The following is a 46,702-nucleotide window of genomic DNA, read 5'->3' as shown; positions in this document are numbered from 1 at the left end:
CGGGCGCTTCCCTTCGGTCTTGCGTTTCCGACTCTATCAGATCTTTCCGATCCGATTTCCTCGGTGCTTTCCAGGTTCCCGCTTCCGCGTTTCCCTTTCCGGCGGTTCCGACTTTATCAGAAGTTTCTGAGTCGGATTTCCCTCCCCGGCCGGGCATGGTCCCTGCGCCTGAGTTGGCGCGGGTGCCCCGTCGGAAGGAGTTGTAAACCTACTGGAGCGGGGTGCCTCGATGCAAATCGAGGCACCCCGCTCCCAGTTGGCTTGAGCTCAGGCCCGACGGACCGTCAGACCTCCACCACCACAGGCAGGATCATCGGGCGGCGCCGGTAGTTGTCCGAGACCCACTTGCCCAGCGTGCGGCGCACGAGCTGCTGGAGCTGGTGGGGCTCGACCACGCCGTCCTGGGCGGAGCGTTCGAGCACTTCCGTGATCCTGGGGGCCACGTCGCTGAAGGCGGAGTCCTCGATGCCCGAGCCGCGGGCCTGGATGTGCGGACCGCCGGTGATCTTCCCGGTGGACGAGTCGATGACCACGAAGACCGAGATGATGCCCTCGTCGCCGAGGATCCTGCGGTCCTTCAGCGCCGGCTCGCCCACGTCACCGACCGAGAGACCGTCGACGTAGACGTAACCCGCCTGGACCTTGCCGGAGATCTTCGCCTTGCCCTCGACGAGGTCGACGGCGACGCCGTCCTCGGCGATGACGATGCGGTCGTGCGGGACACCGGTCAGGGCGCCCAGCTCGGCGTTGGCACGCAGGTGGCGCCATTCGCCGTGCACCGGCATCAGGTTCTTCGGGCGGCAGATGTTGTAGAAGTACAGCAGTTCGCCCGCGGAGGCGTGGCCGGAGACGTGGACCTTGGCGTTGCCCTTGTGGACCACGTTGGCGCCCCAGCGGGTGAGGCCGTTGATCACGCGGTAGACCGCGTTCTCGTTGCCGGGGATCAGGGAGGACGCCAGGATCACCGTGTCGCCCTGGACGATGCGGATCTGGTGGTCGCGGTTGGCCATGCGGGACAGGGCCGCCATCGGTTCGCCCTGGGAGCCCGTGCAGACCAGGACCACCTCGCTGTCCGGGAGGTCGTCGAGCGTCTTGACGTCCACGACCAGGCCCGGCGGGACCTTCAGATAGCCCAGGTCACGCGCGATGCCCATGTTGCGGACCATGGAGCGGCCGACGAAGGCGACGCGGCGGCCGTACTCGTGCGCCGCGTCCAGGATCTGCTGGATGCGGTGCACGTGGCTGGCGAAGCTCGCGACGATGATGCGCTTGCGGGCGCCGGCGAAGACCTGCCGCAGGACGTTGGAGATCTCCCGCTCGGGCGGGACGAACCCCGGGACCTCGGCGTTCGTCGAGTCCGAGAGGAGGAGGTCGATGCCCTCCTCGCTCAGACGTGCGAAGGCGTGGAGGTCCGTGAGGCGGCTGTCCAGCGGGAGCTGGTCCATCTTGAAGTCGCCGGTGTGGACCACCATGCCCGCGGGGGTGCGGATGGCCACGGCCAGCGCGTCCGGGATGGAGTGGTTGACCGCGATGAACTCGCAGTCGAAGGGGCCGATGCGCTCGCGGTGCCCCTCCGCCACCTCAAGGGTGTAGGGGCGGATGCGGTGCTCCTGGAGCTTGGCCTCGATGAGGGCGAGGGTCAGCTTGGAGCCGATCAGCGGGATGTCCGGCTTCTCGCGCAGGAGGAAGGGGACGCCGCCGATGTGGTCCTCGTGCCCGTGCGTGAGCACGATGCCCTCGATGTCGTCGAGGCGGTCCCTGATGGACGAGAAGTCCGGCAGGATCAGGTCGATTCCGGGCTGCTCCTCCTCGGGGAAGAGCACTCCGCAGTCGACGATCAGCAGGCGGCCGCCGAATTCGAAGACCGTCATGTTCCGGCCGATTTCACCGAGGCCGCCGAGCGGGGTGACCCGCAGGCCTCCCTCGGGGAGCGGCGAGGGCGTGCGGAGTTCAGGATGCGGATGGCTCAAAAGACTCTCCTCAACCACGCACGCCACGTACCGGTGGGGCACGTGGCGCGCGTGACGTTCGTGCAGAAGCAGTTGTCTGTGTGGGGTGCGGGCACCGGTGGCCCGCGTATTCAGTTGTGAAGCAGTTGCGCGGGGGTCCGCGCGAAGTCTGATGTCAGAGCTGTACCCCGCCGGCGGCAAGATCGATCTTGAGTTGCTCGATCTCGTCGGGCGCGCACTCAACCATGGGGGCACGCAGGGGCCCGCCGGGCAGTCCTTGCAGGGCGAGCGCCGCCTTGGTCGTCATCACGCCCTGGGTGCGGAACATACCCGTGTAGACGGCGAGCAGCTTCTGGTGGATCTCGGTGGCCTTCTGGACGTCGCCCGAGGTGTACGCCTCGACCAGGGCGCGCAGCTCGGGCGTGACCACGTGGCCGACGACCGAGACGAAGCCGACCGCGCCGACCGAGAGCAGGGGCAGGTTCAGCATGTCGTCGCCGGAGTACCAGGCGAGGCCGGAGCGGGCGATGGCCCAGCTGGCGCGGCCGAGGTCGCCCTTGGCGTCCTTGTTGGCGACGATCCGCGGGTGCTCGGCGAGGCGGACGAGCGTCTCGGTGTTGATGGGGACGCCGCTGCGGCCGGGGATGTCGTAGAGCATCACCGGAAGGCCGGTGGTGTCGGCGACGGCCGTGAAGTGCCGGTAGAGGCCTTCCTGCGGGGGCTTGTTGTAGTACGGGGTCACGACCAGCAGGCCGTGTGCGCCGGTACGTTCCGCCGCCCGGGCGAGCTCCATGCTGTGGTGGGTGTCGTTGGTGCCGACTCCGGCCACCACGTGGGCGCGGTCGCCGACCGCCTCCAGGACCGCCCGTACGAGATCCGCTTTCTCCGCGTCGCTGGTGGTCGGGGACTCGCCGGTGGTGCCGTTGATGACCAGGCCGTCGTTGCCTGCGTCCACCAGGTGGGCGGCGAGCCGCTGCGCGCCGTCGAGGTCGAGTGCGCCGTCCGCCGTGAAGGGCGTGACCATGGCGGTGAGGACCCGCCCGAAGGGGGTCTGCGGAGTCGAGGTCGGAGCCATGGGTTACACGCTACTCGTTGCTCAGGACCGGGTCTGCCCACGGGGCAGGCGACAAGTCGTGACAAAGGTGGAGCCCGGCACTGCCTGCTCGGGGGTTCAAGCAGTGCCGGACCCGTTTGATCAGGCTAGATGAACTTCTCCAAATGCCGCAATACGGACACTTCGCGCGACTGAACCGTACATCTGTACCTGACCGGGGGACTGGGGGCGCGTTACGGCGCCACGCGTCCGTTCGCATTGAAGGCGGCGTAGGTGAGCGGCATGAGACGGGACCACTCGGCCTCCATCTTCTCGCCGACCATCTCGATCTCGCGCTGCGGGAAGGACGGGACCTTCGCCAGCTCGTGCTGGGTGCGCAGGCCGAGGAAGTGCATCAGCGAGCGGGCGTTGCACGTGGCGTACATGGAGGAGTACAGGCCGACCGGGAGGACCGAACGGGCTACCTCGCGGGCGACGCCGGCGGAGAGCATCTCCTGGTAGGCCTCGTACGCCTGCCGGTACGAGTCCTCCATGACGCGGCCGACCAGCTCCTGCTGGGCCTGGGTGCCCTCGACGAAGACGTACTTGCCCGGGCGGCCCTCCTGGACCAGCTTGCGGGACTCGTCGGGGACGTAGAAGACGGGCTGGAGCTCGCGGTAGCGACCGCTCTCCTCGTTGTACGACCAGCCGACGCGGTGCCGCATGAACTCGCGGAAGACGAAGATCGGGGCGCTGATGAGGAAGGTCATCGAGTTGTGCTCGAAGGGGCTGCCGTGCCGGTCCCGCATCAGGTAGTTGATCAGGCCCTTGGAACGCTCGGGGTCCTTGGTCAGCTCCTCCAGGGACTGCTCGCCGAGGGTCGAGACGCGGGCGGCGAAGAGGACGTCCGCGTCGGACGCGGTGTGCTTGACCAGCTCGACGGTGACGTCGCTGCGGTAGCTGGGCTTGAGGTCGTCGGCGGGGGTGTCGGTCACGGTTGGCAGGGCCTTCCCATCTCGTCGTGTGGCGACGCCACTCTACGGCCCGGCGAAACAGGTCCGATCGGTGCCGTGCCGCAATGAAGTCGGTGAAACGGGGCACCTCTGAGGGAGTTCGTTCGTCTCTACAGACGAAAGTGATCCGTTCCACCTTGAAGGAGACGCACCCCTGATGTTCGGTCGGCGTGAACCCGTACCGTTTGCCTTCGTAGCCGAGGCCGACAGGTTCCGCAGCAATGTCACTCCCCCACCGCGCGAGCGGCCGTCCGTCGGTGAGATGGCCGGCCGATGGCTGCTGGGACTCACCATCGTGGCGGGGCTCGTGGGGTCCCTGGTCATCGGGACCCCGGCGCTGACGCCCGGCCATACGGCCGATCAGCCCCAGCAGTCGCAGGCGTCCGAGAAGCGCTGAACCGCCCCCGGCCGGGGGTGACTCCATCCGGCCCCCCGCCGGTGGTGACCGGGGACACAGATCGGTAGCCTCACCGGGCACAGCCCACGCATGGATCGAGTGAGGACCAGCCGTGCCCCTGCCCTTCCTGACGGCCGACCGCGTATTCGAGGCGGCGGACGACGTTCCGTTGCCCTACGACGACCGTGACCGCTGGCGGCGGCCGTACCGGCCCGGACCGTGGCGCGTCGGGGTCGCGGCGCTCGCGCTGCTGCTCGCCTCGTTCGTACTGTTCGCGGCGGTCATCATCGCGGCCACGGCCGAACTGACCTCGGCCACGCTGGTGTTCGGTCTCGCCCTGTTCGTCATCGCCGCGGCGCTGCGACTGCTGCGCATGGGCGTGTGGGTCAACGCGCGCGGGCTGCGGCACGTGGGTTTCCTCACGACGCGTACGGCGTCCTGGGAGCAGGTCGTCTCCGTGCGTACGGTGCAGCAGCCGGTGCGCTGGCTGGGACTTCCCCGGACCGTGCAGGGCCAGGCGCTGCTGCTCGGAAGCCAGGGCCGGGAGGCCACCGGTCCGGTGCCGCTGATGACGACGCACAACGCGGACTTCCTGGGCCGCGCGGAGGCCTTCGACCGGGCGGCGGACTCGGTCGAGGCATGGGCCGAGGAGTACGGCCCGCGCTGACATCCTCGACCTCATGCCGGTGGGGCCGGACCGTTTGCACGGTCCGGCCCCACCGGCATGAGGGGGGTGCGGATCAGGCCGCTTCGGGCTGCTTGCCGTCGTGCAGGGCGATCGCGTGCTGCATCGTCTTGCGGGCGCGCGGGGTGTCCCGGGCGTCGTGGTAGGCGACGGCGAGGCGGAACCAGGTGCGCCAGTCGTCGGGGGCGTCTTCCGTCTCGGCCTTGCGCTTGGCGAAGACCTCGTCGGCGGAGTCGCGGTCGATGCGCCCGCTGGGGGTGCGCCGCAGTTCGTCGACGGGCAGGCCGCCCTCGGCGTCGAGTTCGGCGGCGAGCTGGTTGGCCTTGCGGACGAACTGGGTGTTCTTCCACAGGAACCACAGGCCGATGACCGGCAGGATCAGCACGGCGACACCGAAGGTGACGGTGAGGGGCGTGCCGGTCTCGATGAGCAGGACGCCGCGGCTGCCGGCCAGGACGAAGTAGACGACCAGGACGGCGGCGGTGAGGGCATAGGTGAGCTTCGCGCGCATGACGGTCCGAGACTCAGTTCAGGTCCAGGAAGTGTTCCAGGCCGAACGTCAGGCCCGGGGTGCTCACCACGCGGCGGGCACCGAGCAGGATGCCCGGCATGAAGCTGCTGTGGTGGAGCGAGTCGTGCCGGACGGTCAGGGTCTCGCCCTCGGCGCCGAGCAGGACCTCCTGGTGGGCGAGCAGCCCGCGCAGTCGGACGGCATGGACCGGGACACCGTCGACGTCGGCGCCGCGGGCACCGTCGAGGGCGGTGGCCGTGGCGTCGGGGGCCGGGGCGGTGCCGGCGGCGCGGCGGGCCTCGGCGATGAGCTGGGCGGTGCGCGTGGCGGTGCCGGAGGGGGCGTCCACCTTGTTCGGGTGGTGCAGCTCGACGACCTCGACGGACTCGAAGTAGGGGGCGGCGAGCTGCGCGAACTTCATCGTGAGGACGGCCCCGATGGAGAAGTTCGGCGCGATGAGCACACCCGTCCCGGGGGAGGCGGACAGCCAGCCGTTCAGCTGCGCGAGGCGCTCGTCGGTCCAGCCCGTGGTGCCGACGACCGCGTGGATGCCGTGGCCGACCAGGAACTCGAGGTTGGCCATGACCGAGTCGGGCGTGGTCAGTTCGACCGCGACCTGGGCGCCGGATTCGGTCAGCGTCTCCAGCTTGTCGCCCCGGCCGAGGGCGGCGACCAGTTCCATGTCCTCGGCGGCTTCGACGGCTCGTACGGCTTCCGAGCCGATCCGGCCCTTGGCGCCGAGGACCGCCACGCGCAGCTTGCTCATCTCTTGTGCTTCCTTCACCAGGGGATTGTCAGGCGACGGTGTCGTGCAGGCGCGTCGCCTGTTTGTCCTTCAGCGGGCCGATGACCGACAGGGAGGGCCGCCGTCCCAGGATCTCGCGGGCGACCTCGCGGACGTCGTCCGGGGTGACCGACGCTATCCGGGACAGCATGTCGTCGACGGACATCTGCTCGCCCCAGCACAGCTCACTCTTGCCGATGCGGTTCATCAGCGCGCCGGTGTCCTCCAGGCCGAGGACCGTGGACCCCTGGAGCTGGCCGATCGCCCGCCCTATCTCGTCGTCCGAGAGGCCGTGCTCGGCGACCTGGTCGAGCTCGTCGCGGCAGATCTTCAGCACGTCGTGCACCTGCGACGGGCGGCAGCCCGCGTAGACGCCGAACAGTCCGCAGTCGGCGAAGCCGGAGGTGTACGAGTACACGCTGTAGGCCAGGCCGCGCTTCTCGCGGACCTCCTGGAAGAGACGGGAGGACATGCCGCCGCCGAGGGCGGTGTTCAGCACGCCCAGGGCCCAGCGCCGCTCGTCCGTGCGGGACAGGCCCGGCATGCCGAGCACGACGTGCGCCTGCTCGGTCCTGCGGTCGATCAGCTCGACGCGGCCCGCGGTGCGCAGGGCACGCTTGCCGCCGCGCGGGGCGACCGGGTCGGCTGCGAGGTCCTTGAAGGCACCGGCCTTCTCGAAGGCGGCGCGGACCTGCCGGACGACCTTGGCGTGGTCGACGTTGCCGGCGCAGGCGACGACCAGGTGGGTCGGGTCGTAGTGCTTCTTGTAGAAGCGGCGGATGCGGTCGGCGGTGAGGGCGTTGACCGTGTCGACCGTGCCGAGGACCGGGCGGCCGAGGGGGTTGTCGCCGAACATCGTGTGCGCGAACAGGTCGTGCACACAGTCGCCCGGGTCGTCCTCGGTCATGGCGATCTCTTCGAGGATGGCGCCCCGCTCGACGTTGACGTCCTCTTCGAGGATGAGGGAGCCGGTCAGCATGTCGCAGACGACGTCGATGGCCAGCGGCAGGTCGGTATCGAGCACGCGTGCGTAGTAGCACGTGTACTCCTTCGCCGTGAACGCGTTCATCTCGCCGCCGACCGCGTCGAGGGCGGAGGAGATGTCCAGGGCGGACCTGCGGCTGGTGCCCTTGAAGAGCAGGTGCTCCAGGTAGTGGGTGGCGCCGTTCAGCGCGGGGGTCTCGTCGCGGGAGCCGACGTGCGCCCAGATGCCGAAGGTGGCGGAGCGGACCGAGGGCAGGGTCTCGGTGACGATGCGCAGGCCGCCGGGGAGGGTGGTCTTGCGGACCGTACCGATGCCGTTCTGGCCCTTGATGAGGGTTTGGGTACGGGCGACGGCCCGCGCCTCCGAAGAGGTGCGGGCCGTCGCCTTGAAGCCACGGGACGTCACTGCTCGGCGTCGTCCTTCTTGTCGTCGGAGCCGCTGTTGGACTCGGTCTCGCCCTCGATCACGGGGATCAGGGAGAGCTTGCCGCGGGAGTCGATCTCGGCGATCTCGACCTGGACCTTGGCGCCCACACCGAGGACGTCCTCGACGTTCTCCACGCGCTTGCCGCCGGCCAGCTTGCGGATCTGCGAGATGTGCAGCAGACCGTCCTTGCCCGGGAGCAGCGACACGAACGCGCCGAAGGTGGTGGTCTTCACGACCGTACCCAGGTAGCGCTCGCCGACCTCCGGCATGGTCGGGTTGGCGATGCCGTTGATCGTGGTGCGGGCGGCCTCGGCGGACGGTCCGTCGACCGCGCCGATGTAGATCGTGCCGTCGTCCTCGATCGTGATGTCGGCGCCGGTGTCCTCCTGGATCTGGTTGATCATCTTGCCCTTGGGGCCGATGACCTCGCCGATCTTGTCCACGGGGATCTTGACGGTGATGATCCGCGGGGCGTTCGGGGACATCTCGTCCGGCGTGTCGATCGCTTCCATCATCACGTCGAGGATGTGGAGGCGGGCGTCACGGGCCTGCTTGAGGGCCGCGGCCAGGACGGAGGCCGGGATGCCGTCCAGCTTGGTGTCGAGCTGGAGGGCGGTGACGAAGTCCTTCGTGCCGGCGACCTTGAAGTCCATGTCGCCGAACGCGTCCTCCGCACCGAGGATGTCGGTGAGGGTGACGTAGTGCGTCTCGCCCTCGATCTCCTGGGAGATGAGGCCCATGGCGATACCGGCGACGGGTGCCTTCAGCGGCACACCGGCGTTCAGCAGCGACATGGTGGAGGCGCAGACCGAGCCCATGGACGTCGAGCCGTTGGAGCTCAGCGCCTCGGAGACCTGGCGGATCGCGTAGGGGAACTCCTCGCGCGTCGGCAGGACCGGGACCAGGGCGCGCTCGGCGAGGGCGCCGTGGCCGATCTCGCGGCGCTTCGGGGAGCCGACGCGGCCGGTCTCGCCGGTGGAGTACGGCGGGAAGTTGTAGTTGTGCATGTAGCGCTTGCGGGTCACCGGGGAGAGGGTGTCCAGCTGCTGCTCCATGCGGAGCATGTTCAGGGTGGTGACGCCCAGGATCTGGGTCTCGCCACGCTCGAACACGGCGGAGCCGTGGACCCGCGGGATGGCCTCGACCTCGGCGGCCAGGGTGCGGATGTCGGTGACACCGCGGCCGTCGATGCGCTTCTTCTCCTTGATGACGCGCTCACGGACCAGGGTCTTGGTCAGCGAGCGGTACGCGGCGGAGATCTCCTTCTCGCGGCCCTCGAACTCCGGCAGGAGCTTCTCGGCGGCGAGCGCCTTGACGCGGTCCAGCTCGGACTCGCGCTCCTGCTTGCCAGCGATGGTCAGCGCGGAGGCGAGCTCCGGCTTGACGGCGGCGGTGAGGGCCTCGAGAACGTCGTCCTGGTAGTCCAGGAAGATCGGGAACTCGCCGGTCGGCTTGGCGGCCTTGGAGGCGAGGTCCGACTGGGCCTTGCAGAGCACCTTGATGAAGGGCTTCGCGGCGTCCAGACCGGCCGCGACGACCTCCTCGGTCGGCGCCTCGGCGCCGCCCTCGACCAGCTTGATGGTCTTCTCGGTGGCCTCGGCCTCGACCATCATGATCGCGACGTCGCCGTCCTCCAGGACGCGGCCCGCGACGACCATGTCGAAGACGGCGTCCTCGAGCTCGGTGTGCGTCGGGAAGGCCACCCACTGGCCGCGGATCAGCGCGACGCGGACGCCGCCGATCGGGCCGGAGAAGGGCAGGCCGGCCAGCTGCGTGGACGCGGACGCGGCGTTGATCGCCACGACGTCGTACAGGTGGTCGGGGTTGAGCGCCATGATCGTGGCGACGACCTGGATCTCGTTGCGCAGGCCCTTCTTGAAGGAGGGGCGCAGCGGGCGGTCGATCAGGCGGCAGGTGAGGATGGCGTCCTCGGAGGGACGGCCCTCACGGCGGAAGAAGCTGCCGGGGATCTTGCCGGCGGCGTACATCCGCTCCTCGACGTCCACCGTGAGGGGGAAGAAGTCGAGCTGGTCCTTGGGGTTCTTGGAGGCGGTGGTGGCCGACAGCACCATGGTGTCGTCGTCCAGGTACGCCACGGCGGAGCCGGCGGCCTGCTTGGCCAGGCGGCCCGTCTCGAAACGGATGGTGCGGGTGCCGAAGGCGCCATTGTCGATGACGGCCTCGGCGTAGTGGGTCTCGTTCTCCACTAGCGTTTTCTCCTCGTCCTCGTCTCCGACTGCCCGTGTGGCAGGGAGACGGTTGCGGAGAAGCGCGCCGTGCTGTGCGGGCCGGTCTTCGATCGAAGCACCCGGGGTTCGCTTCTCCCGGGGGCCACTACCGAGGACCGGCGGCGGCTAGGTGCGCCTCTCCTCGTCTTGTCGTGCTGTGTCGTCCGTATTGCGTTGTGCTACCACACTACAAAGCAGTGGTGACACTCCGCACGTACAGCAAAGGGAGCGGTCCCGTATTCCTTCGGGAACCGCTCCCCTCACGGCGTCTTACTTGGCGCCCGCCGCACCACGGCGGATGCCGAGGCGGTCGACCAGCGCGCGGAAGCGCTGGATGTCCTTCTTCGCCAGGTACTGGAGAAGGCGGCGACGCTGACCCACCAGGATCAGCAGGCCACGGCGGGAGTGGTGGTCGTGCTTGTGGGTCTTGAGGTGCTCGGTCAGGTCCGAGATGCGGCGCGAGAGCATGGCGACCTGGACCTCGGGGGAGCCGGTGTCGCCCTCCTTCTGGCCGAACTCGGTGATGATCTGCTTCTTCGTAGCGGCGTCGAGCGGCACGCGTACTCCTCGTAGTCTGTTGATGGCCACCGAGTGCCCCCGGTCTGTGTCTCGGGGGAGCTTCCATGACTCGGAAGGCGGGGATCCGCTGGGCGCGGCCTCCAGAGCGGTGAGCTCCGGGGGTGCGTACACAAACGGCCGTCGACCAGGGTACCAGGCGGTCGGGGGCCTCTTTGCCCTGGTCTTTCGAACCTCCCGGCCGGAGGGGAGGGGGCCACTAGGGTGAGCGGATTCGGATCGTTGGTACGTCGGGAATTGGTACGTCGGGAAGGGGTCGCTGCGGCATGGCGGAGACGGCTGAGGAGATCAAGGCACGCAAGGAGCGGGAGCGGGACGAGCTCTACGCCCTCGACATCTCCGGTGTCGAGTGGCACAGCGCGCCGGGCACCGAGGGGCACGAGGAGCGGGTCGAGATCGCCTACCTGCCCGAGGGCGCCGTGGCGATGCGGTCGTCGCTCGACCCGGACACGGTGCTGCGCTACACGGAGGCCGAGTGGCGGGCGTTCGTGCTGGGGGCGCGGGACGGGGAGTTCGATCTTGAGCCGACCCCCCGCAGTGGGGGTCTTGGCCCGGAGTGACGGGCGGGCACGGGAGCCCTTACCGGGTCGTCGGGCACTCCCCGACGACCCGGTCATCGAGTCGCGAGCCCCTGTGCGGCGTTGCCTCGTGACGGTCGGCGACGCGTCCGAGGAGCGGGAAACGGCTTCCATGGCGGCCCTGCCGCCGCCGCTACCCCGCTGGACGGCGGACCGGCGCCCCGCAGCCATCGTTCGACGCTTCCCGTAGGTGTCGTGGATGCGCCGCCCGGATGGACCGGGTGAACACCGATAGCGGTGCAGGGCTCAGCTGGTCATCGCGCGTACTGCCGAGTACACGTCGAACACCGCCAGGGTCAGCGGCACCAGGGTCAGCAGCACGAAGCCCTCGGCGATCTCCAGGAAGCGTCCCCAGAACGGGGTGAGGCCGCCGCGCGAGACGATCAGACCGATCGCCGTGACGAGCGCGGCCGCCGCGGCGATCGCCGCGACGAGCCAGATGGTCCGGAGGTCGAGGTCGCTGCGGTCGCCCGTGAGGGCCTCGCGGACGATCGACTGCGGCGGATTGAGTGCCAGCCCCAGGCCGAGCAGTACGAGAGAGGCGAGACCGGCGGCCAGGACGGGGGCCACCTGGCCGGTGTACCGGAAGAGATGGGCGCGCATCAGCATGGCCAGGCCGGTCGCCAGAGCCAGGAGCTGGGCCCAGACGTTCTCGGAGAACCCGAGGACCGCCGAGGAACCGACGGCGAGCAGTGCGCAGCCGCCCACCAGACCGACCAGGAGTTCGTGTCCACGCCGCGCCTGGGCGGCGACCCGCTCGGCGTCGACCGGCTCCTGGGGGGCGGGGTCTGTGGCGTACGCGCTGCGCGGGGCCGTGTTCGGGGTGTCGAAGCCGATCGGGAGCCGGGCGAAGCGCATCGACAGCCCCGGCAGAAAGGCCAGGCCTCCGACGGCGATCGGGGCGCACAGTGCGGCGATCTCGGAGGGCGTCCAGTCGGCGAGGATCGCCGCGAACGCGGCGATCAGGCTGATGGCGGAGGCGACGACGAAACCGACGAACGGGCCATCCCCGCTCGGTGAGCACAGGGTGAGCAGGACCGAGGCCAGCAGCACCGCCGCGCAGGCGAGGAGGAACTGGAGCCTGCCGATGCCCTGTCCGTCGGCGAGCGGCAGGAGGCCCGAGCCGGCCACGCCGACGTTGGGGAGGGCGCCGAGCCCCAGGGCGATGGCCGAGGCCCGGTCGTCGTAGACCCGGGCGCGCACGCAGGCCAGGACGACCAGGAGGACACCGGTGACGCCGGCGAGGATGCCGGGCAGGCTGTTCATGTCGTGCAGCGGGTCGCCCATCCAGGCCACGAACGCCAGCAGGACCGGCAGTACGCCTCCCCCGACGAGACCCGCCGCGCGCGTCAGGTCGCCGCTCCACAGGGTGCGCTCGCTGGTCACGGCGGAGGCGACCGCCTCGGAGACGTCGTCGAAGACGGCGGGCGGCAGCGACTCGGAGAACGGGCGCAGCGCGAGGAGTTCGCCGTCGAGGATGCGCTGGGCGGCGAAGGAACGGGCACTGTCGAGGACAGTGCCGTCCCGGCGGACCAGGTGGTAGCCGACGGGCGCGCCCTCGGCGGGACTTTGCCGGGCGAGGGTGAGGATCTCCGGATAGAGGTCGGCGACCGGGATGTCGTCGGGCAGCGCCACGTCGATCCGGCTGTCGGGCGCGACGATGGTGACGCGGCAGAAACCGAGACCCGTGCCCGCCCCGGCGGGGGTTCCCGTACCGGGTCCCCCTCCGGTGACTGCCGCGGAGGCCGTCATGCTCACCTGCTGCTCCCCCTCAGTGATGATTCTTTACCTTCGGTACGGAAGTCCTGCGCGGTTTTCCCGTCCACTGTGACCGCTCGTGCGGCGAGGTCGCAGGAACGGCTCTTCGTGCCGTCGCCGGGCTTCCGACAGCCGGCGGGATCCGACGCAATGCGCCGCTTGCTCCAGCGCAACTCGTGTGTGCCGACGCGAACTTCCGGCACCCTATCGCCCCCTGCCTTCATGGGAGTCAGTAGGATCGCGCGGCGGCCTGCGTCCGCCTGACACGGGGCGGCGGACGGACTCTCGGGCTGGTCAAGGGAATGGATGCCAGTGAGCCACATCGTCGTGAAGCGCCCGCCTCGGGTGCTGCCGTCCGAAGTGTCCACGCAGGACATCATCCTGCAGCCTCCACCGGAACTTCCGCGGGGCCATCGGGAGAGCGTGCTGATGCAACTCCTGCCGACGTTGGGCATGGGTGGCTCGGTGGTCTTCTTCTTCACGAGCGGGCAGCCGTTCATGAGGATCATGGGCATGGTCATGATCGCCTCGACCATCGCCATGTCCGTCGCGATGGTGATCCGCTTCCGCCGCGGCTCCCAGGGGGAGTTGGCGGACATGCGCCGCGACTACCTGAGCTACCTGGCGCAGACCCGGCGCACCGCCGTCGACACGGCGAAGGCACAGCGTGACGCGCAGTACTTCCTCCACCCCTCCCCCGAACAGCTGTGGGCCCTGGTCGCCGAGGGCAGCCGGGTGTGGGAACGACGCTCCGGCGACGAGGACTTCGCCCAGGTCCGCATCGGCCTCGGCGCGCAGGCCCTCGCCAGGGCCCTCGTCGCCCCCGAAACCGCCCCCGTCGAGCAGCTGGAGCCGCTGACCGCAGGTGCGATGCAGCGCTTCCTCGCCGTCCACAGCACCCTGGACGACCTGCCGATGGCGGTCTCGTTGCGGGCGTTCTACCACGTCACGATCAGCGGCGATCCGCAGTCCGTACGGTCCTCCGCCCGCGCCATCACCGGCTCACTGGCCGCGCTGCACTCCCCGGATGATCTGCTCATCGTGGTGGCGGCGGGACGCGAGGCCCTCCCCCACTGGGAGTGGGCCAAGTGGCTGCCGCACGTCCAAGCGCCCGGCGCCGTGGACGGAGCGGGCAGCCGCAGGCTGATCGACAGCGACAGCCGCGAACTGGAGAACCTGCTCGCCACCCGGCTGACCGGCCGCCCGCGCTTCCACCCGAACGCGGCGCCGCTGCAGGAGGAGCCCCACATCGTCGTCGTACTCGACGGCCTCACCCTGCCGCCGGACTCGGTCCTGGCCAATCCCGAAGGGCTCCAGGGCGTCACCGTCCTCGATGTGGTCCCCGGCGAGCTCATGACGGGCGGCGGCGAGCTCTCCATCGTCGTACAGCCCGAAGCGCTGCACCTGGAGTCGGGACACGGTGTCGTCTACGAAGGAACCCCCGACGTCCTTTCCTACGAGTCCGCCGAAGCCCTCGCCCGGCAGCTGGCCCCGCTGCGGATGGCCTCGGGCGGTGACGACGACGAACCACTGCTCGCCAACCTGGAGTTCACCGACCTGCTGAACCTCGGTGACGCGGCGTCCGTCGACACCCAGCGCACCTGGCGGCCGCGGTCGCTGGCGGAGCGGCTGCGGGTGCCGATCGGTGTCGGCGAGGACGGACGCCCCGTGATGCTGGATCTCAAGGAGGCCGCGCAGGAGGGCATGGGCCCGCACGGCCTGTGCGTCGGCGCCACCGGCTCCGGCAAGTCGGAGCTGCTGCGCACGCTGGTACTGGGCCTCGCGGTCACCCATTCGTCGGAGACGCTGAACTTCGTCCTCGCGGACTTCAAGGGCGGCGCGACCTTCGCCGGCATGGCGCAGATGCCGCACGTCGCGGCCGTCATCACCAACCTCGCGGACGACCTCACCCTGGTCGACCGCATGGGCGACTCCATCCGCGGCGAACTCAACCGCCGCCAGGAGATGCTGCGCGACGCGGGCAACTACGCCAACATCCACGACTACGAGAAGGCCCGCGCGGCCGGTGCCGCCCTGCAGCCCATTCCGTCGCTGGTGCTGGTCATCGACGAGTTCAGTGAGCTGCTGACGGCGAAGCCCGACTTCATCGAGATGTTCGTGCAGATCGGCCGCATCGGCCGGTCGCTCGGTGTACACCTGCTGCTGGCTTCGCAGCGCCTGGAGGAAGGCCGCCTGCGCGGTCTGGAGACCTACCTGTCGTACCGAGTCGGTCTGCGCACCTTCTCCGCCGCGGAGTCCCGCGCGGCGATCGGCGTACCGGACGCCTATGAGCTGCCGAACGTCCCGGGCTCCGGCCTGCTGAAGTTCGGTACGGACGAGATGGTGCGATTCAAGGCGGCCTACGTCTCCGGCGTGTACCGCTCGGGCACGCAGCGGGCGACGCTGGGCGGCCCGCTGCCGATGGACCGGCGGCCGGTGCTGTTCACGGCGGCCGAGGTGCCGGTGCAGTACGTGGCCGTGCCACAGCAGCGCCCTTCGGCTGCGGACGGTCCGGAGGTCGACGACGCGCTCGCCGACACCGTGCTCGACGTGATCGTGCGCCGGCTGGAGGCCCAGGGCCCGGCGGCACACCAGGTGTGGCTGCCGCCGCTGGACAGTCCGCCGCCGCTCGACGCACTCCTGCCCGGCCTCACAGCGGTACAGGGCCGCGGACTCACACAGCCGGGCTACGAAGGCGCCGGCCGCCTGGTCGTACCGGCGGGCCTGGTGGACAAGCCCTACGAGCAGCGCCGCGACCCGCTCTGGGTCGATTTCTCCGGCGCGGCCGGCCACATGCAGATCCTCGGCGGCCCGCAGTCCGGCAAGTCGACGCTGCTGCGCACCCTGATCTCGGCGTTCGCACTCACGCACACGCCGTACGAAGTGCAGTTCTACGGCCTCGACTTCGGCGGTGGCGGCATGGCGGCGGTGGCCGGCCTGCCGCACGTGGGCGGGATCGCCTCACGCCTGGATCCGGAGCGGGTCCGGCGCACGGTGGCCGAGGTGTACGGCGTACTGAACCGCCGCGAGGAGTTCTTCCGCTCCGCGGGCATCGCCTCGATCGCGGACTTCCGGACCAGGCGGGCCCGGGGCGAGATCCCGGTCACGGATCAGCCCTGGGGCGACGTGTTCCTGGTCATCGACGGCTGGGGCAACTTCCGCGCGGACTACGAGGCGATGGACCAGGTGATCCACGACATCGCGGCGCGCGGTCTCGGTTACGGCGTCCACCTGATCCTGACGGCCTCACGCTCGATGGAGGTCAGGGCCAACCTCAAGGACCACCTCATGAACCGCCTGGAGCTGCGGCTCGGCGACACGATGGACTCCGAACTGGACCGCAAGGTGGCCGCGAACGTCCCGGCGGGGGTGCCCGGCCGCGGACAGGCGCCGCAGAAGCTGCATTTCATGGCGGCGGTGCCGCGCATAGACGGTCTCACCTCCGACACGGACCTGGCGGACGCCACGGCGGCCCTCGCGACCGAGGTCACCCGACACTGGGAGGCCCCCGGCGCCCCCGAAGTCCGTTTGCTGCCCCGCGAGTTCCCGGCCGATCAGCTTCCTCCGGGCGGTCGCTTCCCGCGCCGCGGCGTCGCCTTCGCCCTCGACGAGGACAACCTTGAACCGGTCTTCGTCGACTTCGAGCAGGACCCGTTCTTCCTCGTCTTCGGCGAGAGCGAGTCGGGCAAGTCGAACCTGCTGCGGTTGCTGATCCAACAGCTGACGCAGCGGTACTCGGGCGACGAGGCCAAGCTGTTCGTCATCGACAACCGGCGCTCACTGCTGGACGTGACGCCGTCGTCGCACCTCGCCGAGTACATCCCCATGTCCAACTCCATGGACCACCACATGGCCGCCCTGGCCGACCTGATGAAGCGCCGCACACCGACAGCCGACGTCACCGCCCAGCAGCTGCGGGACCGGAGCTGGTGGCGCGGACCCACGGTGTACGTCGTCATCGACGACTACGACCTGGTGGCCACGTCGAGCGGGAATCCGCTGGCTGGGTTGACGGAGCTGTTGCCGTTCGCCCGGGATGTGGGGGTGCGGTTCATCATCGCGCGATCGACGGCGGGTGCGGGGCGGGCGTCTTACGAGGCGTTCATGCAGCGCGTGAAGGAACTGGGTGCGCAGGGTGTGGTGCTCGCCGGTGACCCCGGCGAGGGAGACCTGCTCGGTGGGGTCCGGCCGCGGCCCATGCCTGCGGGGCGGGGGGTCTTTGTGTCTCGGCGGAGGGGGAGGCCGTTGGTGCAGACGGGTTTGGTGCAGCTGGACTACTGAGTCTGTGGGCAGCGGGGATGGTCCCTGTCACCCATAGGAGGTGGCCAAGTTGCTAGCCTGACGGGCGCACATCAAGCGACCACACGGGGGCAGGGAACCATGACGGAACCTGTCGCAGAGCAGCACGGCGACGGTCACGCAGCTGCACATGGCGTCGGCATGCGACTGAACCAGTACCCCGCTGATTCGGGCCCCTCAATGGGTTCCTGGGGCGGTCGGAAGGACCTGGCGTCAAGTCCCTCGGAGAAGAAGGCCGCTGCACGGGCCATCGAGGAGCACATCGAGCCCGACACCCGGAAATCAGGTGACTGGGCGGATGACGAGACCAACGCTGCCGTCAAGGCGTTCGCCGCGAAGGACGGCCATGGGTGGGTCACGTCGGGAGCCTTCAAGGTGAAAGGCGCGTTGGCAGACAGAGACCGGATCGGATGAATAGTGTTCAATATCGGCCCAGGGCCGCTGATCTTCTTCATTTTCGGTTGGCTTTTTGCGCTGAATATTATGGGGCTCGCGGATCGGGTGTATCAGTTCGCTTCCCGCTTTGTGCCGATGATTGGGACCTCGGTGACGCTCCGGATCATGGGTGGTATCTGGATCTTCGTGGGCGGCACTCTCGTCACTCTGGATCTGCTGAGCTGAGTGAGATACCGAGGTTGAACTTTTGATGCCGCAGGCTCGTGGCATTGCTTGATCCCCTGGTATGCCTCGCTATGAGGTACGCGCAGGGTGGCGGGCTGCCTCCGAAGCGGCAACAAGCCCGCGAGCAGGTGCGCATGGAGGCCGCGAAGCGGTTCGAGGTGAGTGAGGAACCGCCGGGATCGCCGCTGGCCTGTGGGGCGGGGTAGGGCAGGTGAAGAAGTGGCGCAAGGCATGGCGCGTGGGCGTGGCCGGCCCGCTGCGCTCGAAGGGGCCCGGACGAGGAAGTGAGATGACGGATACGAGCGGCCGGGCAAGTCTCGGACGAAAGATCATTGCTCCCGTCCTAGCGGTCGCTGTGCTGGCGGTGGGTGCCCATCTGTGGTTGAACACCAACCTTTTCGACGGCAAGGACGTGTGCGGAGGGCTGGTGTCCACCGACTCAGTCGAGGCCGTCTTCTCCAAGTCCGGACGCGTCTCCGACCGCGACGGTCTGGACGACCGGCCGGGCGACCGGCTCGCCTTCACCTGCATAGTGGAGAACTCATCCTTCCTCCCGGGGTCGGACACCGAGTACCTGAGGATCTCGGGGAGCCGCGAGCGCGGTGACTTCCCATTCACCGACAACGGCCGTTGGCCGAGCCCGACCACGTTGTCTTTCTTCTCCGGCGGCGCCACTGGCGCTGTCGGAGCGGACCACGGCTGGGTCTTGCTGCCTGACGCCTGCACGACGGCTGACGGACCCGCCATCATCGAGGGATACGCCCCCGACGGCTCGGCCCCGGTGAAATTCACCCGGCTCCTGACCGAGGTCGCCAACAGCGCGGCAGAGCGGGCGGACTGCGCGGCCGAGCAGCCCCTCACCGCCCCCGACACCCTCGGTGCTGCCCCAGAGGCGCGCCAGGTCAAGGACGGCGTGGTGTGCGGCCTCACCAGCCTGAAGTTCCCAGGTCCGAAAGGGCAGACCAAGGTGAGGGAGATGGTCCAGGACCGCACCAGCTCCACCTGGTCGTGCGAGGTCACGGGCCACGCCACCTACGCCGTGACCCAGGAGCCGCACATTGTCGCGGGCATTCGCTCCTCGCCCGGATACAAGGAGCAGCCGCGGGTGGCGGGCCACCAGGTGTCGGGCTTCGACACCCGGCACGTGGTCGCCGACTGCGCGGGCACTCCGACGTACTTCTCCATGGAGCTTGGGCAGGACTACACCTCGGCCATCGGAGAGTCCAGCACCCCACGCACGAAGGACCTGTTCGAGAACTTCGTCGACGTCGCTGGTAAACGGTTCGGCTGCAACGCGCACTGAAGGGCCCTCGATCGGTCGCTGTCGATCATCGCGGACGCTGGTGATGGGTTCGCCCCCGAGATCCGCGACGACATGGCCAAGGTGCTGGTGAACTACGGCTCTCAGGACAGTCGCCCTTTGACGGCCCCTCAGTTCAACCCCTCAACCTCGAAATACTCATCACAGCGCTCGACGTGGCGATCCCCGCCCCTCGTCCAGGGCGCAGGTGCACCAGACCTGCTTCTCTCGAAGCTCGTGCGATGCCAGCCCCATCGCCATGCCAGGGACTCCACCAGGCGCAACCTGCGGCCCTGTCCAATGACAGATCATTGCCGCCCGGCAGTTCCGGTGCCCGGTCTGGAGCGTGGTCGATCACCATCACTCGTAGGACTCGCTGGGCAGCGGTCGGCCGCGGCCTATGCCTGCGGGGCGGGGGTCTTTGTGTCTCGGCGGAAGTGGAGGCCGTTGGTGCAGGTCGGGTTGGGTCCGAAAGGGGCGTTCTGATCGTCGGGGTGGGGATATCCATGCTCGCGTTAGCTCTGGGGCTCGTGGGGCTCGGTGCGGCCGACCAGCGGGCGCTGAGTGGATTTCAGGAGCGTCCGTTCCGGGACCCTGAGTCGAACAGCCCGCCGGGCTCGAGGCGTCGGGCCAAGCGGATCGTGTCGTTAGTCTGAGCTGTGGCAATGATTGAGGATGGTTGCGCAGAGGTTAGCGATCGCGGCTCAGATGCGACTTGAGGGGGAAGTGTGAGAGGTCCGAGACTCCCTTGAACGGGCTCACGGGCCTGGCCTGTTACGCGTTTGACAGGATGGCCGTCCATCGGACGGCTTTACAGGGACACGGGGAAGGGGTCCGACGCGATGGCGTGGGATGAATGGGAGCAGCTGAAGTCGCAGGTAGCTCAGGACGGCTCAACCCGGATGCAGTTGAACCAGTTGGACCCCGGCGACGGCGGACGGCCTGCGCTGGATCCCATCCAGTACGGCGACCTGAAGGTCAGCCAGAAGGATCTGGCGAAGATCGGCCAGAACGCCTTCGACCTGTACGACGATCTGTGGAACAAGGGGCGCAGAGCGGTCCCCACCAGCGAGAGCGCCGCTGGAACCCTAACAAAGGGCGGATTCGCCCTCGGCGGCGCGCTCCAACACGTGGCGCTCCGCTGGGACCAGCAGCTGTCCTCCCTCCGTGACGCGTGCGCACACATCTCAAACCACATGCGAGTCACCAAGAAGTTGCACGCCGACGACGACGGCTATATCCGCCGGCAGATGAGCAGCATCGACCTGCTGGACGCGGGCTTCGACGAGCGTATCGGCCCTCCTGGCAAGCAGAACTCGGTCTACGGCGAACCCGATGACAAGAAGGGCAAGAACTAATGGATCTCGACGCCCTTCGCAAAGCCGACTTCAGTTTGCTCGACGATGCCGTCGACGACTGGTCGACGATGGTCAAGGATCTGGAGACACTGAAGGAAGAAGCCGAGAAGGGCCTTCGAGGCACGGCCAACAAGGCCGAGTGGGCGGGTGTCAACGCCGACGTCTCCAAGGAGTTCATCGGCAAGACGACCGAGGAGTTCAAGGACGCACACGGCCAGGCGGACTCCATCTACAAGATCCTCAGGGACACCCGGAACGAGCTGAAGGGCTACAAGGGGCAGCTCCTCGACGCCATTGAACGCGGCCGTCAGAAGAAGCTGACGGTGATCGGTTACGAAGGCGGCTTCACCGTCACCACGGATGTCCCGCCGGAAGGCCGCGTCCAGGAGGACAAGGACAACAAAGGCGAGATCACCGCGCTTCGAGACGAGCTCCAAAAGATCCTCGACAAGGCCACGGAGAGCGACAAGTCAGCCAGCACGGTCCTCACAGCCATTGCCGACCAGAGCAGGCTGGGCTTCTCGGACGCCAACTACAACAGCCGGGACGAGGCGGCCGACGCGATCAAGAAAGCCGACGAGCTGGCCAGGCTGGCGAAGAAGAAGCCCGAGGACCTCACCCCCGCGGAGTTCGACCGGCTCAACAAGGGGCTCAAGAACTACGCGGACGACGAACTGTTCGCGGAGCGCTTCGCCACGAGCCTCGGACCGAACGGGACGCTCAACTTCTGGACCGGCGTCAACGATCCGAACAGCGCCTGGGAACTGGGCCACAAGCGGTCCGACAAGTTCGACGACCTGCAGAAGAACCTCAGTCTCACGCTTGCTACGGCATCACAGAGCGACAGCGCCGACATGTCGGACTGGAAGTACAGAATGACCGACCTGGCCGACAAGCCCGTGGGTCGCAACGGCGGTTTCCCCCTCGGGGTGCAGGTCATGACCAATCTCATGCGGTTCGGCAACTACGACGACCGATTCCTCGCCGACTACGGCGACAAGGTGATCGAGACAGAGAAGAAGTTCACGGGCAACGGGCGCCACGGGGCCTGGACTCGCACGGGCGGCGACCAGCTCCTCAACCGCACCGGTACCGACTCGGGCTGGGACCCGATGACTGGGTACCTCAAGGGGCTGTCCAATAACCCGGATGCGGCTACGGAGTTCTTCAACGGCACCTTCGTTACGAAGGATGAGGACCATGACTTCACGCACGACACTGACGGTGACGGGAAGGAGGGAAAGAGGGCTCTCAGCAACTTTGACTACCTGTTCGAGGAACGTGACTGGCCACAGGACACGGATAACAAGGGCGAGGACAGCATCGCAGGGCGTAACTATCTTGCTGCGGCGTTGGAGGCCGCCACTACGGGGCATCCGGCGGGTGAAATGCCGACGAAGGATACACCGCCCCACAATGCCGACCAGGCCAAGATTACACAGAGCCTTGTGTCATCCATCTCGGAAGATCCGGCCCGTCTAACCAAGAACGGCTATATGTCAGACAGCATGGGGCAGATCGCTGCTGAATACATGCCTGACATTCATCGCGGACTTCATGCCGGAACTAAGGGAGAGGCGCAACTCTTCCCCATCGCAGGCACAGCAGCAGAGTTGAGCGAAAGGGATACCACGCGCTTCCTCTACACACTCGGCCGAAACCCCGACAGTTATGCAGCCGTGAATCTGGGGCAGACCAGCTACACGACACAATTGATGCAGTACCACTTCGAGCATCCCGAGGTATACGCCAACGACCCGGCGTTTGATGTGCAAGATCGCCTCAAGCAAGGAATTGACGACATCGCCCGAACCGCCGGGCAGATCGAGGGCATGATCGGCGCAGGTCGAGCCTATGAGAGCGAGCTCGAGGGTGGCGCTAAGGATGCCGACTACAACGCCAAGATCGAGAGTATCGGCACTTGGGGCGGCGCCATTGTCGGCATTGGGATCGGTATGGCCGCAACACCGGCCACTGGCCCTGGGGGCGTCATCATCGGAGATTTGGCTGGCACAGCTGCCGACGAAATCATCAGCGGCATCACCGAAGGCTCGCTGAAGGACAGCTCGGGGGAGGTCGTTTACCGCAACGGCGAAAAGGTCGAGGACACCAAGTCCTCGACCTACGCCGCCGTCGAAGCAGCGGCTCAAAAAGCAGGAAAGAATTCCGGCCGCAGCTATCCACTCATCGAGGCCTCCGTGGGAACTTCAGCAGAGAGTGGATTCGACAGCGCTCGCACGAAGATTCACGACTATTTCGATGGCGAGGGAATTCCCAGGCAACTCGATTCGGAAGGCTGAAAATTGAGACTCACTCACCCAAAAATGATTCTCATCGTGGGATCTGTGATCGCTTTGGCTCTCTTCGCAGGCCTTGCGTACTCTTACAAGCTCTGGCCCTTCAGGGAGAAGGGTGAGATTGAAGCAGGAGAGGTATGCTCCTCTCTGGGTCCCTCGTCCAGCGTGGTCAACGCTTTGACGAACGTACTGCCGGAGGAATCCTCGTACTCCTTCAACGAAAAGGCGCGCCTTCGCGTTGACGCCACGGACGCCACCTATGAGTCCTCATGTTTCGTCTCTGGGGGCGGCAAACAGCTACTGGTCGTGAAAGCACGCTTGATGGAAGACGAGCCGGCAAAAAGCTGGACTCAGTGGGTCAAAGGAACAGCTGCGAACGAGGCATCCACCAAATCGCTCACTCCCTTCACGGCCGGAGATAAAGCCGTCGCATCCAGTAGGTTCGCGGCCATCTTCCTTCCATGCACTTCAGCTGGGAAGGCTCCAGGTGGACAATACAATCTCAGCGTTTCCACCGAGTTGAAACAGGCGGGAAACTCCAGCGATGCCGCGGTGCGCGGTGAGCTGATCAAGCTCACAAGGAAAGCCTCTTCGTATGCTCACGCCAAAGCGAAGTGTGACATGACGCCCAAGATCGACGAGTAGCTCCGCACACAACAACGACTTCGCCGTAATAACACGCAATCATGACGCGAAAGCATCACGTACGCATGTGAGTAGCTAGCCCACCCGCCCCCGGAGGGCTGCATCGACACGTGGCGTCGAGCCAGTCCGCCACTTGCGGGTCCGGACTGGGTTGGGACTGCTGCAGGGTTGGGTGACACCTGACCTGGGTTGCTGAGAAGCGGCCTGGAAAAATGTTGCAGTGCCCAAGCCGTATCCGAAGGAGTTCTGCGAGGACGTCGTGCGGGTCGCGCGTAACCGCGAGCCTGGCGTCACGCTGGAACAGATCGCCGCCGACTTTGGGGTCCACCCGATCACGTTGTCGAAGTGGCTGCGCCGCGCCGAGACCGATGAGGGCGCCAGGCCCGCAACGACGTCGGGTGAATCGGCCGAGCTGCGCGAGGCCCGCAAGCGGATCCGGTTGCTGGAGCAGGAGAACGAGGTGCTCAGGAGGGCTGCAGCGTAGTAGTTGATGTGAGGAGCATCGTCGTGTGCGACGGGCGGCACACGGAACGGGATGATCTTGGCGCCGGGGGCGAGTCCCTGCAGCCCGCCGCCGCGGCCCGTTCCGGCGATGAGCTCGGCGGCTGTGGTCCCTGCACCGGTGGTGTCGGTAGTGTCCGTCACGCTGCCTTTGACGTTCCCGGATCGCACCGAGGCGTCTACCCCCGTGAGGACCTGTCCCCGCAGAGCGGGCGTAGCAGGGTTCAGGCCAGTGCTGATGACTGCGCCCTTGATGCCCTTGCCCGTGCTGACCTTCCACAGATCTTCGGCCTTCATGGCTCCGAGGTACCGCTGCCTGGGAGTCGTGTCCGCTGCCACGGCGAGGGGGGACGGGCCGGCGATACCCATCAGGACACAGCGCAGGCTCGAAGCGTTCGGTGCATGATCCCTTTTCGTTCACTCACAGACGTGTGGCGCAGGACTTCTGAAAGACGCGGTACAGCACAGGGTGGGCACCTCCCGTGCGTGCCCACCCTGGTTCTTGCAGATTGTGCGCTCCTACTGGAAGTAGCTGGCGCCCTTCAGGTCGCCGCCGCGGTAGTCACCGCCGGCGGTGCTGACTCGCTTTGAGATGTTGACCAGCGCCTGGTGGATGCCCCGTGCGTGCGTGTCCCACTGCTTGGACTTCTTCTGGAACTCCTCGTACGCTTCGCCGCCCCAGCCCGCGGAGACGTTGAGCACGGCCTGCTTCAGGGCCTCGAGGTCCTCCTCGAGCTTCTTTGCCTGATTGCCGAGCTCGGTGGCGAGCGCGTCCATGGTGCCGTAGGTGACGGCAAGTTCGTCGTAGTGGGCTCCGGACATTTTTCCCTCGTTTCTGTGCAGATTTCAGCCGGACTGCGCAGCCCGGACCGCGGTGCGGGTCGCTGCCGCCGATGGCTCGTCAGTAGCCTCAGTAGCTGTTGAGCGCCGAAGTCTTTCCACCGAGATCGTCTACCGAGATCTGCTTGAGGTCGGCTTCGATCTGGTCTTCGAGGTTGCGCTTGTCGGTCTTGTTCAGGTTGATGCCCTCGAGGAAATCGTCGAGCATCTTGCCGATCGCGACCATGTGCTGGTTGATTTCCGTCTGCTTCGTGTTGAACGCCTGGGCGCCCTGTCCCCTCCAGGCCTTCTCGATCATGTCGATCGTGCCCTGCAGCTTCGCGAGCGATCCCCTGATGTTGTCGTATCGATCGACGACCTCGGTCTGAAGCCTCTGTACGTCGCCTTCATTAAGCTTGCGGTCGACCATTTCGGCACTCCCCTTCGTAAGAGCTGTGGTTCGTTTCCGGGCGCGTCGTCGCGCCGGAGAGGTCGTGTGTGACCGGTTGACCCGCGTGAGTCGTCATGCTTTTCGCCGCGAGCGGATCACCGCGAAGGCGCCGCCCCCGATCACCAGAGCCGCCCCTGCGGCTCCGAGAGCGACCCACATCGTGATGTCGTCGGACGACTCCGAGGTCGACCCTGCCGCCGAAGTATGGCCGCCAGAAGTGTTCTTGGGGGCCTGTGACGAGGTTGATACGGGAGCGGAGGGTGAGGCGGTGACGCCCGTGACGCCGGTTCCGTTTTCGAAGCTGAGGGGGTCGGTGGCGGCCGAACCCGGGTTGATGTCGCTGTTCTCCAGCACCTTGCGGGGGCGGACCAGACCGTAGCCCAAATAATTGCTCGGCTTATTCTTCGGCCAGTCACGGCTCGCTGTGTCGATCAGACTGCGGAGAACCTGGTTGGCGGTCCAGTTGGGGTGGGCGGACCAGATGAGGGCGGCAGAGGCGGAGGCGATGGCAGTGGCCATACTTGTTCCATCTCCCTCATTGCAATACGAGCGGAATGTCGCGTCGCACCAGTAGGGCACGTTGAGACCTGGAGCCGCCAGATCGACATAGTTACCGAACTCCGAGAAGCCGCCCACTTTCCCCTTGTCGTCCGCGGCAGCCACCCCCACTACGTAGGGATAGGCGGCTGGATAGCCAATGAAGTTCTTGGATTCAGCGTCGTTTCCGGTAGCGGCGAACATCAGTTTTCCCTTGGAGTGGGCGTATTTGACGACCTTCTCCACATCTGGGTCGATGATGTCACTGCCGATGGACATGCTGATGATTTGAGCATCACTGTCAGCCGCAGCCTTGATCGCATCGGCGACAGAGGGTGTTTCCTTCTTGACGGTGCTGCTCAAGCCTTTGGAGAGCACTCGATAGGGGACGATTCTCGCGCCGGGGGCCAAGCCCTGCACCCCACCTCCGGCGCCGGTACCGGCAATCAACTCCGCCATGCTGGTGCCGTGGCCGTTGTAGTCTTCGGTGGCCTTGTACGAGACCCCCTTTGGCACCTCATCTGCGAGTACCTGATCCTTCAGGGAAGGTGTATCCGGATTCACGCCGGTGTCCAGCACGGCAACTTTCACTCCTTTGCCTGTGCTGATCTTCCACATGGCTTCGGCGTGCATCGCGTCCAAGTACCACTGCTTCGACTGAATGTCTGCGGCGACCGCACTCGGAGCCAGCCCCGAGGACATGATTGCGAAAGCACCGAGTGCCGCGCATGCGGTGGACACCCGTCCTCCGGCACGTCCTGCGAAGAACGCAGTCAATCCGCCACGTGGGCTGGTCCTTGTCATGCCTCTGTCGATCCTCGCTGTTATCAGTCAGTCACTGGTGGCGTGTTGCGTCGTGTGGTGTCCGGCTGAGTCTTACCCTCACGGTCTTTGCGGTTCGTGTTTCGTCGATTCCCCGACCGGCCGGGCGGGGCGCCTGCGCCACCTCCGGCCGGCCCACCGCTCCTCGCTGCCGGGGCTTGCCCCTTGGGTGTACCGACGACGCCGTCGGGATTGCCTGCGGCAGGGCGGGCAGTCTGGCCCGGACGAGCGCCAGGGGTGGAGTTCGGCGCCCCGATCACTCCGCGCTGGCCGATCTGCCCGACGGGAGCACGGGAGCCGGTGTTGCCGCCGGCGCCGACGACCGTACCGCGCGGGACCTTGGAACCGGTCGCCCCTTGAGGACCTGTGGCGGGCCTTCCTCCGACAACACCATTACCGCGCGCCGCACCTGTGGAACTCGCACCGCCCGCGCGGTCACTCGCTGGTCCTCCGACGGTGCGTGGCATTCCACCGGAGACGCCTCGGCCCATGGGGGAAGCGCTGCCACCTCGAGCACCTGACTGCCCCGTGGTGGTGGCGTGACTCATCGGGCCGGTGGTGCCGCGACCGCCGAAGGTGCCGCTCGAAGTGCCTGTACGACCCTGAGCCGAGATCGGGGCCCTGTTGCCGTTCGCTCCGCCGAAGGCTGAGGCGCGGCCTGCTTGCCTGCTGAGGGCGGGAGGAACCGTACCGGAGTGAAGAGGAGAGGCCGTCCCACCGTTGCCGCCACTCGGACCAGTCATCGTCGGCGCCACATTGGTCGACGGCCTCGTGGTTTCCTGCGACGGCAGGGTGCCCACGCTGTCGATCTTCGTGCCGATGTTCGCATCCGAGGAAGCGGTCGGGGCGTCCACTTGCCTGAGCGGCGGCGTAGGGTCTCCGGATCGCGCGTGCCCAGTCGCCGTACTCGAGGAGTCATGTGCGGCCACCAGGGACTGGTGTGCGGACCCTAGCCCCCCAGTGCCTTGCCCTCCCTCGATTCTGAGATCCCCATAGGTCGGATCCGGCTTGGGCACCCCCACATCCGGCATAGGCTCGAACGTAGGCGGCTCCTGCGCCGCCATGATCTCTTCCGATACCGCATAGAAGGACGCCAGCCGGTTCATCTGGTTGATCGCCTCTTGGCGGTCCTTCTCGGCTTTGACCGCAGCCGCGTACTCCGCGTTGCTTTCGGTTTGCTTGGGCGTCGGAATGTCCGCGACTGCCTTGGGGTCTTCTCGGGTGTCGCGGGGCGGCATTGCGCTGCGGACGGAGGCGAGGCCCGTCGCCGCTGCCGTGACCTGGGTGCCGGCGGCGTCGGCGAAGGCGGCGAGTTTGCGGGCGTGGATGACGAGATTGGCGCCCCATTTGCGGAAGGCCTCGCCCGACTCGCCCTCCCAGTCGACCCGGGTGATGTGGCCTTCGAGTTCCTCGGCGGCCTCTTCGATGGCGGTCTGGGCGTTCAGCAGGGCAGTGCCCGCAAGTTCGAGGTCCTCTGGTTTTGCGGACTCGACCATGTCGATCATGGCGTTCAGGGCGTGGCCCTCGAAGTTCGTCTTGCCGAAGACACGGGGGACCTTCCAGCCGAAGGGGAGGAGCTGGGCTACCCCCGTCGCACCGTTCACCATGTCGATGAAGTCGACCTGCGCCGCGGCCTGCTCCCTCTCCGCCTGGTGCGGTACCGGGTGTTCCTGCTCTTCACTCATCAGTACAGGTCACCTGCCTGGTCGTCATCAGAGCGTTCTGGCGCGGACGCGCCCTGTTTCGCAGCCTCCGCCGCCTCCCTCTCCTGCTTCGCTTCAAGCTGCTGACGGCCGATATCAGTGCTGATCGCCCAGAACCGCCGTCGCTCCTCCTCGTCGATGTTGCTGAAGTTTCCGCCCGCGCCCATGACAGCGATCTGCATCGCCTCGATCTGAAGGCCCAGGTTCTTGGAGAGGGCGGTGAGGCGTTCGTGGACGCGCTCGTACTGGCTGTGGAGGCCCTTGGCCTCGGCGAAGCCGCCCGCGCCGCTGAAAGAGGCCTCGGAGAGGGCGTGCGCCGCGATCTTCTGGGGGCTGCCGGGTGAGCACTCGAATGTGGAGAGCACGGCATCGACACGCTTCTTGAAGGTTCCCAGTGCCTCCAAGCCGACTTTGAAACCCTCCGCAGGCAGCATGCCTTCCCTCCCCGTTCCCCGTTTGTTAAGTCGTTGAGCAGTGCACAGGTGATCACCCGATCGGCACACTCGATCACCACTGTAGTCAACGTGTGTGACACAACCAACTGAACTTCGTGGTATGCGAGTTACCAGTGCGACCAGACCGGCCGAGCCACGAAGTCAGCACCCCCCCTCCCGCGTCGTCACCGTGAAGTCGTACGAAGGGACCGTCACCGTCCCCTGACCTCCCCCGATTCCCGGCGGCTCATAATCCCCGTCCTTCGACCGGGTGCGTGTGACCTGCATGCAGAAGGCCGAGTCGGCGCCCCTGACCGTGTAGCGCGCCGCGGAAGCGGTGTTCGGGGCGGCGGGCGTCGCGGTCACGCCGTACTGCGGGGCGTCGCCGCCGCCGTGCTCGACGACCTCCTGCTCGATTTTTGTCGCGTATTCGTCGATCCAGCCGGTGTCGTTGTCCTCGGCATAGATGTCTCCGAAACCGGAACTGCCGTCCAAGGCATCCGTGGCGCCCTGCACCGCAGTCGTCAACTCGGCGTCGTCCCACGCCGTGTCATCGGAGACCTTGAAGCCCTGCACGCACAGGTAGATGCCGACGCCGGCCAGGGTGACGAACACGGCGCGAGCGGCGATGAAGGCGGCGTCCGACAGTTCTTCGGCCGACGGGTTGATGCCGTTGCGCCAGGCCCGGACGCGGTCCGCCTTGACGCAGGCCATGGCCAGCAGCACGGCGGACAGGATGAGGCCGAGGACGTTCAGTTCGGTCAGCGCGTCCATGACCCGCCTTCCGCCCGTCGCTTCTGCCCGCGCCGCGCGTCCCGGAGCGCCACCGCCGTGCCGCCCATCCCTGCGACGAGGACCACCGCGCCCACGGCCACGTACGTGGCGAGGCGGGCGTTGCGTTCCTCGGCGGTTTCGCCGATCTGGAACTTGGCCGGGGTGGGGGCTTCCGGTTTACCCAGGCCTGCCTGGGGGTTGGGGGACTCTATGGGGTGTTCGTCCTGTGTCAGGGCTCGTACGGGGTCGACGACTCCCCAGCCGACCAGGCGGTCGTGGCCCGCTGTGGTGCGCTCCGCGGTCTGTTCGATCTGGGCGACGATCTGCCGGGCCGTCCAGTCGGGGTGTTTCGCCTTGATCAGCGCCGCGAGGCCGGCGACGTACGGCGCCGAGAAGCTCGTACCGTTGTCGGAGCAGTGGCCGCCCTTGGGGACGGTGGAGATCATGTCGACACCGGGGGCCGCGACGCCGACGAACTCGCCGGACTGGGAGAAGGAGGCGCGCTCGTTGTTGCGGTCCGAGGCAGCCACGGCGAGGACACCCTTGTAGGAAGCCGGGTAGGTCTCCTTGACGTTGCCGCCGAGGCCGTCGTTGCCCGCCGAGGCCACGACCACGATCTTCCGGGCCAGGGCCTCGTTGATCGCCAGCGCCAGATCGGACGTCGACTCCATCGGCTTCGTGGTGTCCTGGGAGATGTTGATGACGTCGGCCCCGGCCTGGACGGCGTAGCGGATCGCTTTGGTCAGGGTGCCGACGTCGCCGTTGCCCTCCGCGTCGTTCTGCTGGATCGGGATGATCGTCGCGTCGGGGGCGAGGCCCACGAAGCCGGTTCCCTTGGCGGGCCGGGCCGCGATGATGCCGGCGACCTTGGTGCCGTGGCCGACCGTGTCCGTGGTGCCGTTCTCCTTGCCCCGCTCGATCGGGTTGCCGTCGTCGTCCTCGAGGTTCTCGGGCAGGAAGTTGCGGCCGCTCTTCACGTCGACCGCGTCGGTGAGCTGGGGATTCGTCACGTCGACGCCGGTGTCGATCACCGCCACCCGCATGCCCTCGCCCGTGGACTGGGTCCACAGCTCGTCCAGGAGGACGCGCTGCAGGGACCAGGGGCGGCCCGGGTACTTGCCGTTGGGGAACGCGCACTGGTCCGAATACGGCAGGTCGGCCGCCGCCGCCGGCGGTGCGAGGACGACGGGGGCGGTCGTGAGCAGGGTCGCCGCCGTCACCGCGGTCGCCCTGTGGAGGAAGGAGGGCAGGTGTGGCACGTCCGGACCCTTCAGGAACCCTGCGGCTGGCGTGCCGCCGTCGTCGACAGGCGTGGGCCGGTGGGCAGGAACTCCGACCAGGCGGCGGGGATCGGCGCGGGGTCCACGTCCTTGTAGCCGAGCCGGGTCTGGGCCTGTTGGGCCTCCTGCTGGGCCTGCCGGCGGTCCTTGGCCGTCGTACCGATGCCGGCGTCGTCCGCGCCGCTGTCGGCGTTGGACTGCAGGACGTAGCGCAGGCCGGTGTCGGTGACGAGGAAGACGGGGCCGGCCTTGGTCTCCCTGCCCTGGAACTGGCGGTAGAGCTGGCCGGAGCCGGGCGTGACGTAGGCGCTGGAGGAGCCGGCGGGGAGCTTGGCCGGGAAATCCGTGCCGGCCCAGGTGCTCAGGGTCGTGGCCCCCGAGCCGGCGTCGACGCCGCGCAGGACGTTGCAGACGGTGCCGCGGCTTCCTGCGGTGCCGGAGGAGTCGTTGACGGGCTGAGGGTCCTCGGTGGGCCAGCGGCGTTCGGTGCCGAACGGCTCGCCGGGGACGATCGCACCAGGGCTCATGTCCTTGGCTGCACCGGCCTGGCCGAGCGAGGCCAGGTCCTCGCTGAACAGCAGGAGTTGGGCGACGAAGGCCGAGACGGGGGCGACCCGGCCGGGCAACACCACGTAGTACTGATCGCTGTTGAGGTCGGAGGCCTTGAGGACCATGCCGACCTTGTTGGTCTTGTCGTCCAGTTGGCCTGGGGCGTCGGCCGCGACACCGATCTGGTCGGGGATCTTCGGGAAGGAGATCGGGTCGCCGGTGTGCAGGGTCTCCAGCCACTCGTCGGAGACCTTCTGGGGCTTGCTTCCGGAGCCGACGACGGCGCGCAGCAGCAGTTCGTTGTTCTTGTCGATGGGGTACGAGCGTCCGCTCGCGTCCACCATGTAGTGCTTCCCGTCGGGGGCCGCGACGTAGAGCAGTTGCCCGCCCGTCAGTTTCTCGCCCTTGCCCTCGGTCGCCTTCACGTCGCGGGAGGCGAGGACCAGGGCGGCCTTCTGGATGGACTCGCCGCCCGCGCTGCGGCGTTCGCAGACCGCCCAGCGCTTCTCGCCGCCCGCCTCGGACGCTGAGGGGAGACGGTCGGGCGCGTACGGGATGCCGATGGTGGCTCCGTGGGGGATCTTGCCGTTGTCGAGGACGGACTCGGCGACGGTCACCACATCGCCCTGGCCTTCGTTGAGGAGCAGTTTCGCGGAGGCCATGTTGAGGACCGGGTGCAGCTGGACCTGTTTGCCGGTCTTCAGGACGACGTAGCGCGTGGTCGAGTCGCTGGCGACGATCACCTTGGCGTTGGGCTCGTCCCAGCCCCTGGGTGCGGTGGGCTTGAACATGCCCCAGGCCCCGAAGACCGCCATGACGACCACACCCACGATGGCGCCGGGGATGACCGCGCGCAGTGGACGAGGCGCCCCCTCTTCCGAACCGTCGGGCGACGACTGCAGGAAGGCCGCGAGCATGCGGCGCTTCGCGAAGGTGTAGGCATTGAGCTGGTCGCGCCGAGATGCCATCTCTGGTTGTCTCTCCCCGTGTTCAGATGTGCCGCGCTCGCCTGGTGTGTCATGGCCGACCGCCCCGGTGTCAGAGCGGCCCTCTACTATGCCTGGTATCCGCGGGGACTTGTGGAGCGGGTAGGGTGCCCGGGCCTTCAGGGCATGGTGTGGTGCTGAAACACCAGTGAGTGCTCAGCAGAACGGGGGATGGAGTGATGGCTTCCGGAACGCGCGCCCGGTCCCGTGACCGAGCGCGGACACGGGGTGCTTCTGCATCCGGGCAGGGACCGGCACAGCGGCCGGCCTCGCCGGGCGCGCTCCACTCCAGGGTGCGTTCGGGTCAGGTCGGGGCATTCCGGTTGCAACGCCTTGTCCTGTTCGAGGTCGCGGCGGCCATCCTGCTCGTCGGCTGGGTGATCGATCCCGTGGCCGTGGTGCCTGCGGCTGTCCTCGCCGGCTGTCTGGTGCTGCTCTCCTTCCTCCGTCGCCGCGGGCGTTCCCTGCCCGAGTGGCTGGCCACGGCTCAGGCGTTGCGTGCACGGCAGCGGCGGGCCGCGAGTACGCCGATACCGAAGGGCACGGAGCCGGGGCTGGCGCCGGCCGTGGAGTGCGACCCGAGTCTGCGGACGTACACGTACTCCGGCCGCGACCGCCGGCCCGTCGGAATCGTCGGGGACGGTACGTTCGTCACCGCGGTCCTGCATGTCGAGGCCGACGCCACCGCGCTGCGGGCCGAGCGGAACACGCAGCCGCTGCCGCTCTCCCTGGTGCACGACGCCTTGGAGGTGGACGGGATCCGGCTGGAGTCGGCGCAGGTCGTGCTCCACACCCAGCCCGCGCCCGCGATCCATCTGCCCCGGCAGTCCGTGGCAGTCGCCAACTACGCACCCCTGCAGGAGCAGACGGGTGCGCCGGCCGTACGCATCACGTGGATCGCGTTGAAGCTCGATCCGGAACTGTGCGCGGAAGCGGTGGCCGCGCGCGGGGGCGGCCTGGTCGGAGCGCAGAAGTGCGTCGTGCGTGCCGCCGATCATCTGGCGAGCCGACTCACCGGATCCGGATTCCGGGCGACCCTCCTCGACGAGGAGCAGCTGACCTCCGCCATCGCCACGTCGGCCTGCGCCAACCCGCTGGTGACGGCGGAGGCCGGGCGGGCGGACACGCGGGAGCGACGGACCGAGGAGTCGGGCCGGAACTGGCGCTGCGACAACCGCAGACACACCACGTACTGGATCCGTCGGTGGCCCGCCCTGGGTGGGGAGAGGGCGCCGTCGCTGCCGCAGCTGGTCGCCCTGGTCACGGCCGTCCCCACCCTCGCCACCACCTTCAGCCTCACGCTCAGGCGGGGGGAGCGGAAGGAGGTGTCCGTCTGCGGGCACCTGCGGGTGACCGGGCGCAGCGACGACGAACTCGTCGCCGCCCGGCGCGCGGTGCAGGCTGCGGCCCGGCACACGGGCATGGGGCTCGCCCGACTCGACCGGGAACAGGTACCCGGCATGCTCGCCACTCTGCCCCTCGGAGGTGTCCGGTGACGGCGACGACCCCGCGCCCAGGACAGGCGGTGGCCACCGGACGGGGCGAGCCGCAGACCTCTGCCCCCGAGCGGGCGCGTGAACTGCTGCGCCGCGGCTTCGGATTGATCGGCCCGAGGCACCCGCGGCACTCCGTGACCGTCGACCAACTGGACACCCTCGCCCTGCCCGTGGCCGACGACGGCGTCGTCATCGGTGTGGACGCGGAGAACCGGCCCGCGGTACTCGGACTCAATCGGCCGCTGCCGTACGACGTCGTGCTCATCGGCGGGCTGTGGACCGTGCAGGTCATCGCGCTCAGGGCGGCGGCTACGGGGACGCGGGTCGCCGTGGAGACGGCGCGGGCGCAGGTCTGGATGCCGATGGTGCACGCCATGGGGGGCGGTCAGAACGGGATGGCCGTGTACGACGTCGGGCGGGTGCCGCCGCTGGGCGCCTCGGCCGGTACGCCGGTGCTGGTGGTGCGGGACTGCGGGATGCGGCCGCCTCGTGGTCGCGTGGTTTCCGGGCCCTGGCAGTCGGTGCTGACCTTGTTGCCGTACGTCAGCCCGGTCGCTCCGCGGCTCGTGCGGCAGGCGCGGCTGGTCGGGATTCAGAGGGTGTCGCCCGACGAGGCCACGGAACTGGGCCGCACGATGGCGCTCACCCGGGCCGAGATGGACTCCCTGCCGGGGCTCGCCGACGGCCTCACCCTGTGGTGTACCGACCGCGATCGGCAGTACGCGATGACACAGCCCACGGACGCGGAGACCGGGTTGTTGGGTACGCCACGTCGGATGGACTGACGGGCCTGGCAGGGAAACCGTTCGTAGCACCCGGTTTGTCAATTGTTGCGCCAGCAATTACGTCGCATTTGCCGGGATTTCGAGGTCCGGCGTTGCTGTTGAGAGGCAGACGGGCCTGCCGGGTCGGGGCGTGTGGTGATTAGGCTGGGACAGGGCTCGACGTCAGACCCCGTGGAGTAGGCGTCGGCGTCCCAGGGGGCAAGCGGGGGAGCCTGTGGAGCGGACGACCTCGGACGACCTCGATACGCCTCAAACGACTTCGCACGACGTCGGACGACAAGCAAGGGTCGCCCCAGCACGGCATGAGGGTGCTCGACCACACCAGGAGGAACACTGTGAGCAGCGATCGGGACGGGAACCGCGGGGGCTGGGCGACACCCGGCGATGACCAGCCCGACGCGGAGTCCGCAGCAGAGATGACGGGCGAGTTCACCATCGACTACGCGCCGCCCGCCTGGTACACGCAGAACGCCTCGGGCAACGCGAGCTCGGGACAGGGGGCGGGGGCGTCCGGCGACTCCAGTGCTTCGGGAGCGCCCGGGGGTTCCGGACCGGAGGGTTCCGGCGCGCCCGGGGGTTCCGGAGCTCCGGGGGCTGCTGGGACGCCTGGAGGTTCCGGAAGGCCGAACGGGCCGGTGCCGCCGCTGCCCGGGCTGACTCCGCCGCCGCATGCCAACCCTTCCGGTGGACCTTCGTCCCTTCCGACGTCCCTGCCGGGGCAGGCCTCCGCACCGGCTCCGGCACCCGGGGCGCCCTTCACCCCGCCCGCGCCGACGCCCGCTCCGGGCGCTCCGTTCACACCTCCCCCGCCCGCGCCGGGTACGCCCTTCACGCCGCCGGCGCCGCCCGCGCCTTCGTCGGGGAGCCCCTCGGCTGTGCCCAGGCTCCCGATGGGGAGTGGGTTCGAGCCGCAGGGGTCGCAGCCGGAGGGCCGGCCTCAGGGGCAGACCGAGGCGCCGGAGGGTGGCGCGGCCTCTCCTACGGCTGTGCCGAACATCCCCGTCGGCGGGTATCAGTCGCCGTGGACGCCGCCGGCTCCGCCGGAGGCACCGGCCGCTCACGAGGCTCCGGCGACTCCGGCCGCTGCTCCGGAGGCTCCGACCACTCCCGAGGCTCCGGCCGCCGCTTCCGGCGATGCCGCGGAGCCGGAGAGCGGCGATCTGGAGAGCGGCGCCACCATGCGTTTCTCCGCCGTCGCCCTGAAGCGGGAGATCGAGGAGCGTGCCGCTGCGGAGGCGGCTTCCGCGCCCGAGGCACCCGAAGCCACCGAGACGGAGGACGCCGCCGCGGCCGGTGGCGGTGCCCGTGCCGATGACGCGGAGGACGACGGCCCCGGTGTCGAGGCTGACGACTCCGCCGCGGTTTCGGAGTACGCGCTGGACGCGGACGCCTTCACCGACGTGCCGCCGGTCGAGGAGGCCGAGCCGGAGGCCACCCGGCCGGAAGCCGAGGACGTGGCACCCGAGGTCATGGACCCGCAGGTCGCAGCGCCCGAGGACACCGAGACCGAGGACGCCGGCATTCAGGACGCCGGGCCGGAGGACGCCGAGGCCAAGGACACCGAGGCCGACGACGCCGAGGCCGGGCACCAACAGCCCGAGGACGCACAGCCCGAGGACGTGCGGCCTGACTCTGACGAGCCTGAAAACGCGGTGCCGGCCAGGGCCGAGCACGAGCGCGAGGAGTCGGTGGCGCCTGCCGCCGAGCCGGCCGACGCGCCCCCCGCCGACGGCGCGCCCGCGCAGAACGAGCCGGAGGGCGCCGTACCGGCCGTACCGGCCTCGCCCGATGCCCCGCAGAGCACACCGTCCGACTCCACTCCCCCGCCCCCGCAGGGCGTGCCACCGCTGCCGCCGTCGTACCAGCCGGCCGCTCCGGCCCCGGCGAGCGAGTGGCCCGCCCCGCCGCAGCAGCCGCAGGCGCAGCCCTCGGACGCAACCGCGCCCGCTCAGCCGCAGCCGTCGGCCGCCCACGGGCAGCCTCCGGTGCCGCCGCAGCCCTACGTGCCGGCACAGCAGCCGCCGTTCCAGCCACAGGCACCGCAGCCCGCGCCTGCAGCGTGGAACCAGCAGCCCGCACCGACACCGCCCAACCAGCCGCCCGCCCAGCCCGTACCGCAGCCCGGGGGTTACGGCTTCCCGCACCCCGGCGCTCCCGCCCCGGCCCAGCAGCCGGACGGCCCGCACGCGCCCCCCGCGCAGGGCGGCTACGGCTTCCCCCAGCAGGGCGCCCCCGCCCCGGCCGCCCAGCAGCACCCGGCCCAGCCCCCGGCCACTCCGCCCACCACCCCCGCGCCGACCCCGCAGGACGGCTACGGCTTCCCGCAGCCCGGCGTCCCCGACGCCCAAGGCGGGTACGGCTTCCCCCAGTCCGTCCCCGGCGCCCACGGCGGGTACGGCTTCCCCCAGCCGCCGGCCCAGCAGCCACAGCCCCAGGCGCAGCCCGGCGTACCCCCGCAGGCCCAGCCGCAGCCCGGAGCCCAGCCGCCGCACGCCGGCCAGCCCGCCCCGTCGGGGCAGCCGCACCCCGGGCAGCGGCCGCCCCAGCAGCCCGTAGACCCCCGTACCGGTGCCGCCTGGCCTCAGCCCATGCAGCACGACCAGCGGCAGCCGACCAACCCCGGGGCCGCGCCGCTCGGTTACACCGCTGCCGTGGAGCTGTCGTCCGACCGGCTGCTCAACAGCAAGAAGCAGAAGGCGAAGAGCAGCCGTCCGGCGGCCGGTGGCGGTCGGTTCAAGATCGGTGGCAAGAAGGAAGAGGCCGAGCGGCAGCGGAAGCTCGACCTGATCCGTACGCCCGTGCTGTCCTGCTACCGGATCGCGGTGATCAGCCTCAAGGGCGGTGTCGGCAAGACGACCACGACCACCGCGCTCGGCTCCACGCTCGCCACCGAGCGGCAGGACAAGATCCTCGCGATCGACGCCAACCCGGACGCGGGCACCCTGGGGCGCCGGGTGCGGCGGGAGACCGGGGCCACCATCCGTGACCTGGTCCAGGCGATCCCGTACCTCAACTCGTACATGGACATCCGGCGGTTCACGTCCCAGGCGCCCTCCGGCCTGGAGATCATCGCCAACGACGTCGACCCGGCCGTGTCCACGACCTTCAACGACGAGGACTACCGGCGCGCGATCGACGTGCTGGGCAAGCAGTACCCGGTGATCCTCACCGACTCCGGTACCGGTCTGCTCTACAGCGCCATGCGCGGTGTGCTGGACCTCGCCGACCAGCTCATCATCATCTCGACGCCGTCCGTGGACGGTGCGAGCAGTGCGAGCACGACGCTGGACTGGCTGTCCGCGCACGGGTACGCCGACCTCGTCTCGCGGTCCATCACCGTCATCTCCGGGGTCCGCGAGACCGGCAAGATGATCAAGGTCGAGGACATCGTGACGCACTTCGAGACGCGCTGCCGTGGCGTCGTCGTCGTGCCCTTCGACGAGCACCTCGCCGCCGGTGCCGAGGTCGACCTCGACATGATGCGGCCGAAGGTGCGGGAGGCGTACTTCAACCTCACGGCGATGGTCGCCGAGGACTTCATCCGCCACCAGCAGGCGCACGGCCTGTGGACGTCCGACGGCAACCCGCCGCCGGTCGCGGCCCCGCCGATGCCCGGCCAGGCCATGCCGGGTCAGCCCTACGCCCAGCCGGGCCAGCCTCCGTACCCCGGGCAGCAGCAGCCGGCGCCCGGTCAGCAGGCCCCCGGCCAGCCGGGCCCGTACCCGCAGCAGCCGCAGCCCGACCAGCCGTACGCCCAGCCCGGGCAGCCGTATCCGCAGCCCGGCCAGCCCTATGCCCAGCCGGGCCAGCCCCCGGCCCAGCCCGGGCAGCCGTACCCGCAGGCCGCGGGCCAGCCGCCCTACCCGCAGCCGGGCCAGCCAGGTCAGCCGGGTCAGCAGCCCGGTCAGCCGTACCCCCAGCCGGGCCAGCCCCCGGCCGCTCCCCCGCAGCCGGGCTACGGCTACCCCCAGCCCGGGCAGCCGGGCCATCCCGGCCACCCGGCCCAGCCCGACGGGCAGACCCCGCCGCCCCCGCCTCCGACGCAGTAATCACCTCACCCGATCGGCCCCTTTCGAGGGGCCGATCCCCGCCCGGCCCGCGCCGTTCCGACTCGGCGCGGGCCTCGGCGCGTTCAGGGGCGAATTCCGTTGCCAGGCCCTGGCCAGGAGCGCGTCAGTGGTCTCGACCAATGAGTGCGAAAAGCTCGCCAATTTGTTATTTCCGCAGGCCACAAGGGGTGAACACGCCGTTGACGGGTGGAGACGGCCGCTGGTACACACACATCACGTATCTGACAGCTGATCAACCCGTCCTTCCCGTCCGAGCGATGACGCGAGGTCCGACCATGGGCACGAACGATCAGAAACGCAGCCTCCCGCACGGCCTCCGGCTCGTCGCCCTGGCCGGGGCCGCCGCGCTCACCCTCACCGCCGGTCTCGCCACCCCGCTCGACCCGGCGCCCCAGCAGGCCCGGGCGGCCGACGACGGCAAGAAGGTGCTGACCGTCGCCGTGGCGCAGAGCGTGGACTCGCTCAGCCCGTTCCTGGCGGTCCGGCTGCTCAGCACGAGCATCCACCGGCTCATGTACGAGTACCTGACCAACTACGACCCCAAGGACAACCACGCCATCGCGGGCCTGGCCACCAAGTGGGAGCCGTCGCCGGACAAGCTGACCTGGACCTACACGATCCGCGACAACTCCACGTGGTCGGACGGGCAGCAGGCCACCGCCGAGGACGCGGCGTGGACGTTCAACAAGATGATGACCGACACCGGCGCGGCCACGGCGAACGGCAGCTATGTCGGGAACTTCCGCAAGGTGACGGCCCCGAGCCCCACCAAGCTGGTCATCGAGTTGAAGAAGCCGCAGGCCACGATGGCCGCGCTGGACGTGCCGATCGTGCCGAAGCACGTGTGGGAGAAGGTCTCGGACTTCTCCGAGTTCAACAACGACAAGAGCTTCCCCGTCGTGGGGAACGGACCGTTCGTGCTGAGCGGCTACAAGGCCGACAGCTATGTCCGGCTCAAGGCCAACAAGGACTTCTGGCGCGGGTCGCCGAAGTTCGACGAGCTGGTCTTCCGCTACTACAAGGACCAGGACGCGGCCGTGTCGGCGCTGCGCAAGGGCGAGGTGTCCTTCGTCGCCGGGTCCCCTTCCCTGACGCCCGCTCAGGCGGAGTCGTTGAAGGGCGCGGACGACATCCAGGTGAACGACGCCCCCGGCCGCCGCTTCTACGCCCTCGCCACCAACCCGGGTGCCAAGGCGAAGAACGGCAAGAAATTCGGCGACGGCCACCCCTCCCTGCTGGACCAGCGGGTGCGCAACGCGCTGTTCCGGGCCGTCGACCGCGAGGCCATCATCGACAAGGTGTTCCGGGGCCACGCCGTCGAGGGCGAGGGCTATATCCCGCCGCGCTTCCAGGACTACTTCTGGAAGCCGTCCGCGAGCCGGAAACTGACGTACGACCCGGCCGAGGCGGCCCGGCTGCTCGACCAGGCGGGGTACAAGAAGAACGGCGACGGCAAACGCGTCGGCAAGGACGGCAAGCCGATCACCTACCGCGTGCTGTGTCACGCCACCGACCCCAACGACAAGGCGGTCGGCAAGTACCTCCAGGAGTGGTGGGGCAAGCTCGGCATCGGCGTCCGGCTCAACTGCCTGGACAACGTGACCGACCCGTGGCTGGCCGGCACGTACGACCTGGCGTTCGACGGCTGGTCGGTCAACCCCGACCCGGACTTCGTGCTGTCCATCCACACCTGCGGGGCCCTTCCGGCGACCCCCGAGGAGACGGGCGCGACGGACAACTTCATCTGCGACAAGAAGTACGACGAGCTCTACGCCCGTCAGCTCACCGAGTACGACCCCGCCAAACGGGCGGACATCGTCAAGCAGATGGAGTCGCGGCTGTACGACCTCGGGTACATGAACGTCATGGCGTATCCGAACGCGGTCGAGGCCTTCCGGACGGACCAGATCAAGTCGATCACGACCATGCCGGCGAAGGCGGGCAACATCTACGGCCAGGACGGCTACTGGAGCTGGTGGTCGGCGGTCCCGGCGGACTCCGGCGGGTCGTCGGACAACGCGTCGTCGACCGGGGTCGTGGTCGCGATCGTCGCCGGTATCGTCGTCCTCGCCGGGCTCGGCGGTTTCGCCGCCATGCGGCGGCGGGCCACCGCCGAGGAACGCGAGTAGGGCGGCGAGCGGGTACTCATGACCGCTGACGCGACCCCCGCGCTGGTCGAGGACAAGCAGAGGGCGGCCGGGCCGCGGGTACGCAAGAGCTCCGCGTACCCGCGGTACCTGGCGGGCAAGGTGGCCGGTGCCGCCGTATCGCTGCTGGCCGTCCTCGTGACCAGCTTCTTCCTTTTCCGGCTGATCCCCGGCGACCCGGTGAAGACCATGACGGGCGGCCGTCAGGTGTCGGCGGAGCAGCTGGCCGCCTACCGCGAGGAGTTCGGCCTCGACCTGCCCCTGTGGCGGCAGTTCACGGACTACTGCGGCAAGGCGCTCACGGGCGACTTCGGGACGTCGTACCAGTTCCGCGCCCCCGTCGTCGACAAGATCACCGAGGCGCTGCCGAACACCCTGCTGCTCACCGGGACCGCGTTCGTCCTCTACACGGCGCTGGGCATCTTCCTCGGCACCCGGTCGGCCTGGCGGCACGGCAGGCTGGGCGACCGCGTCAACACGGGCCTCGCGCTGACGCTGTACTCCATCCCGTCCTTCTGGCTGGGGCTGCTGCTGATCATCGTGCTGTCGGTGGGCATCGGCCCGCTGCCCGGCATGTTCCCGACCGGCGGCATGGAGTCGGGCGGCGAGGAGGGCTTCGCGTACGTCGTGGACGTGGCGCACCATCTGGTGCTGCCGGTGGTGACGCTGGTGGCCGTGGAGTACGGGCAGACCCTGCTGGTCACACGGTCGGCACTGCTGGACGAGATGGGCAGCGACTATCTGACGACCGCGCGGGCCAAGGGGCTGCGCGACGACCTCGTACGCCGTCGGCACGCCGTGCCGAACGCGCTGCTGCCGACCGTGACGCTGATCTTCATCAACCTCGGGCGGACGGTGGCGGGCGTGATTCTCGTGGAGACGGTGTTCTCCTGGCCCGGCCTCGGCGGGCTGTTCTACCAGGCGCTGAGCGTGCCCGATCTGCCGCTCGTGCAGGGACTGTTCTTCGTGTTCGCCGCCGCGGTGATCCTCATGAACACCCTCGCCGACCTGGTCTATCCGCTGCTGGACCCCCGGGTGGCCCGATGACGACGACTGCCGAGACGGCCCCCAGCCCGCGCGCCCTGGCCCGGCAGCGCCGCCGGGCGTCCGTCGCCCGCTTCTGGCGGCAGTACCGCTCCGAACGGGCGGGGCTGTACGGCCTGACCGTGCTCGCGCTGTGCGCGCTGCTGGCGCTGTTCGCACCGCTGTTCGTCGGCTCCGACGTGAGCAGCGTGACCGACGCGCCCGGGCGCCCGATGCAGAGCCCGAGCGCCGAGTTCCCGCTCGGCACCGACCAGTTCGGGCGTGACCTGCTGGGCCTGGTGATCTGGGGTTCGCGGGTGTCGCTGCTGGTCGGGCTGCTCGCCGCCGTGCTGTCGGTGGCGATCGGCACGCTGATCGGGGTGACGGCGGGGCACTTCAAGGGCTGGTACGCGACGGTGATGATGCGGGTCACCGACTGGTTCCTGGTCATGCCGACGCTGGTGCTCGCGATCGCCCTGGCGACCGTGATGTCCCGCTCGCTGACCACGACCGTCGTGGCGATCGGCGTCACCACCTGGCCGACCACGGCCCGGCTGGTGCGGGCCCAGACCCTCGCGGTGGAGACCCGGCCGTACATCGAGCGGGCGCAGGCGCTCGGCGGCGGCCACTGGCACGTCATGTCCCGGCACGTCCTGCCGAATGTGATGCCGCTGGTCCTGGCCCAGACGACCCTGATCATCTCCTCGGCCATCCTCGCGGAGGCGACGCTCGCCTTCCTGGGCCTCGGCGACCCCACGGTCGTGTCGTGGGGCGGACTGCTCCAGGACGCGCGCGAGGCGGGCGCGGTCAGTGCCGGGGACTGGTGGTACCTGGTGCCGCCGGGCATCGCCATCGCCGTGGTGGCGCTGGCGTTCACGTTGTGCGGGCGGGCCGTGGAGTCCGTCCTCAACCCCAGGCTGGGGGTGTCGCGTTGAGTCTGCTCGACGTCAGGAACCTGACCGTGACGTACGCGGGCGGGGCGGCCGCCGTGCGCGGGGTGGATCTGCGCCTGGAGGCGGGGCAGAAGCTCGGCGTCGCCGGGGAGTCCGGCTGCGGCAAGTCCACGCTGGCCCTGGCTCTGCTGCGGCTGCTGCCGGCGGGCGCCCGGATCACCGGGGAGGTGCTCCTCGACGGCGAGGACGTGCTGACCATGAAGTGGGGCCGGGTCCGGGCGGTCCGCTGGGCCGGGGCCTCCATCGTCTTCCAGGGCGCGATGCACTCCCTCAACGCCGTGCACCGCATCGGCGACCAGATCGCCGAGCCGATCCTGCTGCACCGGAAGGCGACCGCGGCCGGGGCGAAGAAGAAGACCGGCGAGCTGCTGGAGCAGGTCGGCCTGCCGGCGGCCCGCGCGGACGCCTACCCGCACGAACTGTCCGGCGGCCAGCGCCAGCGCGTCATGATCGCGATGGCTCTGGCCTGCGATCCGCGACTGATCGTCGCCGACGAGCCGACGACCGCGCTCGACGTGATGATCCAGGCCCAGATCCTCCGGCTCATCGAGCAGCTGGTCGCGGACCAGGACCTCGGCCTGATCATGATCAGCCACGACCTGGCGGTCCTCGCCGACACCTGTGACCGGCTCGCGGTGATGTACGCGGGCCGGGTGGTCGAGGAGGGCCCCGCTCAGCAGGTGTACGAGGGCGCCCGGCACCCGTACGCCCGGGCTCTGTCGGCCGCGTTCCCGCGCATCGGCGACCCGGCGTCCCGGTTCGCCCCGCAGGGCCTGGCGGGCGACCCCCCGGATCCTGCCGCGTTGCCGTCCGGGTGCACGTTCCATCCGCGCTGCCCGGTGGCGCTCGAGTCGTGCGCCGAGGAGGACCCGGCGCTGCGGGCGGCGGGGCCGGAGCGGCGGGCTGCGTGTGTGCTGGTCGGTCCGCCGGAAGCGGGAGCGCAAGCCGGTGAAGAGCGGCCGGCCGGGAAACCGGGGGCCCTGGAGGAAGCGAGGCCCAGCACGCCATGACCACGTCCCCCACGGCCCCCGAGGTCACCACGGTCCCTCTGCTGAGCGCCCAGGGCCTCTACGTCACGCTCCCCGGCCGGCACGGCGGCCCCCGGGCCCGCGCGGTGGACGGCGTCGACCTCGACATCCGACCCGGCGAGATCGTCGCGCTGGTCGGCGAGTCCGGCTGCGGCAAGACGACCCTGGCCCGCGGTCTGCTGGGGCTGGTCGAGCCGACGGCGGGCCGGGTCACCTTCGACGGCCGCCCGCTGGACTACTCCGGCCGGTCCCTCAAGGCCTACCGCAAACGCGTCCAGCTGGTCCTCCAGGACCCCAGCGGCTCACTCAACCCCCGGCACACGGTGTACGACGCGGTCGCCGAGGGCCTGCGCATCCACGGCTACGGCGGCGACGAGCGCACGGCGGTCGCCGAGGCCCTGTCCCGGGCCGGACTGCGCCCTGCGGAGCGCTTCTTCCTGCGCTACCCACACGAACTGTCCGGCGGGCAACGCCAGCGGGTCGTCATCGCCGGCGCGCTCGTCCTGGAGCCCGAACTCCTCGTCGCCGACGAGCCGGTGGCGTCCCTGGACGCCTCGGTACGCGGCGAGATCCTCGCCCTGTTGCTACGGCTGCGTGCCGAGCTCGGCCTGTCCGCGCTGGTCGTCACGCACGACCTGGGCCTGGCGTGGAACATCGCCGACAGGGTCGCCGTGATGTACCTGGGCCGGATCGTGGAGACGGGGGCGGTGGAGCAGGTGCTGACGGCTCCTCGGCACCCCTACACCCAGGCCCTGTTGTCCGTCCTCCCGGAGGCCCCGGGCGACCCGGTGGTCCTCACGGGCGAGCCCCCGGACCCGTCGCGTGTGCCGCCGGGGTGCCGCTTCCACGCCCGCTGCCAGGTGCTGGCGAGCGGTGAGGCGGAACGGGCGGGCGTCGCGGGCGCGTGCCGCGGTCAGGATCCGGGGATCCTCGACGGCGGCGGCACGGCACAGGTGGCATGCCACTGGGCGACGCGCTGAAGCGAAGCCGAGCGGGGTGCCCCGGGCGTCGCGTCGCCCGGCTAGGCGTGAGGCTTCCCGGCGTGGGCGAGGGCGCCGGGGGTTCGGCAGCCGACGATCGCCGGGGCCTCTTGGACGAGCGTGTCGTCGGTGAGCGCTTCCACCATGAACAGCGCGAAGTCCACCCGGCGCGTCAGGTTGCCGGCCAGGACCGGGTCGCCGACATGCCGGCTCCACACGGGCAGGCCCTGACTCTCGCCCTCCTCCAGACTGCTGCCGCGCACCACGGTCCACCGGGTGTCGCTGGCGAACACCCGCCGGCACGCCTCGACCTGGTCGTCGATCTCGACGGCGCGGACGAGCTTGCCCAGTACGGCGGCGATCCGGACGCCCAGGGTGAACATCCGTGAGTACGTGTCCTTGCCGTCGCGTGTGATGTGCCAGCCGCAGGAGAAGACCAGGCGCGCGCCCGGCCGTGCGTGGTCGAGCACCGCCTGCGCGGTGCCCGACGCGTACTGCCGCACCCCCCACGGCACCAGCACCGTCAGCACCCCGTCGCACCCGGCGACCGCCCGCCGGATCACCTCCGGGTCGTCGGTGGGCCCGGGGACGATGGTCATCCGGCCCTCGAACGCGGCCAGCTTCGGCACGCTGCGCTCCCGGCACACCCCGACCACCTCGTAGCCGCGCTCCAGCGCGTGCCTGACCATGTACTGCCCGAGCTTCCCTGAAGCCCCGATGATGCAGACCTTCTTCACGCGGTCCGTGTCCATGGCGCAGCCCCTTCGCCGGAATGTCTACCTTATGTTGTAAGGCAAGCTAGCCTTATGCCGTAAGGCGGTCAAGGGGAGCGCCCGAGGGAAGCGAGAAGGAGGGGCTGGATGCCCGAGGGAAACAAGGGCCGACGGGGGGCGTCGGCGCGTACTCCGCTCAGTCGTGAGCGCGTGATCCGCACGGCGCTGGCGGTGGCGGACGAGAAGGGGGCGGCGGCGCTCACCATGCGGGCCATCGCCGAACCGCTGGGTGTCGAGGCGATGTCGCTCTACCACCACGTCGCGGGCCGGGAAGACATCCTGGACGGCATGGTGGACGCGGTGTTCGCCGAGATCGACCTGCCGCCGCGCGACACGGACTGGAAGAGTGCCCTGCGCCACCGCGCGGACTCCGCCCGTGCCGTCCTCCGGCGCCATCCCTGGGCCATCGGCCTCATGGACTCCCGTTCCCAGCCCGGCCCCGCGACCCTGCGCCATCACGACGCCGTCATCGGCACGCTGCGCGCCGGAGGATTCTCCGTCCCCCTGGCCGCGCACGCCGTCTCACTGATCGACAGCTACCTGTACGGGTTCGTACTCCAGGAGCTGAGCCTGCCGTTCAGAGGCGCGGCCGAGCTGGACGAGGTCGCGGGCTCCATCCTGCGCGACATGCCCGCCGACGCCTACCCCCACCTCGCCGAACTGGCCACCGAGCACGTCCTCAAGCCCGGCTACGACTACGCCGACGAGTTCGTCTTCGGCCTCACCCTCATCCTCGATGCCCTCCACCCGGACGAGACCGCGGGCGCACAGCGCACGGGCGGGCCTGCCGGGGACCGCTAGGGCCTGTCGTTTGGATCAGACCGCAGACGCGGGGCCTGGCACGCGCCTCTGCCGCGTTGTCGTCGGTTGCCGACTCCCCCAAGCTCTCGACTTCGCTCGAGCAGGGGGGACCCCCATCGCGTCGACGCCCTCCTCCGCCTTGCAGAGACACGCACCAGACCCCGCTCACCGGCGTTGAGAAGCACCGTCGCTTCCCTGCGACCTGATCCAAACGACAGGCCCTAGTAGTGCTTCGTTAGGTTCTGAGCTGTCTGCGGCGGTTTCGTCGGGCGGGTAGAGGTCGTCCGCAGGTGGTGCATGCACCGGTCCAGCACCGCAGCAGGTCCTGAAGAACGTCGAGGACCTGG

38 protein-coding genes and 1 pseudogene are annotated in these 46,702 nt (G+C 69.0%); 20 read left to right on the top strand and 19 right to left on the bottom strand.

The window, feature by feature from the left end:
• Positions 1–284 precede the first annotated feature (284 nt).
• The 3 genes from G3I77_RS38890 to thyX all read right to left on the bottom strand — a co-directional run bounded on the left by G3I77_RS38890 (position 285) and on the right by thyX (position 3,977).
• On the bottom strand, positions 285–1,970 hold the full coding sequence (locus G3I77_RS38890) for a ribonuclease J (protein ID WP_248511808.1): 1,686 nt from the start codon (positions 1,968–1,970) through the stop codon (positions 285–287).
• Positions 1,971–2,124: 154 nt separating this feature from the next.
• A complete protein-coding gene (gene dapA / locus G3I77_RS38885) occupies positions 2,125–3,024 on the bottom strand; it encodes a 4-hydroxy-tetrahydrodipicolinate synthase (protein WP_248511806.1) in 900 nt (299 codons plus the stop codon).
• Positions 3,025–3,236: 212 nt separating this feature from the next.
• Positions 3,237–3,977: an FAD-dependent thymidylate synthase gene (gene thyX / locus G3I77_RS38880; protein WP_248511805.1), complete on the bottom strand. Its 741-nt coding sequence runs from the start codon at positions 3,975–3,977 to the stop codon at positions 3,237–3,239.
• Positions 3,978–4,152: 175 nt separating this feature from the next.
• Between thyX and G3I77_RS38875 the strand changes: the two genes are divergently transcribed.
• Both G3I77_RS38875 and G3I77_RS38870 read left to right on the top strand, forming a co-directional pair.
• Entirely contained in the window at positions 4,153–4,392 is a 240-nt protein-coding gene (locus G3I77_RS38875) for a hypothetical protein (RefSeq protein WP_248511801.1), read from the top strand.
• Between the two features lie 112 nt (positions 4,393–4,504).
• On the top strand, positions 4,505–5,059 hold the full coding sequence (locus G3I77_RS38870) for a hypothetical protein (RefSeq protein ID WP_248511799.1): 555 nt from the start codon (positions 4,505–4,507) through the stop codon (positions 5,057–5,059).
• A gap of 73 nt (positions 5,060–5,132) precedes the next feature.
• Here G3I77_RS38870 and G3I77_RS38865 read toward each other — a convergent pair whose 3' ends face one another.
• From G3I77_RS38865 to rpsO, 5 genes are all read right to left on the bottom strand, one after another.
• Complete coding sequence (locus tag G3I77_RS38865; protein ID WP_248511797.1) at positions 5,133–5,588, bottom strand: hypothetical protein; 456 nt, start codon at positions 5,586–5,588, stop codon at positions 5,133–5,135.
• A gap of 13 nt (positions 5,589–5,601) precedes the next feature.
• A complete protein-coding gene (dapB, locus tag G3I77_RS38860) occupies positions 5,602–6,354 on the bottom strand; it encodes a 4-hydroxy-tetrahydrodipicolinate reductase (protein ID WP_248511795.1) in 753 nt (250 codons plus the stop codon).
• Positions 6,355–6,382: 28 nt separating this feature from the next.
• Positions 6,383–7,762, bottom strand: coding sequence for a pitrilysin family protein (locus G3I77_RS38855; RefSeq protein ID WP_248511793.1), 1,380 nt, complete (start codon positions 7,760–7,762; stop codon positions 6,383–6,385).
• Entirely contained in the window at positions 7,759–9,990 is a 2,232-nt protein-coding gene (locus G3I77_RS38850; protein ID WP_248511792.1) for a polyribonucleotide nucleotidyltransferase, read from the bottom strand. The genes G3I77_RS38855 and G3I77_RS38850 overlap by 4 nt, the downstream gene beginning before the upstream one ends.
• A gap of 291 nt (positions 9,991–10,281) precedes the next feature.
• On the bottom strand, positions 10,282–10,569 hold the full coding sequence (rpsO, locus tag G3I77_RS38845) for a 30S ribosomal protein S15 (RefSeq protein WP_003993372.1): 288 nt from the start codon (positions 10,567–10,569) through the stop codon (positions 10,282–10,284).
• Between the two features lie 284 nt (positions 10,570–10,853).
• Here rpsO and G3I77_RS38840 point away from each other — a divergent pair, with 284 nt between their 5' ends.
• Positions 10,854–11,147 (top strand): DUF397 domain-containing protein, encoded by a 294-nt coding sequence (locus G3I77_RS38840; RefSeq protein WP_248511789.1) that lies wholly within the window; start codon positions 10,854–10,856, stop codon positions 11,145–11,147.
• 264 nt (positions 11,148–11,411) lie between these two features.
• Here G3I77_RS38840 and eccD read toward each other — a convergent pair whose 3' ends face one another.
• Positions 11,412–12,923: a type VII secretion integral membrane protein EccD gene (gene eccD / locus G3I77_RS38835; protein ID WP_248511787.1), complete on the bottom strand. Its 1,512-nt coding sequence runs from the start codon at positions 12,921–12,923 to the stop codon at positions 11,412–11,414.
• 312 nt (positions 12,924–13,235) lie between these two features.
• Here eccD and eccCa point away from each other — a divergent pair, with 312 nt between their 5' ends.
• The 8 genes from eccCa to G3I77_RS38795 all read left to right on the top strand — a co-directional run bounded on the left by eccCa (position 13,236) and on the right by G3I77_RS38795 (position 23,927).
• Complete coding sequence (eccCa, locus tag G3I77_RS38830; RefSeq protein ID WP_248511782.1) at positions 13,236–17,204, top strand: type VII secretion protein EccCa; 3,969 nt, start codon at positions 13,236–13,238, stop codon at positions 17,202–17,204.
• A gap of 99 nt (positions 17,205–17,303) precedes the next feature.
• Positions 17,304–17,636 (top strand): hypothetical protein, encoded by a 333-nt coding sequence (locus tag G3I77_RS41015; protein ID WP_308311449.1) that lies wholly within the window; start codon positions 17,304–17,306, stop codon positions 17,634–17,636.
• A gap of 3 nt (positions 17,637–17,639) precedes the next feature.
• Positions 17,640–17,843 (top strand): hypothetical protein, encoded by a 204-nt coding sequence (locus G3I77_RS38820; RefSeq protein WP_248511778.1) that lies wholly within the window; start codon positions 17,640–17,642, stop codon positions 17,841–17,843.
• 382 nt (positions 17,844–18,225) lie between these two features.
• Positions 18,226–19,146, top strand: a complete 921-nt coding sequence (locus tag G3I77_RS38815; RefSeq protein ID WP_248511776.1) for a hypothetical protein — start codon at positions 18,226–18,228, stop codon at positions 19,144–19,146.
• A gap of 839 nt (positions 19,147–19,985) precedes the next feature.
• Positions 19,986–20,501 (top strand): hypothetical protein, encoded by a 516-nt coding sequence (locus G3I77_RS38810; protein ID WP_248511775.1) that lies wholly within the window; start codon positions 19,986–19,988, stop codon positions 20,499–20,501.
• On the top strand, positions 20,501–22,801 hold the full coding sequence (locus G3I77_RS38805) for a DUF6571 family protein (RefSeq protein WP_248511773.1): 2,301 nt from the start codon (positions 20,501–20,503) through the stop codon (positions 22,799–22,801). The genes G3I77_RS38810 and G3I77_RS38805 overlap by 1 nt, the downstream gene beginning before the upstream one ends.
• A 24-nt stretch (positions 22,802–22,825) precedes the next feature.
• Positions 22,826–23,443, top strand: a complete 618-nt coding sequence (locus tag G3I77_RS38800) for a hypothetical protein (protein WP_248511771.1) — start codon at positions 22,826–22,828, stop codon at positions 23,441–23,443.
• 220 nt (positions 23,444–23,663) lie between these two features.
• Positions 23,664–23,927: a transposase gene (locus tag G3I77_RS38795; protein ID WP_248511769.1), complete on the top strand. Its 264-nt coding sequence runs from the start codon at positions 23,664–23,666 to the stop codon at positions 23,925–23,927.
• A 98-nt stretch (positions 23,928–24,025) separates the two neighbouring features.
• Here the strand turns inward: G3I77_RS38795 and G3I77_RS41360 are convergent.
• The 9 genes and pseudogenes from G3I77_RS41360 to eccB form a co-directional block, all read right to left on the bottom strand.
• Positions 24,026–24,241: pseudogene (locus G3I77_RS41360) on the bottom strand (sortase-dependent protein); the annotation flags it as partial.
• A 222-nt stretch (positions 24,242–24,463) separates the two neighbouring features.
• Positions 24,464–24,766, bottom strand: coding sequence for a WXG100 family type VII secretion target (locus tag G3I77_RS38785; RefSeq protein ID WP_248511765.1), 303 nt, complete (start codon positions 24,764–24,766; stop codon positions 24,464–24,466).
• Between the two features lie 88 nt (positions 24,767–24,854).
• Positions 24,855–25,193 (bottom strand): WXG100 family type VII secretion target, encoded by a 339-nt coding sequence (locus tag G3I77_RS38780; protein ID WP_097221214.1) that lies wholly within the window; start codon positions 25,191–25,193, stop codon positions 24,855–24,857.
• A 93-nt stretch (positions 25,194–25,286) separates the two neighbouring features.
• Positions 25,287–26,453, bottom strand: coding sequence for a S8 family serine peptidase (locus G3I77_RS38775; protein ID WP_282574459.1), 1,167 nt, complete (start codon positions 26,451–26,453; stop codon positions 25,287–25,289).
• 125 nt (positions 26,454–26,578) lie between these two features.
• Entirely contained in the window at positions 26,579–28,258 is a 1,680-nt protein-coding gene (locus G3I77_RS38770; protein WP_248511763.1) for a hypothetical protein, read from the bottom strand.
• Positions 28,258–28,710, bottom strand: coding sequence for a hypothetical protein (locus G3I77_RS38765; RefSeq protein WP_248511761.1), 453 nt, complete (start codon positions 28,708–28,710; stop codon positions 28,258–28,260). The genes G3I77_RS38770 and G3I77_RS38765 overlap by 1 nt, the downstream gene beginning before the upstream one ends.
• 162 nt (positions 28,711–28,872) lie before the next feature.
• Positions 28,873–29,484 (bottom strand): hypothetical protein, encoded by a 612-nt coding sequence (locus G3I77_RS38760; protein WP_248511760.1) that lies wholly within the window; start codon positions 29,482–29,484, stop codon positions 28,873–28,875.
• Positions 29,472–30,743, bottom strand: a complete 1,272-nt coding sequence (gene mycP / locus G3I77_RS38755) for a type VII secretion-associated serine protease mycosin (protein WP_374388485.1) — start codon at positions 30,741–30,743, stop codon at positions 29,472–29,474. The genes G3I77_RS38760 and mycP overlap by 13 nt, the downstream gene beginning before the upstream one ends.
• An 11-nt stretch (positions 30,744–30,754) precedes the next feature.
• Positions 30,755–32,281 carry a type VII secretion protein EccB gene (gene eccB / locus G3I77_RS38750; protein ID WP_248511758.1) on the bottom strand — a complete coding sequence of 509 codons (1,527 nt, stop codon included), beginning with the start codon at positions 32,279–32,281 and terminating at the stop codon, positions 30,755–30,757.
• 197 nt (positions 32,282–32,478) lie between these two features.
• Between eccB and eccE the strand changes: the two genes are divergently transcribed.
• The 8 genes from eccE (at position 32,479) to G3I77_RS38710 (ending at position 44,781) form a co-directional block, all read left to right on the top strand.
• Positions 32,479–33,795 (top strand): type VII secretion protein EccE, encoded by a 1,317-nt coding sequence (eccE, locus tag G3I77_RS38745; protein WP_248511749.1) that lies wholly within the window; start codon positions 32,479–32,481, stop codon positions 33,793–33,795.
• A 29-nt stretch (positions 33,796–33,824) separates the two neighbouring features.
• Positions 33,825–34,580: a hypothetical protein gene (locus G3I77_RS38740; protein ID WP_248511741.1), complete on the top strand. Its 756-nt coding sequence runs from the start codon at positions 33,825–33,827 to the stop codon at positions 34,578–34,580.
• A 335-nt stretch (positions 34,581–34,915) separates the two neighbouring features.
• Entirely contained in the window at positions 34,916–38,629 is a 3,714-nt protein-coding gene (locus tag G3I77_RS38735; RefSeq protein ID WP_248511740.1) for an SCO5717 family growth-regulating ATPase, read from the top strand.
• A 296-nt stretch (positions 38,630–38,925) separates the two neighbouring features.
• Positions 38,926–40,779, top strand: coding sequence for an ABC transporter substrate-binding protein (locus tag G3I77_RS38730; protein ID WP_248511738.1), 1,854 nt, complete (start codon positions 38,926–38,928; stop codon positions 40,777–40,779).
• Positions 40,780–40,797: 18 nt separating this feature from the next.
• Complete coding sequence (locus G3I77_RS38725; protein ID WP_248511736.1) at positions 40,798–41,844, top strand: ABC transporter permease; 1,047 nt, start codon at positions 40,798–40,800, stop codon at positions 41,842–41,844.
• Positions 41,841–42,755, top strand: a complete 915-nt coding sequence (locus tag G3I77_RS38720; protein ID WP_248511734.1) for an ABC transporter permease — start codon at positions 41,841–41,843, stop codon at positions 42,753–42,755. Before G3I77_RS38725 ends, G3I77_RS38720 begins: the two co-directional genes overlap by 4 nt.
• Positions 42,752–43,783 carry an ABC transporter ATP-binding protein gene (locus G3I77_RS38715; protein ID WP_248511732.1) on the top strand — a complete coding sequence of 344 codons (1,032 nt, stop codon included), beginning with the start codon at positions 42,752–42,754 and terminating at the stop codon, positions 43,781–43,783. Before G3I77_RS38720 ends, G3I77_RS38715 begins: the two co-directional genes overlap by 4 nt.
• The gene (locus G3I77_RS38710) at positions 43,780–44,781 is read left to right on the top strand and encodes an ABC transporter ATP-binding protein (protein ID WP_248511730.1); all 1,002 of its coding nucleotides are present in this window, start codon (positions 43,780–43,782) and stop codon (positions 44,779–44,781) included. Before G3I77_RS38715 ends, G3I77_RS38710 begins: the two co-directional genes overlap by 4 nt.
• A 41-nt stretch (positions 44,782–44,822) precedes the next feature.
• On the opposite strand, the gene G3I77_RS38705 is transcribed toward G3I77_RS38710, so the two are convergent.
• A complete protein-coding gene (locus G3I77_RS38705) occupies positions 44,823–45,533 on the bottom strand; it encodes an NAD(P)-dependent oxidoreductase (RefSeq protein WP_248511728.1) in 711 nt (236 codons plus the stop codon).
• 108 nt (positions 45,534–45,641) lie between these two features.
• Between G3I77_RS38705 and G3I77_RS38700 the strand changes: the two genes are divergently transcribed.
• Positions 45,642–46,355, top strand: a complete 714-nt coding sequence (locus G3I77_RS38700; RefSeq protein WP_248511727.1) for a TetR/AcrR family transcriptional regulator — start codon at positions 45,642–45,644, stop codon at positions 46,353–46,355.
• Positions 46,356–46,702 lie beyond the last annotated feature (347 nt).

Origin of the sequence: Streptomyces sp. D2-8, assembly GCF_023184515.1 — a bacterium.
In the GTDB taxonomy this organism is placed as follows: domain Bacteria; phylum Actinomycetota; class Actinomycetes; order Streptomycetales; family Streptomycetaceae; genus Streptomyces.
Note: the sequence above shows the minus strand (reverse complement) of the source record. Positions and strands in the feature narration are given on the sequence as shown.

Bases quoted from the DNA above. Each gene is read 5' to 3' on its own strand.
- dapA (WP_248511806.1), bottom strand. From the start codon at position 3,024: ATGGCTCCGACCTCGACTCCGCAGACCCCCTTCGGGCGGGTCCTCACC.
- G3I77_RS38875 (WP_248511801.1), top strand. From the start codon at position 4,153: ATGTTCGGTCGGCGTGAACCCGTACCGTTTGCCTTCGTAGCCGAGGCC.
- G3I77_RS38865 (WP_248511797.1), bottom strand. From the start codon at position 5,588: ATGCGCGCGAAGCTCACCTATGCCCTCACCGCCGCCGTCCTGGTCGTC.
- dapB (WP_248511795.1), bottom strand. From the start codon at position 6,354: ATGAGCAAGCTGCGCGTGGCGGTCCTCGGCGCCAAGGGCCGGATCGGC.
- G3I77_RS38840 (WP_248511789.1), top strand. From the start codon at position 10,854: ATGGCGGAGACGGCTGAGGAGATCAAGGCACGCAAGGAGCGGGAGCGG.
- G3I77_RS41015 (WP_308311449.1), top strand. From the start codon at position 17,304: ATGACGGAACCTGTCGCAGAGCAGCACGGCGACGGTCACGCAGCTGCA.
- G3I77_RS38810 (WP_248511775.1), top strand. From the start codon at position 19,986: ATGGCGTGGGATGAATGGGAGCAGCTGAAGTCGCAGGTAGCTCAGGAC.
- G3I77_RS38805 (WP_248511773.1), top strand. From the start codon at position 20,501: ATGGATCTCGACGCCCTTCGCAAAGCCGACTTCAGTTTGCTCGACGAT.
- G3I77_RS38800 (WP_248511771.1), top strand. From the start codon at position 22,826: ATGATTCTCATCGTGGGATCTGTGATCGCTTTGGCTCTCTTCGCAGGC.
- G3I77_RS38785 (WP_248511765.1), bottom strand. From the start codon at position 24,766: ATGTCCGGAGCCCACTACGACGAACTTGCCGTCACCTACGGCACCATG.
- G3I77_RS38780 (WP_097221214.1), bottom strand. From the start codon at position 25,193: ATGGTCGACCGCAAGCTTAATGAAGGCGACGTACAGAGGCTTCAGACC.
- G3I77_RS38775 (WP_282574459.1), bottom strand. From the start codon at position 26,453: ATGTCCTCGGGGCTGGCTCCGAGTGCGGTCGCCGCAGACATTCAGTCG.
- G3I77_RS38770 (WP_248511763.1), bottom strand. From the start codon at position 28,258: ATGAGTGAAGAGCAGGAACACCCGGTACCGCACCAGGCGGAGAGGGAG.
- G3I77_RS38765 (WP_248511761.1), bottom strand. From the start codon at position 28,710: ATGCTGCCTGCGGAGGGTTTCAAAGTCGGCTTGGAGGCACTGGGAACC.
- G3I77_RS38760 (WP_248511760.1), bottom strand. From the start codon at position 29,484: ATGGACGCGCTGACCGAACTGAACGTCCTCGGCCTCATCCTGTCCGCC.
- eccB (WP_248511758.1), bottom strand. From the start codon at position 32,281: ATGGCATCTCGGCGCGACCAGCTCAATGCCTACACCTTCGCGAAGCGC.
- eccE (WP_248511749.1), top strand. From the start codon at position 32,479: ATGGCTTCCGGAACGCGCGCCCGGTCCCGTGACCGAGCGCGGACACGG.
- G3I77_RS38730 (WP_248511738.1), top strand. From the start codon at position 38,926: ATGGGCACGAACGATCAGAAACGCAGCCTCCCGCACGGCCTCCGGCTC.
- G3I77_RS38725 (WP_248511736.1), top strand. From the start codon at position 40,798: ATGACCGCTGACGCGACCCCCGCGCTGGTCGAGGACAAGCAGAGGGCG.
- G3I77_RS38720 (WP_248511734.1), top strand. From the start codon at position 41,841: ATGACGACGACTGCCGAGACGGCCCCCAGCCCGCGCGCCCTGGCCCGG.
- G3I77_RS38710 (WP_248511730.1), top strand. From the start codon at position 43,780: ATGACCACGTCCCCCACGGCCCCCGAGGTCACCACGGTCCCTCTGCTG.
- G3I77_RS38705 (WP_248511728.1), bottom strand. From the start codon at position 45,533: ATGGACACGGACCGCGTGAAGAAGGTCTGCATCATCGGGGCTTCAGGG.
- G3I77_RS38700 (WP_248511727.1), top strand. From the start codon at position 45,642: ATGCCCGAGGGAAACAAGGGCCGACGGGGGGCGTCGGCGCGTACTCCG.